The sequence below is a fragment of the Psychromonas algicola genome (assembly GCF_004378355.1).
Lineage (GTDB): Bacteria > Pseudomonadota > Gammaproteobacteria > Enterobacterales > Psychromonadaceae > Psychromonas.
Genome location: NZ_SNUB01000007.1, coordinates 57,672 through 115,342, shown reverse-complemented (window position 1 = coordinate 115,342; position 57,671 = coordinate 57,672). Strand labels below are relative to the sequence as shown.

54 protein-coding genes and 1 pseudogene (2 of these 55 cut by a window edge) are annotated in these 57,671 nt (G+C 36.9%); 19 read left to right on the top strand and 36 right to left on the bottom strand.

Annotation, left to right across the window (positions count from 1 at the left end; all coding sequences use genetic code 11):
• A protein-coding gene (locus E2R67_RS05505; protein WP_134289923.1) for a fructuronate reductase crosses the window boundary here: on the bottom strand, positions 1-947 show its 5' portion. The gene continues 511 nt to the left of window position 1, outside the view; the window shows 947 of its 1,458 coding nt (coding positions 1-947); the start codon lies at positions 945-947; its stop codon lies off the left edge, out of view.
• Positions 948-1,227: 280 nt separating this feature from the next.
• On the opposite strand from E2R67_RS05505, the gene uxuA reads away from it, so the two are divergent.
• Positions 1,228-2,412 carry a mannonate dehydratase gene (gene uxuA, locus E2R67_RS05500; protein WP_134289922.1) on the top strand — a complete coding sequence of 395 codons (1,185 nt, stop codon included), beginning with the start codon at positions 1,228-1,230 and terminating at the stop codon, positions 2,410-2,412.
• A 330-nt stretch (positions 2,413-2,742) separates the two neighbouring features.
• Here the strand turns inward: uxuA and E2R67_RS05495 are convergent, their stop codons facing one another.
• Positions 2,743-3,822, bottom strand: coding sequence for a class I mannose-6-phosphate isomerase (locus tag E2R67_RS05495; protein ID WP_134289921.1), 1,080 nt, complete (start codon positions 3,820-3,822; stop codon positions 2,743-2,745).
• A 163-nt stretch (positions 3,823-3,985) separates the two neighbouring features.
• Between E2R67_RS05495 and E2R67_RS05490 the strand changes: the two genes are divergently transcribed.
• The gene (locus E2R67_RS05490) at positions 3,986-4,753 is read left to right on the top strand and encodes an FCD domain-containing protein (RefSeq protein WP_134289920.1); all 768 of its coding nucleotides are present in this window, start codon (positions 3,986-3,988) and stop codon (positions 4,751-4,753) included.
• A 57-nt stretch (positions 4,754-4,810) separates the two neighbouring features.
• Here the strand turns inward: E2R67_RS05490 and E2R67_RS05485 are convergent, their stop codons facing one another.
• The 6 genes from E2R67_RS05485 to E2R67_RS05460 all read right to left on the bottom strand — a co-directional run bounded on the left by E2R67_RS05485 (position 4,811) and on the right by E2R67_RS05460 (position 9,120).
• Positions 4,811-5,239, bottom strand: a complete 429-nt coding sequence (locus E2R67_RS05485; RefSeq protein ID WP_134289919.1) for a hypothetical protein — start codon at positions 5,237-5,239, stop codon at positions 4,811-4,813.
• Positions 5,240-5,270: 31 nt separating this feature from the next.
• Positions 5,271-5,726 (bottom strand): hypothetical protein, encoded by a 456-nt coding sequence (locus E2R67_RS05480; RefSeq protein WP_134289918.1) that lies wholly within the window; start codon positions 5,724-5,726, stop codon positions 5,271-5,273.
• A gap of 235 nt (positions 5,727-5,961) precedes the next feature.
• Positions 5,962-6,843 carry an NAD(P)-dependent oxidoreductase gene (locus tag E2R67_RS05475; protein ID WP_134289917.1) on the bottom strand — a complete coding sequence of 294 codons (882 nt, stop codon included), beginning with the start codon at positions 6,841-6,843 and terminating at the stop codon, positions 5,962-5,964.
• 194 nt (positions 6,844-7,037) lie between these two features.
• Positions 7,038-7,463, bottom strand: coding sequence for a GNAT family N-acetyltransferase (locus tag E2R67_RS05470; protein WP_134289916.1), 426 nt, complete (start codon positions 7,461-7,463; stop codon positions 7,038-7,040).
• Between the two features lie 18 nt (positions 7,464-7,481).
• Positions 7,482-7,787, bottom strand: coding sequence for an NIPSNAP family protein (locus tag E2R67_RS05465; RefSeq protein ID WP_134289915.1), 306 nt, complete (start codon positions 7,785-7,787; stop codon positions 7,482-7,484).
• 766 nt (positions 7,788-8,553) lie between these two features.
• Positions 8,554-9,120 (bottom strand): phosphoribosyltransferase, encoded by a 567-nt coding sequence (locus tag E2R67_RS05460; protein WP_134289914.1) that lies wholly within the window; start codon positions 9,118-9,120, stop codon positions 8,554-8,556.
• A 118-nt stretch (positions 9,121-9,238) separates the two neighbouring features.
• On the opposite strand from E2R67_RS05460, the gene E2R67_RS05455 reads away from it, so the two are divergent.
• Positions 9,239-9,832 carry a phosphoribosyltransferase gene (locus E2R67_RS05455; protein WP_134289913.1) on the top strand — a complete coding sequence of 198 codons (594 nt, stop codon included), beginning with the start codon at positions 9,239-9,241 and terminating at the stop codon, positions 9,830-9,832.
• Between the two features lie 75 nt (positions 9,833-9,907).
• Here the strand turns inward: E2R67_RS05455 and preA are convergent, their stop codons facing one another.
• Together preA and E2R67_RS05445 are read right to left on the bottom strand one after the other, a co-directional pair.
• Complete coding sequence (gene preA / locus E2R67_RS05450; protein WP_134289912.1) at positions 9,908-11,182, bottom strand: NAD-dependent dihydropyrimidine dehydrogenase subunit PreA; 1,275 nt, start codon at positions 11,180-11,182, stop codon at positions 9,908-9,910.
• A 1-nt stretch (position 11,183) separates the two neighbouring features.
• The gene (locus tag E2R67_RS05445) at positions 11,184-12,542 is read right to left on the bottom strand and encodes an NAD(P)-dependent oxidoreductase (protein WP_134289911.1); all 1,359 of its coding nucleotides are present in this window, start codon (positions 12,540-12,542) and stop codon (positions 11,184-11,186) included.
• Between the two features lie 297 nt (positions 12,543-12,839).
• Between E2R67_RS05445 and E2R67_RS05440 the strand changes: the two genes are divergently transcribed.
• Positions 12,840-13,490 carry a TetR/AcrR family transcriptional regulator gene (locus tag E2R67_RS05440; protein ID WP_134289910.1) on the top strand — a complete coding sequence of 217 codons (651 nt, stop codon included), beginning with the start codon at positions 12,840-12,842 and terminating at the stop codon, positions 13,488-13,490.
• 70 nt (positions 13,491-13,560) lie between these two features.
• Here E2R67_RS05440 and E2R67_RS05435 read toward each other — a convergent pair whose 3' ends face one another.
• The gene (locus tag E2R67_RS05435) at positions 13,561-14,790 is read right to left on the bottom strand and encodes a Zn-dependent hydrolase (RefSeq protein WP_134289909.1); all 1,230 of its coding nucleotides are present in this window, start codon (positions 14,788-14,790) and stop codon (positions 13,561-13,563) included.
• 478 nt (positions 14,791-15,268) lie between these two features.
• On the opposite strand from E2R67_RS05435, the gene hydA reads away from it, so the two are divergent.
• From hydA to E2R67_RS05410, 5 genes are all read left to right on the top strand, one after another.
• A complete protein-coding gene (gene hydA / locus E2R67_RS05430; RefSeq protein WP_134289908.1) occupies positions 15,269-16,708 on the top strand; it encodes a dihydropyrimidinase in 1,440 nt (479 codons plus the stop codon).
• A 76-nt stretch (positions 16,709-16,784) separates the two neighbouring features.
• Positions 16,785-17,618 carry an ABC transporter ATP-binding protein gene (locus tag E2R67_RS05425; RefSeq protein WP_166739318.1) on the top strand — a complete coding sequence of 278 codons (834 nt, stop codon included), beginning with the start codon at positions 16,785-16,787 and terminating at the stop codon, positions 17,616-17,618.
• Positions 17,619-17,653: 35 nt separating this feature from the next.
• Entirely contained in the window at positions 17,654-18,541 is an 888-nt protein-coding gene (locus E2R67_RS05420) for an ABC transporter permease (RefSeq protein WP_134289907.1), read from the top strand.
• Positions 18,534-19,496, top strand: coding sequence for an ABC transporter permease (locus E2R67_RS05415; protein WP_134289906.1), 963 nt, complete (start codon positions 18,534-18,536; stop codon positions 19,494-19,496). The genes E2R67_RS05420 and E2R67_RS05415 overlap by 8 nt, the downstream gene beginning before the upstream one ends.
• 31 nt (positions 19,497-19,527) lie before the next feature.
• Positions 19,528-20,532, top strand: a complete 1,005-nt coding sequence (locus E2R67_RS05410; RefSeq protein WP_134289905.1) for an ABC transporter substrate-binding protein — start codon at positions 19,528-19,530, stop codon at positions 20,530-20,532.
• Between the two features lie 147 nt (positions 20,533-20,679).
• Here E2R67_RS05410 and E2R67_RS05405 read toward each other — a convergent pair whose 3' ends face one another.
• The 9 genes and pseudogenes from E2R67_RS05405 to E2R67_RS05365 all read right to left on the bottom strand — a co-directional run bounded on the left by E2R67_RS05405 (position 20,680) and on the right by E2R67_RS05365 (position 27,138).
• A complete protein-coding gene (locus E2R67_RS05405) occupies positions 20,680-21,261 on the bottom strand; it encodes an imm11 family protein (RefSeq protein ID WP_134289904.1) in 582 nt (193 codons plus the stop codon).
• Between the two features lie 210 nt (positions 21,262-21,471).
• Positions 21,472-21,792: an immunity protein PIM1 family protein gene (locus tag E2R67_RS05400; RefSeq protein WP_134289903.1), complete on the bottom strand. Its 321-nt coding sequence runs from the start codon at positions 21,790-21,792 to the stop codon at positions 21,472-21,474.
• 327 nt (positions 21,793-22,119) lie between these two features.
• Complete coding sequence (locus E2R67_RS05395) at positions 22,120-22,731, bottom strand: Imm43 family immunity protein (protein WP_134289902.1); 612 nt, start codon at positions 22,729-22,731, stop codon at positions 22,120-22,122.
• A gap of 375 nt (positions 22,732-23,106) precedes the next feature.
• Positions 23,107-23,493, bottom strand: a complete 387-nt coding sequence (locus E2R67_RS05390; RefSeq protein ID WP_134289901.1) for a hypothetical protein — start codon at positions 23,491-23,493, stop codon at positions 23,107-23,109.
• 4 nt (positions 23,494-23,497) lie between these two features.
• A complete protein-coding gene (locus E2R67_RS05385) occupies positions 23,498-24,109 on the bottom strand; it encodes an Imm43 family immunity protein (RefSeq protein ID WP_134289900.1) in 612 nt (203 codons plus the stop codon).
• A 345-nt stretch (positions 24,110-24,454) separates the two neighbouring features.
• Positions 24,455-25,447 carry a transposase gene (locus tag E2R67_RS05380; RefSeq protein ID WP_134289899.1) on the bottom strand — a complete coding sequence of 331 codons (993 nt, stop codon included), beginning with the start codon at positions 25,445-25,447 and terminating at the stop codon, positions 24,455-24,457.
• A gap of 94 nt (positions 25,448-25,541) precedes the next feature.
• Positions 25,542-25,880, bottom strand: a pseudogene (locus E2R67_RS05375) (IS110 family transposase); the annotation flags it as partial.
• Positions 25,881-25,969: 89 nt separating this feature from the next.
• A complete protein-coding gene (gene hxpB / locus E2R67_RS05370) occupies positions 25,970-26,647 on the bottom strand; it encodes a hexitol phosphatase HxpB (RefSeq protein ID WP_033041258.1) in 678 nt (225 codons plus the stop codon).
• Positions 26,648-26,757: 110 nt separating this feature from the next.
• Positions 26,758-27,138 carry a hypothetical protein gene (locus tag E2R67_RS05365; RefSeq protein WP_033031774.1) on the bottom strand — a complete coding sequence of 127 codons (381 nt, stop codon included), beginning with the start codon at positions 27,136-27,138 and terminating at the stop codon, positions 26,758-26,760.
• A 382-nt stretch (positions 27,139-27,520) separates the two neighbouring features.
• Here E2R67_RS05365 and E2R67_RS05360 point away from each other — a divergent pair, with 382 nt between their 5' ends.
• Complete coding sequence (locus tag E2R67_RS05360) at positions 27,521-27,778, top strand: hypothetical protein (RefSeq protein ID WP_134289898.1); 258 nt, start codon at positions 27,521-27,523, stop codon at positions 27,776-27,778.
• A 157-nt stretch (positions 27,779-27,935) separates the two neighbouring features.
• On the opposite strand, the gene E2R67_RS05355 is transcribed toward E2R67_RS05360, so the two are convergent.
• From E2R67_RS05355 to aptA, 8 genes are all read right to left on the bottom strand, one after another.
• Positions 27,936-28,301: a Na+/H+ antiporter subunit G gene (locus E2R67_RS05355; protein ID WP_134289897.1), complete on the bottom strand. Its 366-nt coding sequence runs from the start codon at positions 28,299-28,301 to the stop codon at positions 27,936-27,938.
• A gap of 9 nt (positions 28,302-28,310) precedes the next feature.
• A complete protein-coding gene (locus tag E2R67_RS05350; RefSeq protein ID WP_134289896.1) occupies positions 28,311-28,580 on the bottom strand; it encodes a K+/H+ antiporter subunit F in 270 nt (89 codons plus the stop codon).
• On the bottom strand, positions 28,574-29,074 hold the full coding sequence (locus E2R67_RS05345) for a Na+/H+ antiporter subunit E (protein WP_134289895.1): 501 nt from the start codon (positions 29,072-29,074) through the stop codon (positions 28,574-28,576). The genes E2R67_RS05350 and E2R67_RS05345 overlap by 7 nt, the downstream gene beginning before the upstream one ends.
• A complete protein-coding gene (locus E2R67_RS05340) occupies positions 29,074-30,585 on the bottom strand; it encodes a monovalent cation/H+ antiporter subunit D (RefSeq protein ID WP_134289894.1) in 1,512 nt (503 codons plus the stop codon). Before E2R67_RS05340 ends, E2R67_RS05345 begins: the two co-directional genes overlap by 1 nt.
• Entirely contained in the window at positions 30,585-30,935 is a 351-nt protein-coding gene (locus E2R67_RS05335; protein ID WP_134289893.1) for a Na+/H+ antiporter subunit C, read from the bottom strand. The genes E2R67_RS05340 and E2R67_RS05335 overlap by 1 nt, the downstream gene beginning before the upstream one ends.
• Complete coding sequence (locus tag E2R67_RS05330; protein WP_134289892.1) at positions 30,935-33,730, bottom strand: monovalent cation/H+ antiporter subunit A; 2,796 nt, start codon at positions 33,728-33,730, stop codon at positions 30,935-30,937. The genes E2R67_RS05335 and E2R67_RS05330 overlap by 1 nt, the downstream gene beginning before the upstream one ends.
• A 482-nt stretch (positions 33,731-34,212) precedes the next feature.
• Positions 34,213-35,709 (bottom strand): CoA-acylating methylmalonate-semialdehyde dehydrogenase, encoded by a 1,497-nt coding sequence (locus E2R67_RS05325; protein ID WP_134289891.1) that lies wholly within the window; start codon positions 35,707-35,709, stop codon positions 34,213-34,215.
• A 68-nt stretch (positions 35,710-35,777) separates the two neighbouring features.
• On the bottom strand, positions 35,778-37,124 hold the full coding sequence (gene aptA, locus E2R67_RS05320) for an omega-aminotransferase AptA (protein ID WP_134289890.1): 1,347 nt from the start codon (positions 37,122-37,124) through the stop codon (positions 35,778-35,780).
• Between the two features lie 192 nt (positions 37,125-37,316).
• On the opposite strand from aptA, the gene E2R67_RS05315 reads away from it, so the two are divergent.
• Positions 37,317-38,237, top strand: a complete 921-nt coding sequence (locus E2R67_RS05315) for a LysR family transcriptional regulator (RefSeq protein WP_134289889.1) — start codon at positions 37,317-37,319, stop codon at positions 38,235-38,237.
• Between the two features lie 63 nt (positions 38,238-38,300).
• On the top strand, positions 38,301-38,684 hold the full coding sequence (locus tag E2R67_RS05310; protein ID WP_134289888.1) for a PaaI family thioesterase: 384 nt from the start codon (positions 38,301-38,303) through the stop codon (positions 38,682-38,684).
• A gap of 739 nt (positions 38,685-39,423) precedes the next feature.
• On the opposite strand, the gene E2R67_RS05300 is transcribed toward E2R67_RS05310, so the two are convergent.
• Positions 39,424-39,873, bottom strand: a complete 450-nt coding sequence (locus E2R67_RS05300; RefSeq protein WP_134289887.1) for a hypothetical protein — start codon at positions 39,871-39,873, stop codon at positions 39,424-39,426.
• A gap of 269 nt (positions 39,874-40,142) precedes the next feature.
• Here E2R67_RS05300 and E2R67_RS05295 point away from each other — a divergent pair, with 269 nt between their 5' ends.
• Positions 40,143-40,880: a DUF1499 domain-containing protein gene (locus E2R67_RS05295; RefSeq protein WP_134289886.1), complete on the top strand. Its 738-nt coding sequence runs from the start codon at positions 40,143-40,145 to the stop codon at positions 40,878-40,880.
• 77 nt (positions 40,881-40,957) lie between these two features.
• Here E2R67_RS05295 and E2R67_RS05290 read toward each other — a convergent pair whose 3' ends face one another.
• On the bottom strand, positions 40,958-41,692 hold the full coding sequence (locus E2R67_RS05290) for a helix-turn-helix domain-containing protein (RefSeq protein ID WP_134289885.1): 735 nt from the start codon (positions 41,690-41,692) through the stop codon (positions 40,958-40,960).
• A 148-nt stretch (positions 41,693-41,840) separates the two neighbouring features.
• Here E2R67_RS05290 and E2R67_RS05285 point away from each other — a divergent pair, with 148 nt between their 5' ends.
• The gene (locus E2R67_RS05285; protein WP_134289884.1) at positions 41,841-45,293 is read left to right on the top strand and encodes an acyl-[ACP]--phospholipid O-acyltransferase; all 3,453 of its coding nucleotides are present in this window, start codon (positions 41,841-41,843) and stop codon (positions 45,291-45,293) included.
• A gap of 164 nt (positions 45,294-45,457) precedes the next feature.
• Positions 45,458-46,654 (top strand): MFS transporter, encoded by a 1,197-nt coding sequence (locus E2R67_RS05280; protein ID WP_134289883.1) that lies wholly within the window; start codon positions 45,458-45,460, stop codon positions 46,652-46,654.
• A 104-nt stretch (positions 46,655-46,758) separates the two neighbouring features.
• Here the strand turns inward: E2R67_RS05280 and E2R67_RS05275 are convergent, their stop codons facing one another.
• The 6 genes from E2R67_RS05275 to E2R67_RS05250 form a co-directional block, all read right to left on the bottom strand.
• Complete coding sequence (locus E2R67_RS05275) at positions 46,759-47,226, bottom strand: hypothetical protein (RefSeq protein ID WP_134289882.1); 468 nt, start codon at positions 47,224-47,226, stop codon at positions 46,759-46,761.
• Positions 47,227-47,368: 142 nt separating this feature from the next.
• Complete coding sequence (locus E2R67_RS05270) at positions 47,369-47,992, bottom strand: HAD family hydrolase (protein WP_134289881.1); 624 nt, start codon at positions 47,990-47,992, stop codon at positions 47,369-47,371.
• A 61-nt stretch (positions 47,993-48,053) separates the two neighbouring features.
• Complete coding sequence (locus tag E2R67_RS05265; protein ID WP_134289880.1) at positions 48,054-49,082, bottom strand: hypothetical protein; 1,029 nt, start codon at positions 49,080-49,082, stop codon at positions 48,054-48,056.
• A 203-nt stretch (positions 49,083-49,285) separates the two neighbouring features.
• Positions 49,286-50,566 (bottom strand): TRAP transporter large permease, encoded by a 1,281-nt coding sequence (locus tag E2R67_RS05260; RefSeq protein ID WP_134289879.1) that lies wholly within the window; start codon positions 50,564-50,566, stop codon positions 49,286-49,288.
• Positions 50,566-51,087, bottom strand: a complete 522-nt coding sequence (locus tag E2R67_RS05255; protein WP_134289878.1) for a TRAP transporter small permease subunit — start codon at positions 51,085-51,087, stop codon at positions 50,566-50,568. The genes E2R67_RS05260 and E2R67_RS05255 overlap by 1 nt, the downstream gene beginning before the upstream one ends.
• Positions 51,088-51,148: 61 nt before the next feature.
• Positions 51,149-52,231 carry a TRAP transporter substrate-binding protein gene (locus E2R67_RS05250; protein WP_208379464.1) on the bottom strand — a complete coding sequence of 361 codons (1,083 nt, stop codon included), beginning with the start codon at positions 52,229-52,231 and terminating at the stop codon, positions 51,149-51,151.
• A 217-nt stretch (positions 52,232-52,448) separates the two neighbouring features.
• Here E2R67_RS05250 and E2R67_RS05245 point away from each other — a divergent pair, with 217 nt between their 5' ends.
• The 4 genes from E2R67_RS05245 to E2R67_RS05230 form a co-directional block, all read left to right on the top strand.
• Positions 52,449-53,828, top strand: a complete 1,380-nt coding sequence (locus E2R67_RS05245; protein WP_134289876.1) for a cache domain-containing protein — start codon at positions 52,449-52,451, stop codon at positions 53,826-53,828.
• 14 nt (positions 53,829-53,842) lie between these two features.
• The gene (locus E2R67_RS05240) at positions 53,843-54,487 is read left to right on the top strand and encodes a response regulator (RefSeq protein WP_134289875.1); all 645 of its coding nucleotides are present in this window, start codon (positions 53,843-53,845) and stop codon (positions 54,485-54,487) included.
• Positions 54,488-54,633: 146 nt separating this feature from the next.
• On the top strand, positions 54,634-55,347 hold the full coding sequence (locus E2R67_RS05235; RefSeq protein ID WP_134289874.1) for an NUDIX domain-containing protein: 714 nt from the start codon (positions 54,634-54,636) through the stop codon (positions 55,345-55,347).
• A gap of 712 nt (positions 55,348-56,059) precedes the next feature.
• Positions 56,060-57,671, top strand: the 5' portion of a protein-coding gene (locus E2R67_RS05230; RefSeq protein WP_134289873.1) for an autotransporter outer membrane beta-barrel domain-containing protein. 983 nt of this gene lie beyond the right edge of the window; 1,612 of the gene's 2,595 nt are visible here — the first part of the coding sequence; it begins with the start codon at positions 56,060-56,062; the stop codon falls past the right edge of the window.

The window sequence follows — 57,671 nt, the reverse complement described above, 5'->3', positions numbered from 1 at the left end:
ATAGTATCCGAGATATGCGCATAACCACCTAAATAACCTAAATAAGCTAAAAATGAATGACTACCATTTAACATTCTAAGCTTCATTTCTTCAAAGGGAACCACATCTTTGACAAACTCTGCACCAGCAACATCCCAATCAGGACGACCTTGTACAAAGTTATCTTCAATAACCCATTGACGGAAAGGCTCACAAGCAATTGCACAAGGGTCATAAACACCAGCAAGTTCAGCAATTTCATCAAGCGCTTCTTTGGTTGCTGCAGGTACAATACGGTCGACCATAGTGCAAGGGAAAGTCACGTTAGATTCAATCCATTGAGCTAAGTCTGTATCAAGCAAACTAGCAAAACCTAATACTGCAGCTTTAGCAATATGGCCGTTTTCTTGTACGTTATCACAAGACATAACAGTAAAAGCCTTAATACCGCGTTCGCGACGTAAACGTAATGCTTCAACTATGTAGCCAATTGCAGATTTAGGTTCTTGAGAATGCAATAAATCGTGTTGAATAAGCGGATTAGTTTGATCTAATTGACCAGAAGCATGATCAACACAATACCCCTTTTCAGTGATTGTCATCGATACAATGGCAACTTGCTCTTCAGCCATTTTATTAAGTACAGCTTGAATTCCATCTAAATGAGGGTGACAAGATTCTTTCACCGCTCCGATCATTTTAATGACGGTTTCTTTTGCCCCTTTCTCGGCAACTAAATAACGATGATCTTGAGAACGAAGTTGCTCAATAAGGCCATGACTAAAAAGATTAACTTCACAAATCCCCCAATCAGAACCAGTCTTTTCAAGCATTTCATTGGTATATAAAGCTTGATGAGCTCGATGAAATGCGCCAAACCCAATATGAACAATACGACTTTTCAACTTAGTTTGTTCAACCTTACTATTAATCACAATCGGGTTTACTGGGCTTGTAACAATGGACATGAGCTCTCCAATTTGGGTTGGAATAAATAAAAAATAATATTTATCTTAAGCGCTTTAAACAATAAAAGCGAAGATATTGACCACTTACACGCTTAATTGGTATACACATCACCTTTTACAATAAAACCTATCAGACCAATTTAAAGTTACGATTGCACAAAACACTCATTTGACCTATATTTACTGGGTTAAATTGGTTTTAAATTGGAAAACCAATTATTTTTCTAAATTTAACCAGCAAAAGATCGCCAGGTTTGATTGATATAAAGAGGTAAGAATAATGGAACAAACTTGGCGTTGGTATGGACCGAATGATCCGGTTTCACTCGATGATATTAAACAGGCTGGAGCGACAGGTATTGTCAATGCATTACATCATATTAAGAATGGTGAAGTGTGGACAACCGAAGAGATTTTAAAACGAAAAGCCATCATTGAAGCCAAAGGTTTAACTTGGTCTGTGGTTGAAAGTGTGCCTGTTCACGAAGAAATTAAAACGCAGACAGGTAACTTCCAACAATGGATTGATAATTATAAACAAACACTTCAAAACCTTGCTGATTGTGGCATTGATACAGTTTGTTATAACTTTATGCCAGTATTAGATTGGACTCGTACCGACCTTGCTTTTGAACTAGAAGATGGATCTCGAGCACTTCGCTTTGATCAAATTGCTTTTGCTGCATTTGAATTACACATTTTAAAAAGACCCGGTGCAGAATCTGCTTATAGCAAAACAGAAATTACTCAAGCTAAAGCCTATTTTGACAATATGACTCAATCTGATATTGATAAGCTAACATCTAATATCATTGCAGGTTTGCCTGGCGCAGAAGAAGGTTATACCTTACAAGAATTTCAAACTCAGTTAGATAGATATGATGGTATCAGCAAAGAAAAACTGCGTGAACATCTAGCTTACTTCTTAAAATCATTAATGCCTGTTTGTGATGCAACGGGTTTAAAAATGGCTGTTCATCCAGACGATCCACCGCGCCCTATTCTTGGGTTACCGCGTATTGTTTCAACGATTGAAGATATTGAATGGTTAACAACGGAAATACCAAGTAAACAAAATGGTTTAACTATGTGTACTGGTTCATACGGCGTGCGTGGTGATAACGATTTAGTGAATATGATTAAACAGTATGGCGACCGTATTTACTTCACACACTTACGTTCAACCATGCGAGAAGCCGATAATCCAATGAGCTTCCATGAAGCTGCACATCTAAATGGTGACGTTGATATGTATAACGTAGTGATGGCAATCCTTGAAGAAGAAAACCGCCGCGAGAAAAATAACGAAGGCCGTTCTATTCCAATGCGCCCAGATCACGGGCATCAAATGTTGGATGACTTACGTAAAAAAACCAATCCTGGTTATTCTGCAATCGGTCGTTTAAAAGGACTTGCTGAAATCCGTGGACTTGAAATGGGTTTAAAACGTAGTTTTTTTAAATAAGCTCACCTAATTTAACTTTATTACTAAGCCGGATAATTATTATCCGGCTTTTTTTGTGCCTAATAATAAGTTTAATTTAAATAACCAATAATTATATTTGTAACAAAAAGGCCGCCACATCAATCATTTATTGTTGTGGCGGGTTTAATACCAATCATATAAGTAACTGATCTATTTTACTTGTTAAAATAACTTATTTTCTCGTTGTAAGTTTCGTAAAGGGAACAACCATTTACATCAACTTACGCCTCAAACTAAGCTATTTTTCCAGCGCAAAATTTAGATCAGTTATTTAATACAATTGGTATAAGAAATCAAACTAAAAAGGCTTTATAAAGGCGGGTAACATTCTACAATTTCGGCTCCATCAGCGGAGACGATAGTAAATTCTTCAAGTCCATATGGGCAGAAAAAAGTATCGTATTGTTTTAGTTCAACACGACCAGATTTCGTTTCAACAGAACAACAACCTTTGGATACAATGCCAATAAAAAATTCATTTTCTACTTTTTTAACCGTTCCATTAATCGTTGAACGACATATTCTAAATCTATCCGTTGCATTACTATCAACCAAAGCTTCTTTAAATGATAAAGCGTTATACTCTTTCATTTTTTTAGGTTTTTGTTGGAAATTTTCTTTGATGTATTCAGGTGTATATTCAGTATAATCGAAAACGTCTAAGCAGAAGTCCAAGCCTCTTTTCATAAAGCGAGCTTCTTCAGGCAGTGTATAACCAGACTTTTCAAATTCAAACCTAACAGCCCAATCCGAAGGTTCCATCACTTCAATCATTAAAATACCTTCACCAATAGCATGCGGCATGCCACCGGGAATATAAAAACAATCATTGGGTTGAACTGGAATTTTCTTAAAACAAGATTCGATTTTGTCCATATCTTGTGTTTCGATCATTTCTTTAAAGTCTTCACGCGTAGGCGGATTCTGAAAGCCTAAATAAATATAAGGCTCTACGATATCTTCCCTAATATCTAAAATATAATAAGCCTCAGCTTTGCCTGAATTTGAGTTTAAGTTTTTCTTAGCAAACTCAGCCGTTGGATGCGCTTGAAAGTGTAACCTAACAGAAGAATCTAAATACTTAACCAATACCATTGTATTAGCTGCATATTTTTCCGCATGTTTAGGACCTAAAAAATAGTTAGGATCTGATTTAACCAATTCAGCAAAGTCAGTTTCTTTGGACTCAAAAAGTGCTTTAGAAATACCTTCAATATAATTTTCTCTTCCAGGATTAACAGCTTGAACCGTTGAAGCAATCCATTCTTCAGGAAAATGAGAGTCCGATGGGTTTTCAGCTTTCTGTAAATAATCGAGAGTTTTACCGCCAACATAAGAGCGCCATACTCTATTCGGTGAAAATGTAATTAACTGCTCTTTATAATTCATATTAGGCTCTCCAGATTAACGCTGACAAATTTAATTTATCTATGCATCATACAGCAAATGGTTAACCAAGAATCACCTATTTACAAAATTGGTTAACCAAAAAATTGACCTGTCCCCCATAAGTGTTATTCTTCGTAATAAGACTACTTAATAGAAGAAAATTATGAACGCAGCTGCCACTCCCAGAAAACGTCTATACCAAGAAATTGGACAAGGTTTAATAGACCGCATTCTCAGTGGTGAATTTGTTGTAGGTGATCGACTTCCTCCTGAAAGGGAAATCGCAGAACAATCACAAGTAAGTAGAGCTGTTGTGCGAGAAGCGCTGATCATGCTCGAACTACAAAATCTAGTTGAAGTAAGAAAAGGCTCTGGTGTTTATCTGATTAATCAACCTAGTCAAGATCCAGAAGCGGATACAAGCGCTAACGAAAACTCAGATGTCGGTCCATTTGAAATGCTACAGGCGCGTCAACTGCTAGAAAGCCATGTTGCAGAGTTTGCGGCAATGCAGGTCACTAAAAATGATATATCCCGTTTACGCAAAGCATTACAAATGGAATACCAACATTTAGAGAATGAAGATTCAGATTATGATGGAGACCAAATGTTTCATATGGCGATTGCTGAAGCGACTCAAAACAGCGTACTAGTTGATATGGTCAAGGAGTTATGGGATCGCCGTCAAAGTAGCTCTATGTGGCGTCAATTACATTCTCGAATCAAAGATCAAGATTATCGAAAAAAATGGTTAGAAGATCATGAGAAAATACTCTCTGCATTACAAAGACGCTCCCCTTCTGCAGCAAAAGAAGCAATGTGGCAGCATCTAGAAAATGTAAAACAAACGCTCCTTGAGTTATCCGATGTAGATGATCCTCAATTCGATGGATTCTTATTTAACTCTAATCCAGTCGTCGCTAAATTTTAATTATTAAAAAAAGTATAAATGGAAACCTTAAAATTTATTTATAATTAGACCCCCTTTCTAATTTTCTAATACAGTTAATTTATTTGAAAAATACTCAAAAGATACAAGTTCTTTATCTTGATAACAGCTTCCACTTTTTTTAATTAAGCTAGTTGTATAAACAGCTAATTCTTGTGAAATCCCAATAGCAGTATATTCAGAGTTACAATGACTATTATTAATATTATTGCTATCAATATTATTTTCTATAAAGAACAAATAAGAGCCCGCAATGTATTCTATATTCAATATATTAGTATGCGCATGTGTCACTAAACGACATTGTCCTAATTCAGAAAAATTAGGCTGAATAACAATATTTTTATCTGCCTTATTAATACTGATATAACAAAGCCCATCGACAGATACCTTCGCATCAAATAATTCATACTCAGTAGCGTTGGCCGTAACAATATTAAATAACAATGTAATAACTAATAGACGCACAATAACTCCAACATAAAATATGAAAGATCAATTACTTTTTAAAATGAATATCTACATAATCCATCACTTCATGTTCTCTTTTATTTTGTAAGCGCCAATATTGACGTTTACCATGTGCTTTAAAAATAAATTCTCCACTTCGACGAAGTTCTGCACCATTATTAATATGATTAATTTTAGTCAGTAAATCCCCTTCTATTCTTAACTCTCGCTCACTAATAAAAGTCACTTTACCTGTAAAATCCATATAATTAAAATCCGTTCCTATCAACTCATCTTGATAGCCATTAACTACAATGTCACCATCAATACGGACAAATTCTATTTCGCCTTTATTGCCTTTGTTGAAATTATCCAACCATTGGAGTGTAAAGTCGTGATCGCCTAGTAATGAGTTGTTAATAAAGTCATCAGACACAGTGTCTGCTTTTAATGGCAAGCTAAGCACTAATAAGGTCATCAGACAAAATGATTTGATATATTTCAATTTAGTTTTCCTTTAAAAATAGGTAAAAACGCTAAGGGCAAAATAAAAAATTAATTATATTTTAAAGATAATGAAATTGCTTTGTATTTTTTATCAGAGGGGTATGACTAGATAGGAGAGCTTTGAAAAATTAGGAATGCCTTAAAAAATTTAAAGGGTTTTATTGTTACCAATAAAACCCTTTATTAAGTTGCTCTTCACCGAGGAAGAGCAAGTTATTCATAATCTTATTAAATTACTTTTTTAAACCAGTAAAGTAATCGAAGATTTTTGGCACGTCATTTTGACCAAGACCAGCATCAACGCCAGCTTGTAGTGCTTTAGAAGTACCTTCAGCAATTGGAGACTCAGTACCTAGGTCAGAAACCATTTGTAAGAAGTAACCTAAATCTTTGTTAGCATTTGCTACAGAGAAACCTAATTTTTCTTCGCCGTCTACAGCGTAGAATTTAGTGAATTGCATGAATGGTGAGTTAGATGGACCAGCTGACATAATGTCGAATAATTGCTGACCGTCAACACCTGCAGCTTTTGCAACAGCAAATGCTTGAGACATAGCAGTAACAGTAGTCATACCAATAAAGTTATTGATTAACTTAGTTGTGTGACCAGCACCTAATTTACCTAGGTGGAATACGTTTTCGCCTTGCTCTTCTAAAAGAGGTTTAACTTTGTTGAACGTATCGATATCACCAGCAGCCATGATGTTTAATAAACCATCTTTAGCGTGTGCAGGAGTACGACCTAGAGGAGCATCGATCATGCCACAGCCTTTCTCAGCTAGTGCAGCACCGATTTTGATAGTAGAAGCAGGGATAGACGTACCGAAATCGATAAGTGTAGCGCCTTTCTTGATACCAGCTAAAACACCGTCTTCACCGTGAACAATTTTTTCAACAACAGCTGAAGTTGTAAGACAAAATTCAACAACATCAGATGCAGCAGCTAATTCTTTAGCAGAAGTGAATTGAGTTGCATTACCACGAGCAAGTACAGCATCAACTGCGTCTTGGTTAAGGTCCATAACATTTACTTGGTAGCCACGTGTTTGTAGGTTTTCTACCATGTTGCCGCCCATAAGGCCAAGACCGATGAAACCGATTACTGGTTTAGTCATTTCTAACTCCTGAGTATTTAAGTATGTTTATATTGGTGTGTTTTTCTAGGGACGAAGGATATACGTCTGCGCCTATTTAATCAATCTTTGCAGGCTGGAATTGTCGTTAGATGCGAGTATTTTGATCTATAACAGATCATAAATACGCAATTAGACAGTAATGAATTGTATTACAAGATAGTGAAATTAAACTTTTAATTATATGATTTAATAAAACGTGTAGATTCTTGTAAATACCCCATTGCTTTATAAAATTTATGCGCTTCTTTTCTGTGTTCGCTACTTGTCACTTCTACTTTCACACACTCTTTCTTTAGAAAGTAATTATCAGCTTTATGTAATAAAGCCTCGCCTACTCCTTTTCTGCGTGCACCGGAACTCACCACCAAACTTGTGATCCTTCCAGATTTTCCAGCAGCATGAAATAAAGTTGTGACATGGCAACTGATAAGGCCTACAACCTCATCATCAATAATGGCTACGAATACTTGGTCGAAATCCGAACGAGTAATAAACTTAAGTTTACTTTCAATTAAATCTAATGAGCATTGATAACCAAGTTCATTCATTAAAAGTACAATTTCAGGAGCGTGTTGATATTTTGCAGTCTCTAATATCATTATTTCAATCGACTTATTTTACTCAAACACAGGACGAAAGAAACTGCGTTCATAGCTCACAATGCATTGTGTATCTTCTGCATATTTAAACGCAGCAATACATTCAGCATCAAGCAGAGAATCATTTCTGTATTGTTCGTAAGCCGCTAAACTTGGGAAAGTAAACAAAGCCAAGGCTTTATTATTGACACCTTCTGATGGCAAAAAATAACCGTGATGTTGGCCGCCAAATTTATTCACGAGTGGAATCCAAAGTTTTGCGTAATGCTCGAACTCTTCAAGCTTGTACGGATCAACAACATAATTTAAATAACAAGTAACCAAAATAAATACCTTATTTACAAATCTACGATAACAATGACAATAACAAATAATTGCTATTAATCAACACTCTACAAATAAATTGTTAAAAGATAATTAGATTTTGATAGGAATAACTGAAAAATTTAAGTGATTTTATTAAATTTTATTTAAAAAAAAGCGGGAGCTAAATTCTCCCGCTTGCTATTAATTGTCGAAGTTTGGTTTTCCTTAACCAAGCGCATTTTCATTATTTACCGTAGAAGTAAGAGTCGGTTTTAGTTCTTTCTGTATCGTATTTACCTAATACTGAAAAGCTTAATGTTCCGTTAAAAAATAATGTATTCATAATAGTATCCTTTTGTTAATAATTTATTAATCAATGTCCCAGTGGACAAATTTAATGTAACGCAGATCACACTTTAGATCAATTATTTTATGTACAAAAAACAAATTAAATTTTAGCAGAAGAATAAATAGTGAACAAAAAACATGAAAAACAGTGACCCAAAACAACAAATTACGTAATAAAATTACAAAAAAATAGGATAGCTAAGATTTTTAACTAAGATTTAACTAAATAGATAGGAAATTAAAAAGGTACTTTATTAATTTAGATCAAAGAAAAATAGATAGGTAGTAAAACAGTTATTTTGATCAAAAAATATCGAGATGAAACGTATCTAGCAATAAAGCTTTAGAAAGGAATAAAGATGGGGTTTTCGTTAAGCCCAACGATAGTATATTCACGTTGAGCTTAGTCTTATGGCTGAATCAAGAGCCTTTTTCTTCAGGTAAAAAAATCTTTGATAATTTCAAATAAGCGCGGACGCTGTTTCGCAATTTCTTCAGCAGATAAACCTTCTAACGAATGAGGATACTTCAACCAAGCTTCTGTTTCATGAAGGTAATAGTCAGGAACGCGATCCGTTAAGTTACGAGAAGGCTTGTAATAAGGAACAGCCACTCTTACATCTTCAGGCATATTTAAACGAGTTTTTCTTTGTAGCTCTAAAATAATGGCTTCAATGGAGCGGCCAGTATCAAACACATCATCAACCAATAACAATTTATCATGGTGCTGAAGGTTTTTAACTAAATAGTTCAAGCCATGTACTCTAACTTCTTTTTGTTGTTGATCGATAGCCGCAGCATAAGAGGAAGTACGAATAGCGATATGATCGGAATGTACACCATGAACAGCGAGGAACTCTTGAACGGCAATACCTATCGGAGCTCCACCACGCCAAACAGCAACAATAAAAGTAGGTTTAAATTGGCTGTCTAAAATACTACGCGCTAAAGCATAAGAGTCTTCTAGAAGTGATTGAGCGGTTAAATATTGTTTTTCTGCCATTTGAGTTCCAAGTAAAATATCAAAGATAGCGTGACTAAAGATTGAATATAAATCTCGTTTATGTTCTAATTTTTTGATTAAAACCCCCACAAATCTAACATATAAAGTTGGTAATTTCTTGGCTAAATACAGTGAAAAAATCTTTTTAGATGAAGACACATTAATTGAAGAGTCTTTTCAATTAGCAACGCAAATTATGGCGAGCGATTTTAAACCAACTTTTATTGTTGGTTTATGGCGCGGAGGCAGCTCTGTCGGTATTTATGTACAAGAGTGCTTACAAACATTAGGCGTAGAAACAGATCATATTTCAATCCGTACTTCTTATGGTGGTTTTGATAGCTACCACCACAAAACTGATGGCGAACAACCTATTAATGTTCATGGCCTTACTTATCTTGTGAAAAAGCTCAATGCTGATGACAAGTTACTGATAGTTGATGATATGTATCGTTCAGGTAAGAATGCGGATGCTGTTATTAAAGAGTTAACGCATAGACTTAAACGTAATATGCCAGCAGACGTGCGCGTTGCAACCGTATGGAAAAAAGCGTCATTAATCGAAGGCCAAGGTCCAGATTATTTTGTTAATGAAACTGATGATTGGGTTGTTTTCCCTTATGAACTTCAAGGTTTGTCATTAGAAGAAATTCAGCAGCATAAATCATTTGCCTACCATTCAATTGATCCAGCTTTATTTATCAAAAGCTAATACTTGTTATTGAATAAACGATAAAGGGGCCAGTGATATAATCACCAGCCCCTTTTTTATATAAACAATAAAAAATTAAGACACTTCTCGATGCGGGTTTCGAGGGTCTTCAGTCCAATTCATATACGGTTGTTCCGCAGGTTGTTTTACCATGGTAATACAATTATCTACCGGGCAAGTAATTTCACATAAATTACAACCCACACACTCGTCATCAATCACTTCAAAACTATTAGTGCCATCTGCAAGTGAAGTCAGCTCAATAGCTTGGTGAGAAGTATCTTCACAACTACTATAACAACGCCCACAACCAATACATTTATCTTGGTCAATCTCAGCGATCACTTTGTAATTCATATTTAAGTATTTCCAATCGGTCGTATTTGGAACCGCCATTCCTTGGAAATCGGTAATTTTCTTATAACCTTTAGTGTCCATCCAGTTTGATAGACCAATTTTCATTTCTTTAACGATATCAAAACCATAGATCATAGCAGCAGTACAAACTTGCACACAGCCAGATCCTAACGCCATAAACTCGGCTGCATCATGCCAATTACCAATACCACCTATACCAGAAATAGGTAAACCAGTCGTTTCAGGATCACGTGCAATTTCCGCAACCATATTCAGAGCAATAGGTTTTACCGCTGGCCCACAATAACCACCGTGAGTACTTTTACCATCAACGATTGGACGAGCAGCCATTTGGTCAAGGTCAATACCTGTTATTGAGTTAATGGTGTTAATTAGCGAAACGGCATCAGCCCCACCTTTTTTAGCGGCTCTTGCTGCAAAACGAATATCGGTAATATTAGGCGTCAATTTAACAATAACAGGTAACGAACTATAAGTTTTACACCAGCGAGTGACCATTTCAACATATTCCGGTACTTGCCCCACTGCTGCGCCCATTCCACGTTCAGGCATCCCATGCGGACAACCAAAATTAAGCTCTATCCCATCAGCTCCTGTTTTTTCTACTTTTTCGAGTATATCTTTCCAGATCTCTTCTTCGCAGGGCATCATTAAAGAAACAATCATGGCGCGATCAGGCCATTTCTTTTTAACCATTGTAATTTCTTGAAGATTAATTTCTAAGCTTCGATCTGTAATCAACTCGATATTATTAAAACCAGATACATCACCGTTATGATCATAAAGAGCAGAATAACGAGAAGACACATTAACCGCAGCAGGATCTTCACCTAGCGTTTTCCAAACCACTCCCCCCCAACCTGCTTCAAAAGCACGTTCAACATTATAAGCTTTGTCTGTTGGTGGCGCAGAAGCCAACCAAAAAGGATTAGGAGATTTGATACCTGCAAATTCTATTGATAAATCAGCCATATTATTTCACCTCTGAAGAGTTAAGTTGTTGTTGGATAGCTAATGCAGCTAATTTTCCTTGTTGAACAGCTTCAACGGTTAAATCTTGTCCAACACCTGTGCAATCACCACCAGCAAAAACACCATCAATACTGGTTAATTGATTATGAAATGTTGCAATTTTTCCATTACTAATTGTTGGGATCAGTTGTTCTGCTTCTGGGTAGTTAAGCTTTTGACCTACGGCTTTAAAAATAGCACTACAGTCAATATCAAATTGCTCAGCTTTATCTTCAAGCTTTCCATTTTCTAGATAAGTTTTACGAAAACTCATACCGGTTAATTTGCCATTTTCATCAGTATGAATTTGCTCAGGTCGGCTCCAAGTTTTAATTCTCACTTGATGATCTTTAGCAATTTGCTGTTCGTGTTTAGTCGCGCTCATTTGTTCTTCACCACGGCGATAAACTAATGTCACTTCTTCTGTACCTAGGCGTTTAAGCTGACAAGCAATATCAATGGCAGTATTACCAGCGCCAATCACAACCGCACTATCTTTTGGAATAGACAGTTGTTCAAGGTCAGTGGCTTGACGTAATTCTTTAATGTATTCCACTGAATTAATCACATCAGCATTATCTTCGTTATCTAAACGAAGTGATTGAGTATCTTGCAGGCCGATACTTAAAAACACTGCATCGAAATCATTTTTTAATTGCTCTAAAGTAATATCTTTACCAAGTGCGGTATCTGTATGTAGCGTAATACCGCCAATGCTCAATATAAAATCCACTTCTTTTTGAGCAAAATTTTCAGTTAATTTATATTTAGCGATACCGTATTCGTTTAAACCACCCGCTTTACTTTCTGCTTCAAAGACTTCAACGTCATTACCTAATAAAGCTAAACGATGAGCACAACTCAAACCTGCAGGGCCAGCGCCAACAACAGCCACCTTTTTGCCTGTAGAGGCAGCGCGCTCAAAAGGATGCCCTTCAAAGGTGGCATTATCAGTCGCATGGCGTTGTAACAATCCAATTTTTACCGGCGCTTTCTCTTCTTCTTTATTTCTTACACAGGCTTGTTCACATAAAATTTCAGTAGGACAAACACGCGCACAGCTCCCCCCCATAATATTTTCTTGGTAGATAGTTCTAGCGGCGCCAGTTAGATCATCGGAATGAATACTTGCTATAAAACTAGGAATATTTATTTTTGAAGGACACGCTTTAATACACGGTGCATCGTAACAATAATAACAACGTGAACTTTCAATACCTGCCTGACGAGCGCTTAACGCAGGATTAATATCTTTAAACATTTGGTCTAAAGCTAATTGTTGTTGTGAATAGCTTGTGGCTTTTTCTGTGTTTGTCACCATGAATTCCCCCTATTTATAAATAATAAGATGTCTTTTTCATCTCAAACTTACTAATAAAAAGGCAAAACCCATACCAAAACCTGACCGAGGGGTCAGAATTTTAAATAATAATTAATATTAACCACTCTCAAAGTACTGTTTTTAAATAGAAAAAATGACCATTTAACACACAAAAAAAGTCTTTTTTTATTCTGCCGCAACAGATAAATCTTCTATTAAATTGAAATTATGAAATAATAATGCACCGCAAGAAGGCCGTTGCTACATAATAGTGCAGATAAAAAGAGCAGAGAGATAATGAGCAAAATACAAACATCTACCGCTAAACGTCGTAAAATGTCCGATATTCGTAAAGACAATTTGAAGCAAATTTTGCTCTCTGCGGAGAACTTATTTGCAGAGCGAGGTTATACGAGCACAACCATTTCAGCGATAGCTTCACAGGCGGGCTTACCTAAAGCCAACGTATTGTATTACTTCAAAACTAAAGAAACCCTGTATAAAGAAGTATTAACGCAGTTATTGGTGCTTTGGATGCAGCACATGGATGAGATGACCTCAGAGCAGCATCCTAATGAAGCACTACCTCGTTATATTCTGCAAAAAATGAAGCAGTCTAAACAACATCCTAATGCTTCTCGCATTTTTGCCGCAGAAATACTTCACGGAGCACCTTATTTACGAGAACAATTACAAACGGATTTAAAAGCGCAATTTATTAAAACTTGCCAAGTATTCCATGATTGGATTGCTAAAAAGTGGATGGATCCAATTAGTCCTGAGCATCTTTTATTTTTGATTTGGTCTTCTACTCAAGCCTATTCAGATTACGCTTTACAAAGTAGTTTATTGATGGATAAAGAAGAATTAGGAGATAATGACTTTGAGACGGGACTTGAGCTTATTTCTCGATTGGTCTTAAAAGGTTGTGGAATAAATTTAGTTTAATATTAAAAATAAAAGAGGATAAACAACCACTTGCTTATCCTCTTCAATATAGATCAAAAAATAACTAACACTACACGCTTTCAGCCATCTTAAGCATGGCATTCAGTAATACAGAACTGCCCGCTTCACATTCTTCCTGCGTAGTACTTTCTATTTCATTATGACTAATACCATTTAAACAAGGCGTAAAAATCATACTCGTCGGAGCAAAATCAGCAACATAACAAGCATCATGTCCTGCGCCCGCGATAATATCCATATGCTCGTAACCTAAATCAACGGTAGCCTGACGCACAGCATCAACACAGTCAGTATTAAAGTGAATAGGCTCGTAATACCAGAACGGGTCTAACGCAATATCAACACCTTGTGCTTGAATTTCTGCAATCGCCGCTTTTAACTCTGTATCCATGGCAGTTAACTCTTCATCAATAGGATGACGTAAGTCTAGACTCATCTCTATATTACCTGGGATAGTATTACGAGAATTAGGTAAAACTTGCATAAATCCAACCGTTCCACAACCTGGAGGATGTGCTTTGGCAATCTCTTCGACTTTTAACGTTAACTGAGCACTTGCGATTAATGCGTCATTACGTAAATGCATTGGTGTAGTACCCGCATGGGACTCACGTCCTGTTAACGTTGCGTTATACCATCGCTGCCCTTGTCCACCAGTCACGACACCGATTTGTTTTTCTTCGGCTTCTAAATAAGGCCCTTGTTCAATATGCGCTTCAAAAAAAGCATGGAAGTCTCGCTCTCTAACAGGGTGAGTCCCAGCAAAACCAATACGTTCAAGTTCATCGCCTAAACGAATTCCGTCGACATCGGTTGTGTCTAAAATTTCTTGTAATGTAAAACGGCCAGAAACCACACCAGATCCCATCATTGCAGGCGCAAATCGAGAACCTTCTTCATTAGTCCACACAGAAATTTCAATTGGATGTTTAGTTTTAATATTATGATCATTAAGAGAACGCACCACTTCTAACCCGGCTAACACACCAAAAACACCATCAAACTTACCACCAGAAGGTTGTGTATCAAGATGACTACCTGTGCCTACAGGCGCTAAACTCATATCCTCGCCCGGACGAGTACACATGATATTCCCAACTTGATCGACCTTAACTGTACAGCCAGCTTCTTCAGCCCATTTTATATATAATTCTCGGCCTTGTTTATCTAAATCTGTTAAGGCTAGTCGTCGACAACCGCCTTTTGCAGTCGCTCCGATTTTTGCCATTTCCATTAAACTATCCCACAGGCGGTCACTATTTACTTTTAAGCTTTTCATGATTAACTCCAGTTCAGGGTGAATAAGTTGTTCCAGCGTAAAATACGCCACACGCTAAACAAACGAAGCAATTTCCTTACCAATCGGTCAAGATTTAATGAAATACAACTTTCCCCCTTATTTTATAACCTTCTTGAGAATCGTATAAAAAGTAACTAGCGATCGCGCAATGACTTTATCAACAAAACGCCCCATCAAAGTAACAGCAATGCACCAAAATAAAGCAGGATGCGCTTCTTTAAGTACTGAAATAACATAGTGAATAAAAAACAAACAACCCTTAAGCCTAGTGAAAATAGGGTTTTGAACAAATTATCAAAAATAAACTGTCTGAGTGGTCAACAAATTGCATTAGTGAATTAGTGAATTAGTAGATTTAATCATCATAACGATGCAAATATTAAATCAAGGTAGTACAGCACCACTTTATTACCTTAGTTATTTTTAGGTGCTAAATAAAAGATCGAGGAGTTGTTGAATGAGTTTATTAATAAAAGGCGGCAAGCTAGTCAATGCAGATCAAAGCGTATTTGCAGATGTGTATTGTGAAGATGGCATTATCAAAGCCATTGGTAAAGATCTTGATGTTCCAGCAGGTACAGAAATTATTGATGCGGCAGGAAAACTCGTTATGCCCGGCGGTATCGACCCACATACTCATATGCAACTGCCATTTATGGGCACAGTCGCGAGTGAAGATTTTTACTCAGGCACCGCAGCTGGTCTTGCGGGCGGCACCACCATGATCATTGATTTTGTTATCCCTAATCCTCAACAACCTTTAATGGAAGCATTCGAAACATGGAAAGGCTGGGCTTCTCGTTCAGTGTCTGATTACTCATTTCATGTTGCAGTGACTTGGTGGGACGATTCAGTACACCAAGAAATGGAACAACTGGTTAAAGAAGAAGGCGTTAATAGCTTTAAACATTTCATGGCTTATAAAGATGCGATCATGGCTGGCGATGAAACCTTAGTAAATAGCTTTAATCGCTGTTTAGAAATAGGTGCAATGCCAACGGTACATGCCGAAAATGGCGAGCTTGTTGCGCATTTACAGAAAAAATTATTAAAAGCAGGAATTACAGGCCCTGAAGCACATCCTCAATCACGCCCAACTGAAGTAGAAGGTGAAGCCGCTAACCGTGCAATTCGTATTGCACAATCAATTGGCGTGCCGTTATATTTAGTACATGTGTCTTGTAAAGAAGCCGTTGATGAAATTGCACGCGCAAGACAAGAGGGTCAGAGAGTCTACGGCGAATGTCTTGCAGGACATTTAGAGTTAGACGACAGCGTTTATCACAACACTGATTGGAGTACAGCAGCCGCACATGTAATGAGCCCTCCTTTTAGACCTAAAGGTCATCAAGAAGTCCTATGGAAAGCCTTACAAGGTGGAACAATACAAACTACAGCAACGGATCACTGTTGTTTCTGTGCCGATCAAAAAGCAGCGGGTAAAGATGACTTTTCTAAAATCCCTAACGGAACAGCAGGCGTTGAAGATCGCTTAATGGTGCTATGGGACTCTGGTGTTAATAAAGGTCGTTTAACTGAGAATGAATTCGTTGCCGTAAGCTCAACCAACTCAGCGAAGATATTTAATATCTATCCACAAAAAGGCTGTATTGCTGTGGGCTCAGATGCCGACATCGTGATTTGGGATACTGATAAATCACATACCCTTTCAGCTAAAACACATCATCAAAAAATAGACTTTAATATCTTTGAAGGACGCACAGTAAAAGGCGCTCCTCATATCACTATCAGCCAAGGGAAAGTGGTATTTAAAGATGGAAAATTAAATGTCACAGAAGGCGCTGGTCGTTATATTAAACGCCCTGCTTTCCCATCAATTTTCGAAGCCGTAGAAAAATATAATCAAGACAATGCTCCTTATAAAATAGAACGTTAATAATAAAAACAAGAAGCGAATAGCGGTGTGAATTGCACCGCTCACTTCCTTTCATTCGATAGTAGAAGGAAAATATATGTTGGCAGCTCAAACAGAAATTGAATCAGCACATACCAGTGACAAAACTTATCCGCAACGCGAAATGATTTCAGTAGAAGACTTATCCCTGATTTTTCCAAGTCCAGACGGAGAAGTTAACGCATTATCTAATATTAATTTAAATATAAAACAAGGCGACTTTGTTTCCTTTATTGGACCTTCTGGTTGCGGAAAAACAACTTTACTGCGAGTGATTGCAGACTTAGAAAAAGCCACTTCAGGCGGTTTAAAAGTAAATGGTACCAGCGCAGAAGATGCAAGATTGAATCGATTATACGGATATGTATTCCAAGCACCGGGATTATTACCTTGGCGTAATATTCGCGATAACTGTGCGTTGCCAATGGAAATATCAGCGCAATCTTCTGAGCATCAAACTAAACAGATCGACAAATATCTAAAAATGGTCGGCTTACAAGAATTCCATAATAAATTCCCATGGCAATTATCAGGTGGTATGCAACAAAGGGCTTCTATCGCTCGTGCTTTATGTTTAAACCCAGATTTACTATTAATGGATGAACCCTTTGGTGCGCTTGATGAAATCACCCGTGATCATATGAATATTGAGTTATTACGTATTTGGGCAGAAACCCAGAAAACGGTCATCTTTGTTACCCACTCCATTGCAGAAGCAGTATTACTTTCTACACATATTGTGGTTATGTCCCCTCGTCCTGGTCGCATTATAAAAGTCATTGAAAGCCCGTTACCAAGGCTCAAAACCTTAGCCGTTCGAGACCAAGAAGCTTTTCATACTTTAGCCGCTGAAATTCGCTCAGCTTTAGCCGACGAGCATGCTATCGATTAGTCTCAAGAATCGCATAGAAGTACAAAGGAATCGCCATGTTAACTAAAATAATAGAAAAAAAATGGTTTGCCTTAGTCAGTTTAGTGTTGGCACTGCTTGCACTATGGTATGCCGCAGCGTTAGTGATGAACGGTAAACAAATCATTCAAAATTATGAGCGTAAACATCAAACTTGGACCTACAGCCAAGTGATTGATCAAGCTTACACAGTCAAACGACCAATGCTCCCAGCTCCACATCAAGTGGCTATTGAGCTTAAAAAATCAATTTTCGATAAGTCAGTCACGTCAAAGCGTTCACTTATCTATCACGCACAAATAACACTTAATTCAACACTGTTAGGCTTTGCCTTAGGATCTTTACTCGGTATTTTGATTGCCATTGGCATTGTGCACAACAAAACTTTGGAATCGAGTTTAATGCCTTGGGTGATTGCCTCACAAACTATTCCAATATTAGCCATTGCCCCGATTATTGTGGTTGTGCTTGGCGCAATTAACATCACAGGTGTCGTTCCAAAAGCAATCATCTCAATGTATCTCTCATTTTTCCCTGTCACTATTGCAATGGCAAAAGGCTTACGCGCCTCTGACACCTTGCATGAAGAATTAATGTACACCTACAACGCCAGTGCAAAACAAGTGTTTTGGAAACTACGTTGGTACTCCGCTCAACCTTATTTATTTGCGAGTTTAAAAGTCGCCATTGCAGCGGCATTAGTCGGCGCGATTGTTGCTGAATTGCCAACAGGTGCACAAGGTGGTTTAGGCTCCCGTTTATTAAGTGGATCTTATTACGGTCAAACTGAACAAATATGGGCAGCACTCATTGTGTCTGCATTACTAGGTTCAATATTAGTGTGGATAGTCGGTCTGGTTGAAAAAAGATTGTTAAGTCGTCGTGGAGGGCCTGCTAATGTTTAATCCTATTAAAACAGCCATTTATATCGCGTTCATAGCATTACAATTAGGGTTAGTAATAACTGCTGACGTGGGTTTTTATCAACAAACATCAGCCCTACTATTACTCTGGTTTGCGGTTATTTTTGCAGTCACACAATTATTAAATCAACTGACTTTAGCGAGTGAACAGGAAACGCAATACGCAAAATTTATTAAGCCACTCGTCCCAGCTTTATTTGCCTTTATTTTATTATTAGTTTGGGAAAGTATCGTTAAAGGTTTTGCAGTTTCACCGATTTTATTGCCAACGCCATCGGCTATTTTTGGTGCGTTAATAAGCAATATTCCAACACTTTGGGCAGACTTTAAACAAACCTATTTAAAGGCGGTATTAGCCGGTTATATCTTAGGCAGTTTATCGGGTTTTATCGTTGCGCAATGGGCAGTGAAAAGTTTGTTTTTACGCAATGGTTTATTGCCTTTAGGTAACTTTATGTCGGCTATTCCTATTGTCGGTATCGCACCAATTATGGTGATGTGGTTTGGTTTTGATTGGCAATCAAAAGCCGCTGTCATTGTGGTGATGACCTTCTTCCCTATGTTTATTAATACGCTGGCTGGTTTGCAATCCGTAGATCCCATTCATAAGGATTTAATGCATACCTATGCAGCCAAAAAATCACAAATCTTTTTAAAGTGTCAGTTACCACAAGCGTTACCCTTCATTTTTAATGCCCTAAAACTCAACTCAACATTAGCCCTAATCGGCGCCATTGTGGCTGAGTTTTTTGGTACGCCCATCGTTGGAATGGGATTCAGAATTTCGACTGAAGTTGGTCGAATGAATATGGACATGGTGTGGGCCACTATTGTAGTGGCTGCCATCGCAGGTTCATTAAGTTACGGGGCGTTAGCCTTATTAGAAAAATCACTGCTGTTTTGGCATCCATCATTACGATCGGGTAGCAAGCGTTAATTAATTTAATCAACGGACAAAGGAAATAACTATGAATAAAAATCTAATATCAGCCGCAACTGGCATCGCTTTATTTGCCTCAAGTTTCGGAGCTCATGCAGCCGAGAAATTAAACTTACAATTAAAATGGGTGACTCAAGCACAATTTGCAGGCTACTACGTTGCGCTTGAAAAAAGCTTCTACAAAGATCAAGGCATAGACCTTAACATCAAACCGGGCGGCCCAGATATTGCGCCAGCACAAGTATTAGCCGGTGGCGGTGCTGATGTGATTGTTGATTGGATGCCTTCAGCATTAGCAACACGTGAAAAAGGTTTACCGCTTGTCAACATAGGTCAGGTATACGAAAAATCAGGCATGATGTTAACCTGTTTAAAATCAAGTGGCATTGCCAGCCCAGCTGACTTTAAAGGTAAAACCTTAGGTGTTTGGTTCTTTGGTAATGAATATCCTTTCTTAAGCTGGATGTCGAAATTGAATTACCCAACAACGGGCGGAAAAGACGGCGTAACCGTTCTTAAACAAGGCTTTAACGTTGACCCTATTTTCCAAGGCCAAGCCGATTGTGTATCAACCATGACCTATAACGAATATGGTCAAGTGTTAGATGGTGGCTTAAGTAATGACGAGTTAATGTTATTCAAATACGAGGAAGAAGGTGTTGCAACCTTAGAAGATGGTTTATACGTTTTAGAAAAAAACTTAAAAGATCCTAAAAAAGTAGAAACCTACGCTAAGTTCTTAAAAGCAACGATTCAAGGTTGGGAATGGGCAGCTAAAAACCCTAAAGAAGCCGCGATGATTGTTTTAGAATACGACGACACAGGCGCTCAAACTGAACATCACCAAATACGTATGATGACTGAAGTGGCTAAGTTATTAAGTGATAGTGGTAAAGGAATTGGCTACCTTGAGCCTGCGGCTTATGAACGCACAGTAAAAGTATTGCTTGATAGCGATTCAGCGCCAGTGATCACCAAAAAACCTGAAGGCGCTTATTCACATGTTGTGTTTGATAAGATGAAAGAGCTTTAATCTAAACTGTTGATTTAAAAGCTGAGTTAAACAACTTAGTTAAACAATAACCCAGAGTCTTTATAGCTCTGGGTTATTTTGTACAGAACCTTAGTAAAAGTAATATCAGCACTTTACTTTTTTATCGCGCAGCTCCATTCACAATAGTTAGAGCATACCAGATTCATATTCATCGTCAGTTATAAACATAACCCCAGTCATACCAGCACTTTCTATGGCTTCTTTAATACTTTTATGAACGACTACATGCATGATACTTTCCTGTAAGCGAAATATTTGATGACCAGAAAGCTTACTTTCATCCAAACACATCGCTTCAATTTCTAACACATTGCCTTGTCGGCTTAATATGACGTCAGATTTTTCTAAATCTAATCCGCCAACAATATCGACAATATTAGCAACTTTATAGCCAACTTTTTCTCCGGTAGGGGCATAGGTGACATCTGCATCGAAGTACTGGATATTGTCTACTCCAAGCTTTGTTAACAGATTGACCAATTGATCTGAAAACATCAGCGTTCTTGATGGGCCATGTATGTCACATGGCAAAAATTCATTGCTATCTTTAGCTTGTTTATCTACTAGAAGGTTTATTTCGTATGCTTCAGTTACATCATGAATAAAAACACCATCATTCACAGATAGATCTGGACCTTTAACAACCTCTACAGAGGGTCCAGCCCATGGCGTATCTATAAGCATTAAATAAAAATTTTTGTCATTCATGTGCTGCTACTCTGTTATATTTTATAAGTAATTGCAGGATATCCAAGTAATTTAAATCTTAACCATTTGATTTTATTGTGTTCAACTATTGGATGTCTAGATCTACTTGTCGACAGTGAAATAATAAATAAAATCAATCTAAACTTTATTTACAAAGAGTGACCATATATATCCGCAACTCATTTTTAGAATCCGACTTAATTGTCTTGGTTAGCCTTGCCATTCGCAAGGAACACGTCCCTGCTCATAGCATTTCTCTAAGTACTTAATAAACTCAGATTGATAAGAAGCTATTTTGGCTTTATTAATTAACTCAAGATCATCTGAAATATAAGAGCACACTTCATGACATTCAGTAACCTCCGATAACTTAATAAATATGTCTTCCGTATCAAGTCTCATTTCAGAGTCAGGTAGATCATTATTTGCAGAACACCAAGCACTGTCGAAAATATCAGAATCTCTTTTATCTAATATTTCATCAAGTTCACGATTTGTCATTTTGCTTAAGTGATTGATTAAATTTTCCATAATGCCATAATTCTATAGTTTTCATGTAAAGCTAAGGGCTGTAACTTGGACAGCCAGCAGTTTAAAGTACTAAACCAAAGCTATTTTTGCTAGTAAAAAATAAAAACATTAAAGCTGGGCAGCCATTAATTTATTAGCGACAACCTCAAAAAAAAGCGCCGGAACGGAGCATTGAATCATAACAAACTACCTCCTAAATGCAAAAATAAGCATTTCTAAAAGATAGTGTATGTTTTAAATTAATTCAAAATAGATGGGTGTCCACAATTTATGTTATTGCGATCAACTAATGGGTGTCTAGATCTACTCCTAAAATCCTTCATCCGCTCAATAATCAAACGACAAGGTGTTGGTATCCCAACCTTCCGCTTTAACCACTTTCAACCCTGTTAAACCTGCGGCTTTTATTGCCTGAACCACATCATCGGTCATAAAGTATAAAGACGCTTGCCTATCACTGCGAAAGATTCTCGCATCCTTATCAGCCTGCTCCGTTGTAAGACGTATTTCATCAAAGTCGCTAATTTGATCTTCCTCAATCATACACATTTCATATTTTGAACGCTTCATATCAATAATGGGTTGAGTGTTCATCACATTCATTAAGAAGTAGTTGTTTGAGGCCAGATTGCCTTGGTGATCCATAATCTCAACCGGAATATATTCAACTTGATCAATAGAGAATTGGTCAAAAATAGCTCGCACACGCTTAGATACAATTCGCACTAACTTGGTATTGTCAACAAAATCGTATAAGCGAATATTATCTGGGTATGACGGGCTAAATTTTAACCTCACGGTTTCTGGAAACTGTTCAGCAATAGGGTCTCCCTCAAGCAACTCCCAGCTTTCTGGGCAGTCATCAGGAATTTTTTTTATAAGCGCCGAATCTTTTTCACTACATGCGAGCCACACCCAGTAATCATCAATTGTTTTCATGCTCTTATCCTTTAGGTTAGTTGAAACCAGTTTTTCTCTGGGCGAATATAGTCATCTTCCGATCCACCAGTTTCGTTTAATTTGTTGCCTACGGCTTTGTGGCTGGCATCAACATGAACCTAAACGCGGACATCCATTAATTTATATTAAGATGATAATACTGAACCTAAACGCGGACATCCATTAATTTATATTAAGATGATAATACTATATCTGTTATCGACAAACTAAATCAATAATGGGAATAGTTGAGATATGGAAAGTAAGACATTTAATTTATGAGGAAAGAACTAAAATTCATCAATTTTTATATACAGAGAAGCTTAGCGAATGCTAATTAGAAAATTATTATTAATGAAATAAACTATCTATGGATTAATGCAGTCGTAATTGATTTTTACTGGCGACCCAACGTTTACCTGTGTTGCTAGCATAAGCAGCTAATGCTTCTAATGAGCCCACCGCTCCGCGATAATCTTTGCCAAAACTACTGGCTAGTAATAACCAAGTATCATCATCCAAACCAAGCGTAGAGAGTAACCTAGGACGCTGACTTGAAATAACACCACGTTTGTCTTCTCTTATAATACGGCCGCTCCAATCAACTAACTCGATGTAATCTAATAATGAAAAGGAAATGCCTTGTGTTGATTGTTCATTTTCGTCACCCACGAAACCGAATAACAAAATAGATGGGTGTCCACAATTTATGTTATTGCGATCAACTAATGGGTGTCCAGATCTACTCCTAAAATCCTTCATCCGCTCAATAATCAAACGACAAGGTGTTGGTATCCCAACCTTCCGCTTTAACCACTTTCAACCCTGTTAAACCTGCGGCTTTTATTGCCTGAACCACATCATCGGTCATAAAGTATAAAGACGCTTGCCTATCACTGCGAAAGATTCTCGCATCCTTATCAGCCTGCTCCGTTGTAAGACGTATTTCATCAAAGTCGCTAATTTGATCTTCCTCAATCATACACATTTCATATTTTGAACGCTTCATATCAATAATGGGTTGAGTGTTCATCACATTCATTAAGAAGTAGTCGTTTGATGCCAAATTACCCTGGTGATCCATAATCTCAACCGGGATATATTCAACTTGATCAATAGAGAGTTGGTCAAAAATAGCTCGCACACGCTTGGATACAATTCTCAATAACAAGGTGTTATCAACAAAATCGTATAAGCGAATATTATCTGGCTGTGATGGACTAAATTTTAACTTTACGGTTTCCGGGAACTGTTTAGAAATAGGGTCTCCCTCAAGTAGCTCCCAATCGTCTGGGCAGTCATCTGGAAATGTTTTTATAACCGCCGAGTCCTTTTCACTGCATTCGAGCCACACCCAGTAATCATCAATTGTTTTCATGTTATTATCCTTTAGGTTAGTTGAAACCAGTTTTTCTCTGGGCGAATATAGTCATCTTCCGATCCACCAGTTTCGTTTAATTTGTTGCCTACGGCTTTGTGGCTGGCATCAACAAGTTTTTTCCACATTACTGAACCTAAACGCGGACATCCATTAATTTATATTAAGATGATAATACTATATCTGTTATCGACAAACTAAATCAATAATGGGAATAGTTGAGATATGGAAAGTAAGACATTTAATTTATGAGGAAAGAACTAAAATTCATCAATTTTTATATACAGAGAAGCTTAGCGAATGCTAATTAGAAAATTATTATTAATGAAATAAACTATCTATGGATTAATGCAGTCGTAATTGATTTTTACTGGCGACCCAACGTTTACCTGTGTTGCTAGCATAAGCAGCTAATGCTTCTAATGAGCCCACCGCTCCGCGATAATCTTTGCCAAAACTACTGGCTAGTGATAACCAAGTATCATCATCCAAACCAAGCGTAGAGAGTAACCTAGGACGCTGACTTGAAATAACACCACGTTTGTCTTCTCTTATAATACGGCCGCTCCAATCAACTAACTCGATGTAATCTAATAATGAAAAGGAAATGCCTTGTGTTGATTGTTCATTTTCGTCACCCACGAAACCGAATAAAGGTTTTTTAGTAAAAGCGTATTCTAATGGTTTTTCTTTTTGTTGGGCGACACCATGAATGCGTTCATAGGCAGATGTATATTCAGACGTTTCAACACTATCACTCATTTTCGCACGTACTGGATTCAAATCAACATAAGCCATGCAAGTTAATAAAGCATCTTCGTCTAGTAGCGCTTGAGACTTGAACCTTCCTTCCCAGAAACGGCCTGAGCAGTCATCTTCTTTATTAGCTTTACGTGCAATAAATTCGTTTAAGCAACGCATAAACCATGAAATATCAGCAAGTCGACTTCTCCAATTGTCGATAATAGCCAATGCAGCTTTATTTTCTGCTTCTGATATTGTTTGCTTTGATTGCCAACGTTCAACTAATACAGGTTTTGAATATAGCTGACACCAACGCTCACAGACTTCCTCAGGACTTAAATTTTCGTTAAGTGTTTCATCAACATGTAACACCAGATGATAATGGTTAGACATGATAGCGTAGGCACAAATGTCGATATTAAACAATGAAGCAAGGTAATGCATTCGTTCAACAACCCACTGACGCCTATGTTCAAAAGACTTTTCTGTGTATTTATCTTCTCCACACAAATAAGCGCGGCGAACACAACGAGAAATACAATGGTAATAAGGTGTATCAGATAATGATACTTGTGATTGGCGAGATTGAGTCATAACAAACTACCTCCTAAATGCAAAAATAAGCATTTCTAAAAGATAGTGTATGTTTTAAATTAATTCAAAATAGATGGGTGTCCACAATTTATGTTTCTTGGCTAGTTTTAGGAGCAACGAAGTTAATATCAGGTAATAAAGAAGCCTGAACGATGGCTAAGGCATCATTTTTATCTGTTTTTTGATTTTGTCTAACGACTTTAACTAATCTAGGTGAGATTAAGCGTGCATTATGACCATAAGAACTTGCTAATTGAGACCAATAATTAGCCCCAGCACATGACTCAAACACTACTTTTGAAGGGATTAATGTTGATAGATAAGCACTAAATTGTTCCGGTGTCATTTCTGTATTAGATTGCACCTTGTTGTTTGTATAAACACAAACTTGAATAACTTTTACTGCTAAATCAACACCAATAATACTCTTCATATTACAAGACTCCCTAAAGTTTAATGACATGCCATTTCAGCTTAGCTGAGTGGTATGGGGAGTCCAATTATCTTGTTAAATGGAATTTTTTAGACACCTAACTCCATATGATTAATTATTTTTTCTAAATGTGTGTTGGAAAAGTCAGATAAGCACTTAAGCTTAATATAAGATAATTCATATTTTTCATCTGTAAACTCAAGTTCAGGTGGAACTACAACAGTTTTCATCTTTGCTTGATTCGCAGAAAGGATGCCCGAAACACTATCTTCAAATGCAATGCATTTTGAGGGTTCAACATTCAATTTTTTAGCCGTAGATAAATATACGGCTGGATCAGGTTTTCCTTTTATTTCATGTTCCGAAGAAGAAGTAGCATGAAAGTAATGAGAAATATTAAGTTTTTTTAAAACAATAGGAATTAGTTTTGAAGGAGCATTAGTTGATAAACCGATTTTAAAATTCTTTTCTTGAAAAAAGTCTAAAACTTTATGTACTCCTTCCAAAGCAACACCCTCATCAATAATTAATTCTGCTACACGATCAATAACTTCATTTTCGACTTCATCTAAGCTTTTACCTAACCAAGGAAAATGATTATACCAAAACTCCGTTACTTCACGAGTAGTCATCCAAACAGTTTGAGATGAAAGTTCATTAGTTACTTTTACGCCTAAAGATGAAAAAATTTCCTTTTCCGCTTTTTTCCACATCGGCTCCGAATCGATTAACGTTCCATCCATATCAAAAATTGCAGCTTGTATCATACTGATTCCATTTAACGCCAGCCTAAACAGCAGATTGCTGGTGCAGATTTTGCGCCTTTTGTTTATTGCAAAAAATGCGACAGTAAAAGCTGTCGGATTTTAGGCTCTTGTTAGGCATTTTTGTAGTTGAACCATATTTTAAAATATAGCAAAGCAAGAGTAGCTTCCGTAATAACAGCCAGTGAAATACCTATACCAGCAAAACCACGTAGGTATTCTGCACTACCAAGAAAAGCCAATGCAAACATAGAAACTGAAAGACTTAAACATATAGCCTGCCTAGACTCTGAATGCTCAGCATTTCGGCCGAACCAGCTAAATACCGATATTCCGAGAAATAACATTGCAGCCCTTCTACCAATGAAGAAAGCGGAACTATTTTCATCAATATTAAACAACATAAATAATACTTCGGGAATAAGTATAAAAATCACACACAAAGTGAGTGCGATAACGGCTGTAATTATGCTTACTATTTTAAATTTAATCATGCTTCCCCCTGAATGCCTAACAGCTTATTTGACGGAAAATTACTTGTTTCCACAAAAAAAACGCCCATCAATTATTTATAATAAAAATAAACAATACCTGTTCCAAGCATCTTTATCAAATACTTATATATCTCGATTTCTCAAAGTGTTTGTAGAAAGGCGGCATCACAACCACACTGCATATGAACAGTTAAATAGAATAGCTAGAAGCTTTTATGAAATATCCATTTATATGTTCCATGAAGATAAAATGAAATCTTAACCTTATGCTAAAAGAACCATTAAAAATCTGCTAATATTTCCCCTCAATATTTTAGGTGTTCACCAATAATGAATACGTGATGTGAATGCTATGGCCACACTGATATTTAAGGATATAAAAATGGGATTTAACGACTTCGCTAATATTCTGCCAGGAAAAACAACTTATAAGCCAGTAGAACGATTTGCTGCAGAGCATGGGCTCGATTTAGCGGAACTCAAAGCGACAACCACAGCAGTCTTTAAAGAAAGTGGCAAGCTACCTGCTGTCAAACACGTTAATGCTTTTTTCGGTTTGGGGCGCCCACTTCCATTGTTATCAACCAAAAATTACGTTGAACAAATCGAGTTATCACTTAACAATGAGCAAGGTGAATAACATTCACAGGTGGTTTACCTCTTATCGATGTAAAGGGGTAAAACGAAAAAACCTTTAGTCAACAGAATAAGTTCACTAAAGGTTTTAAAATCTAGGCAATTGAAATGCTTTTAATCAATATAGGCTTGTACAGCCTTTTTTATAAAGCAAAGCCGAGTTACTTATCATCAGGGTTTTCATGTAAGTAAGCTTTTTTAGCCAAGTGTTGATTTTGGGTGCTATCGGTCATTTTCACTTTATAGTGTAAACCTGCTTTAGCTAACATATGCGCAGCGACCGGTGCAGTGATCAATAAAAACATACTTATTAATACCTCTTTTAAGCTCACATGCCCCTGTTGAATACTGAAAAATATCATCGACGCTGTCAAAATACATGCAACGCCAAGAGTACTGGCTTTAGTTGGTGCGTGCAAACGGGTAAAGTAATCAGGTAATTTAGCTAAACCGATCGAGCCAATTAACATAACAATACTGCCAAATACCAATAAAACACTCACTATTACTTCTAAAAATACAGTCATCAGCTTTCCTTATTCGATAATATCGCCACGTAATAAGTACTTACAAAAAGCTGAAGTACTTACAAAACCAAGCAGAGCAATCAATAATGCACTTTCATAGTAAATTGCAGAGCCTTGGTGAAGCCCTAATAATATGATCAGCGCAATGCTATTAATGTACATAGTATCAACGGCAATAATCCTATCTGGTGTTGTAGGTCCAATGATTAAACGCCAAGCATTCAATGCTAAAGCACAACAAATGAACGCACAAGCAATCAGTATCGCGTAACTTAACATCCGAAAATCTCCTTTAGAGGCACTTCATAACGCGCTTTAATAAGGCTAATTAATTGTTGCTCGTCTTCAAGGTGCAACACATGCACATATAGCCATTTTCTGTCATCTGACAATTCAACACTCACTGTACCAGGTGTTAATGAAACACTACTTGTAAAAATAGTGAGTGGCACAGGCTCTTTAATATCTAAGGGCACCGCAATAAAAGCAGGTTTTAAAGTGTGATTACTTTGCAATACACGCTTCGCAACGTCGTAATTAGACACCGCGATATCAATTAACAAACGAAATGTATACATTAATGCCTTGATAGGATTTTTTGCAACCGCTTCTTTTTCACTAAGAGGAGCGACAATCCAAGGGATAATAATCGCAAACACGGCACCTAGCACCATATGGCCACGACTAAAATCATGTAAAATTTGCCATACCAACCATAATAATATGCTGTGATAAGGAGTCGGAAACCAAACAAATTTTCGTATTTTATCCATTATTTAGCGACCTCAATAAGTTGTTGTAAGCTTAAACCTGCTTTGAGTTGCTCTGCAGCTAATTGCGTATAATCGCTTACTGTGCCTCCAAAAATAACCATTAGAGGAAGTATCGCAACCAATAAGCCAATGGCTACATACTGAAAGAGATGGCCTTTGGGCGCACTGGTGTTTTCACCATTGGTTCGCCAGAATAATGAAGTACCCGCGCGAGATAAGGCGATCAATGCAATCAATCCAGCTCCTAGTATCAGAGGGAAAACCCACATTGCTTCGGTTGCATTAGTTACTGATTGCAAAATCAATGCTTTACCTACAAAGCCAGATAATGGTGGCATGCCAATTAACGCGATGGCCAATAACACAAAGATAAAGCCTAAAATGCCTGCTTGTGGCATTGATCTCGCGGCCACAAAACGGTCTTCCGCTTGACCTCGTTGTTGTTGAATTAACCCAGCCAGCATGAACATGGCAGCACAAGCAACGGTACTATGTAGCAAGTAATAAATCCCTGCTGAAGCGGCTTGTACCGTATTCAAACTAATGGTCACCAATAGCGTACCCACAGATACAATCACCAAGTTACTACAAAGCACACGTAAACTTGTACTCGCTAGTACTGCAATAGCACCTATAGCAATAGTTAATAAAGCAATCGGCCATAACCATGGCAAGGCAATATTCGCTAACTCACCGGCTTGGTCACCAAACATCACGCCGTGTACTCGCCAAATACTATAAATACCGACCTTGGTCATAATGGCGAATAAAGCGGCGACGGAAGTACTTGTGGTCGAATAAGCTTTAGGTAGCCAAAAATGTAAGGGAAGCATCGCCGCTTTCAAACCAAAAACAGCCAATAGCAATAGAGCGCCTGACTTGGCGATCAATAATTCATCGTTGGATAGTAATGGAATCCTATCCGCCATATCAGCAAAATTAAGTGTTCCTAAAGTGCCGTATAAAGTGCCTAAAGCAAACAAAAACAGTGATGAACCAATTAGATTAAGAAATACGTAATGGATATTAGCCTGTGTTCGTTGCTTGCCTCCTCCGTGGATCATAAGAGAGTAGGAAGCAATCAACAATACTTCGAAAAATACAAATAGGTTAAATGCATCACCAGTTAAAAACGCACCATTAATCCCCATCAGTTGAAACAGAATAAGGGAATGATAAAAAACGCCTGCTTTATCTTCTCCAGCGCTAGCATATAAAATAGCTGCTAAGCCTAAAACAGCACTTAAACAAACCATTAATACAGAGAAAAGATCAGCGACTAATACAATACCAAAAGGTGCGGACCAATCACCAAGTGCATACACTTGAATACCTTGCGCTTCCACTTTGAATAACAAAGAGAAAGCAACAATCACTAAAATAATATTAGCTGTAATACTCAACACTCGTTGTCTTTTTATGCAGTTATTTAAGCTTGGAAAAAGCAGAGCCACAGCGACAAAAAAAGGTATTAACACTGGAAAGATAACTAAATGGTCAAACAAACTCATTAGGATTTTTCCTCAGATAAAGGATCAAAAGCTTCAATGCCATCTACGTGGTCACTACCTAAATCGGCACGTCCTCGCATTGCTAGAATCACAGCAAAAGCAGTCATTGCAAAACCAATTACAATGGCTGTTAATACTAAAGCCTGCGGTAGTGGATCGGCGTAATTTTCACTACTGCTAAGTACTGCTGGTGCACCTATGGTTAATCCACCACTGGCAAATAAAAATAAATTAACAGCGTAAGACAATAATGTAAGGCCAATCACTAAAGTAAATGTATGACCTCGTAGCATTAAAAATATGCCGCAGGCGCTCATGAAGCCGACACAAATTGCGTAGACTAATTCCATTATCTTTCTCCTACTGTAAGTCGTTCTTTGGTCGTTAACTTACCTAAGCTTGCTAATATCAGCAATGTCGCACCAATTACGGTGAAGTAAACACCAATATCAAATACCAATGCACTAGCAAGTTCAAATTTGCCTATCCAAGGTAACGACACATATTCAAACCAAGATGTTAAAAATGGTCGATCAAAAATCCAACTTCCTAAACCAGTTAATCCGGCGGTTAATAATCCAAGCGCAATCATATAGTGGTAACTAACACTGACCCTCTTAGCCATCCAATCAACGCCGTGCGCAAGATATTGTTGAATTAATGCGATAGACGTAATTAACCCCGCAATAAAGCCACCGCCAGGTAAGTTGTGACCACGCATAAAGATATAAGCAGAAATTAGCAAGAACAATGGCAATAGGCTTTGCGAAACAACCGATAATAATATTGGGTATTTGTCTTTAGCCCATGGGCGTCCATCGTAATCTTTAATACGCATTGATAAACGCATGCGAGCAATTAATTTGTGAATACCTAATGCAGCAATACCAAGTACAGTAATTTCACCAAAGGTATCAAAACCACGGAAATCAACCAAAATAACGTTAACAACATTAGTACCTCCACCGCCTGTTTTTGCATTGGCTATGAAGAATTCAGAAATACTGTCTAAAGGATGCGTCATTAACGCAAAACAAATGCTACCAATAATACAGCCTATAAATGCCGCCACGGCTAAGTCACGTACAAAATGACTAGGACGACTTCTACTGATTGGCGTTTGTTGAGGGAAAAAGTAAAGTGCTAATAATAATAAAATCACAGTTACAATTTCTACCGAGAGTTGAGTCAAGGCGAGATCTGGAGCAGAGAAGTAAGCAAAGGTGATTGATACAACTAACCCTACTAAAGATAACATTAACAAAGCAATAAGACGGTAATGACTCCAAATGATGGTTGCTAGTGAACCTGCAATGATCAAAATAGCAGAAATCAGCACGGCACCATTGATTGGAGTGCCAGGTAAACTTCCCTTGGTCATATCCAGGTCAAATAAAGGAGGAGCAATCAGCAATAATGCGAAAAAGCAGAGACAAAAAGCATAACGTTGTAAAGAGCCTGTCTCCAGTTTCATCGTTATATTTTTCGCCCAGTTAACACTGGCTTGAATACATCTTTCAAATACAATTTTTGCATCGATATCTGGGAACAACCCTGAAAATTTGAATAGATGTTTACGATTCAAATAAATGGCTACACCGCCCATAGTTGCTAATGCACTCATTAGTAGTGGTAGGTTAAATCCATGCCAAAGGGAGAGACTGTATTCTGGTAGTGAATGATTAAGCACTGCCAGTGATGCGCTTTGCAGCAACGGCCCAACAGTCGCTTGAGGAAAAATACCAACCAATAAACAGATTGCGACTAAAATTTCTACGGGCACACGCATATAACGAGGTGGCTCGTGAGGTGTTTTAGGTAGTCCCTTTGGTTCGCCATTGAAGAATACATCGTGAATAAAGCGCAGAGAATAAGCAACAGAAAATGCGCCAGCCATTGTCGATAACACAGGAATCAACCAAGACATCGCACCTAAAATACTCTGGTTTAAAGTTTCAGCAAAAAACATTTCTTTAGATAAGAAACCATTCAACAGTGGCACACCCGCCATAGATGCAGATGCAGCCATCGCTAACGTTGCGGTAATAGGCATGTATTTCCATAACCCATTAATTTTACGCATGTCTCGAGAGCCTGATTCGTGGTCAATAATACCTGCAGCCATAAATAATGACGCTTTAAAAACGGCATGATTCATAACGTGAAAGATCGCTGCAATCGCAGCCAATTCAGTATTTAAACCCAATAGCAATACAATTAAACCAAGGTGACTAATGGTTGAATAAGCTAACAACCCTTTTAAATCATGTTTGAATAGAGCACTGTAAGCGCCTAATAATAAAGTGAATAAACCAGTTAACGAGACAACTACAAACCACACATCAGTACCCGCTAATACTGGATAAAAACGAGCTAACAAGAAAATACCGGCTTTTACCATGGTTGCTGAATGTAAGTAAGCACTAACAGGTGTAGGGGCTGCCATCGCGTGTGGTAGCCAAAAATGGAATGGGAATTGAGCAGATTTAGTAAATGCGCCAATTAAAAACAATCCTAAAATAGCTAAATAGTAAGGGCTCTGTTTGACCAACTCACCACTATTAAGTACCACGTCTAACTCATAACTACCCACGACTTGGCCTAATAGAATGATCCCTGCAAGTAAGGCTAAACCACCAGCACCTGTGATGGTAAGCGCCATTCGAGCACCTTTACGCGCAGCACTATTGTGCGACCAAAAACTTATGAGCAAGAATGAACTTATACTGGTTAATTCCCAGTAAAACCAAAGTTGTAGCATATTGTTTGACATAACAATGCCAAGCATTGCCGTCATAAACATAATTAAATAGCAGTAAAAACGCCCCATATGATCTTTTTCAGATAAATAGTAGCGCGCATATAAAATGACAAGTAAACCAATACCCAAGATCAGTAAACTGAATAATGCGGTTAATCCATCGAGTCGAAATGATAACGACAGGCCTAATTGGGGGATCCACTCAATGCTTTTGCTAAAAGACTCTCCAGCAAATACTGCTGGCAAATCGAGGAAAATTAAGCAAAGTGCTAAGGCTGGAAGCACTGCTGTGGCTAGCGCACATGCGCTACGATTAAGTTTATTGGTAAGTAAAGGAACGATAATTCCCAACATGGGTAAAAATGGCACCCAAAAATAATGCATTTAAGCGAAGCTCCGTTAACTAAGTGGTTAGTATTTCAGAACAACGATAGTGATTAATTAGATAAAAATCAATGTTTTGTTATATCTAATCTCGTTAAGTTACTGATTGTTTACTATTTTTATTTTTAGCTTAAGTGACGATTCGTTTTGAAGGGGAAATTAAACTTAGAGGTTATTCTCTTTAGTAAATTTTCAATAAAGAAGTGAGCGTACTTTTAATGATTTACAAGGCTAAAACTAAAAAACCTTTAGTAAACTTAATAAGCTCACTAAAGGTTCTATTTATACCAATCATAGTAAGTAACTGATCTATTTTACTTGTTAAAATGGCTTATTTTTTCGTTGTAAGTTTCGTAAAGGGAACAACCATTTACATCAACTTACGCCTCAAACTAAGCTATTTTTCCTGCGCGAAATTTAGATCAGTTATTTAATACAATTGGTATTAGATGTAAATGACTTAGTTAAACGCTAACCCAAAATTAACTCGGGAAAGACATACTCACACCTTCACGTACGCCGCTTGAAGGCCAACGTTGTGTAATAGTTTTACGTTTAGTGTAAAAACGCACACCATCTGGACCGTAAGCATGTAAATCACCAAACAATGAACGCTTCCAACCACCAAAGCTGTGATAAGCAACTGGCACAGGTAATGGTACGTTAATGCCAACCATGCCTACTTGAATATTATCGCTAAAGTAACGTGCCGCTTCACCATCACGCGTAAAGATACAGGTGCCGTTACCGTATTCATGATCGTTAATTAAAGTCATGGCTTCTTCCATGGTTTTAACGCGCATGACTTGTAATACTGGACCAAAGATTTCAGCTTCATAGCTTTCCATCGTTGTTGTGACATTATCAATTAAAGTCGCGCCAACAAAGAACCCTTGTTCATGACCTTCAACGGCGATATCGCGACCATCAACCACAATCTTAGCGCCCTCTTTTTCAGCACTGGTTATATAACCTTGTACTTTTTGTTTATGCGCCGCACTGATCACAGGGCCAAAATCATTGCTCGCATTATCAAAAGCTCCCACTTTCAAGCTTTTCATGGCTTCGCTCATTTTAGTGACAAGTGTATCAGCCGCTTCATCACCCACTGCAACCGCCACTGACAATGCCATACAACGTTCACCACATGATCCAAAAGCAGCGCCCACTAATTGATTAATGGCATTATCCATATCAGCATCAGGCATAATAATCGCGTGATTTTTTGCGCCACCTAATGCTTGGCAACGTTTACCATTTGCATTTGCGGTGGTGTAAATATATTCAGCGATAGGCGTTGAACCTACAAAGCTCACTGCTTTTATATCTTGATGCGTTAATAACACATCCACCGCTTCTTTATCACCATTAACAACATTTAACACTCCATCAGGTAAACCTGCTTCATGTAATAACTGTGCAATATACAGTGTTGAAGAAGGATCACGCTCCGACGGTTTAAGAATAAAGGTATTACCGCACACAATGGCTAATGGGAACATCCACATTGGTACCATGGCAGGGAAGTTAAATGGCGTAATACCAGCGACTACACCAAGAGGTTGAAACTCACTCCAAGAATCAATATTAGGGCCTACATTTTTGCTATGCTCGCCTTTTAACAACTCAGGTGCACCACAGGCATATTCTACGTTTTCAATACCACGCTGTAATTCACCTGCTGCATCGTGTGAAATTTTACCGTGCTCTTGACCAATTAATTTGCAGATAGTGTCTGCATTTTTTTCTAGCAATTCTTTAAAACGAAACATGACTCTTGCACGTTTATTTGGCGGTGTATTGCGCCATTCTGGAAAAGCGGCTTTTGCTGAAGCAATCGCCTCTTCTACTGTTTTTTTAGATGCTAAGGCAACTTGCTTATCAACACCACCAGTAGACGGATTGAACACATCTTGAGTGCGTGTATTGGTGTCGGTGATCATTTCGCCATTAATTAAATGGCCTACTAATGCTGTCATCATTTCTTCCTAATAAAGTGTGTAATATAAATGGGTTAACTTAATTCAAATTCAGTTACGTTAATTCGTTATTCTGTTGCGTTGAGGGTTTCACCCAAGGCATTAATTAAACTATCGATTTCGCTCGCTTCAACGGTAAACGGTAAACCAAGTTGGATAGTGTCACCGCCATAACGTACATAGAAACCTTTTTTCCACATGCTCATTGCAATTAAATAAGGACGTAATGCCGGTTCATTACCTTTAGCAGCAATGGTTAATGCACCAGCAAAACCATAGTTACGAATATCGGTAACATGTTTACAGCCTTTCAAACTATGCAGTTTTTCTTCAAACAAGGGCGACATGGATTTAACGCGCTCCGGTAATTTGTCTTTGGCTAAAATATCTAACGAAGCTAATGCAGCAGCACAAGCAATAGGATGCGCTGAATAAGTGTAACCATGTGGTAATTCTTGCATGTAAAAAGGGCCACCTTTTTCCATAAACGTATCGTAAATATCTTGCTTAGCAATCACGGCACCCATAGGGATTGCACCGTTAGTTAGCTGCTTCGCGGTCACCATAAGATCTGGCACCACACCAAATTCTTCAGCGCCAGTATTTGATCCCATACGACCGTAGGCAGTGATCACTTCGTCAAAAATCAATAGGATATTATATTTATCGCAAAGTTCACGTAGACGTTTTAAATAACCGACAGGTGGTGGAAGTACCCCCGCAGAACCAGACATAGGCTCTACAATTAACGCGGCAATATTTTCAGCATTATAAACGGCAATCATATCTTCCAATTCATCCGCTAAATACGCCCCTTCCGCTGGCATCCCCTTAGTAAATTTATTTTGTTCTAATAAGGTGTGTTTGATATGGCTTGCTTCAACACTGCTACCATAAATAAGGCGATTAGCGCCAATACCGCCCACGCTAAAGCCACCAAAATTAACACCGTGATAACCTTTAGCACGACCAATAAAACGCGTTTTACTTGGCATTCCTTTTTTATGCCAATAAGCACGCGCCATCTTCAATGCCGTTTCAACTGAATCGGAACCTGAGCCAGTGAAGAAAACACGATTCAAACCCTCTGGTGTAATTTCAGTAATACGATGTGCTAGTTCAAAGGCTTTAGGATGTCCAAACTGAAATGCAGGCGCATAATCTAATTCCGCGGCTTGTTTGCTAATGGCTTCGGTGATTTCAGGTCGACAATGCCCTGCACCACAAGTCCAAAGCCCGGATAAACCATCAAAGATTTGTCGACCTTGAGCATCGGTATAATATCTATCTTTAGCGGAAACAATGATTCTAGGGTCTTGTTTAAATTGGCGATTACCTGTGTATGGCATCCAATAGCTATCAAGCTGTTGTTGGTTTAAACCAGCATATTTAGCATCTTCATTAATGTTCGACATTTACTTCACTCCCTTTAACAGCGAAGACTGCGTTCTTATTCTTGTTAGAGCAGTCAATTAATTGAATTAAAGTATCTAAGGATTATTAGGTAACGTAAATTCAATATTATTAAAGTTAAGTTAAGTAATTACTTATCTAAAAAATTATCTTATAGTGAGTAAAGTTAGATTTGATGAAATGGATAAAAACAGATGAAGCAAGCTAAAAACTTATTACCCAGACAACTTGGCGATACACATATTCGTTTGTTACGTGTTTTTAAAACAGTGATTGAATCCGGTGGTTTTGCTGCAGCCGAAGTGGAACTTAATATCAGTCGCCCTGCTATTAGCTTAGCAATTACTGAGCTTGAGTCGTTATTAAACATGCGTTTGTGTCAACGCGGTCGTTCTGGATTTGCTATCACAGAACAAGGCGCTCAAGTTTATCATTCTGCATTGCAATTATTAGGCAGTTTAGAAACCTTCAAAGCACAAATTAATGCGATCAATACAGAGTTAGTAGGGGAATTGAATATTGGGATCACCGATAATATGGTGACTATTCCACAAATGAAAATTACCCAAGCCTTAAGCGCATTAAAATTACGTGCACCCGATGTCATTATCAATATCAGAATGATTCCGCCTAATGATATAGAAACAGCGGTATTAGACGGAACTTTACATATTGGCGTTGTGCCAGAATTCCGTACTTTACCCGGCTTGAATTACACTAAATTATATAAAGAACGATCTTTATTATATTGCGCTAATCAACATCCTTTATTCGCTCAAAATCTCAATGCAATTAGTGATCAAGCGTTAGGAGAATACGATGCAGTGGTACCAAATTACCCACAATCTGCGGATATAAAACAGCAACAAATCATGTTGAATGCCACCGCAACCAGTACTGACCGAGAAGGGATTGCCTTCTTGATTTTGAGTCATCGTTTTATTGGTTTTTTACCCACACACTTTGCAAAACGTTGGGTTGTAAAGGACCAATTAAGGGCAATTGGCGAGCACAATAGAGGTTTTGATACCCACTTTTCAGTGATCACTCGGAAAGGTGCCGTTGATAATTTAATTTTAAATGCTTACATGGAAGCACTTGTGAATGTAAAGTAAGCTATTCAGTAACTATCAAGTAATAATAGAATAAACTTCACATGCCATTAAATAGGACACACTATGAGAGAGATTGTTTTTCCATTCCTTGAACACACAGGTGCTGAATTAAAAAGCTTCTCTAAAGGTAAAGCGGAAGTTGAATTGCATGTAAAATCTTATCATTTACAACATAAAGGCTTTGTACATGGTGGCGTGATTTCGACATTAATGGATAACACGGGTTGGTATGCCGCGGTTTCAGCATTAGAAGAAAATTACACAGCTGTGACTATGGAAATAAAGATAAACTACTTAAAACCTGCATTAGGAAAGTATTTACTCGCTTCAGCAGAAATCAAACGTCAAGGTCGTACCACTTCATTTGTCACCATAGAACTTCATGATGATAAAAATGCATTGATTGCTTATGCCACTGGTACTTATGCGATCATAGAAGATCAATAAACCGTGATGATTTAGATAAGAAGCAGGAAGAATAATGCATTTTTACTATTTCTTTCTGCTATTTTTGAAACAATACATTTTTTCGTCAGCTTCTGATAACAATGATTCAATAGAAATGTGTTTCGTATAATCAAATTCCACAATACCAAATGAAAAAGACACATCGATTTAGTACTACGTGCCCGCAAAATGATGTTTCTCTAGAAGTCTCTTTAATGGAAAGGCCTACACATGATTTAAACCACTGACGATTTTCATCAATAAGACTGACAACCGCAATAGGGACATTAAACATACGTTTAGCCATGCGAATTAATCTATCAAAACATTCTTCTTCATGCGTATCTAAAATATCGAGAGTTCTAAGTACTTCGAGTCTTTTCATTATGTGGTAATTTAAGCTTTTCCATCGACTCGTCCTACTTTCTTCAAATAGATAATAAAGTGATTTCAAATGTCAAAATCACTTTTAATTTTTTAATAAGTATACAATTAACTCTCAAATTAATTGTTCAAATGATAGCAAAATACTTAGTATTACGGCTTATTATTCACTGTTGCAACTTGATGATAATGATATCTTATTGCATTATAAATGCGTTTGCCTGCAGATTAATATATATGCCAATTGCAATAACAAACCAAAGCCAAAACAACAAAATATTGACAACCCACCCTAATTATCAACAAAAATAACACCAAGCAACAGCAACAAAGCCTGAGAAGCGGATAATTTCAATTAAAAACGAATAACCACATCCATTTTAGTCGACATTGAAGCACTTAATGTTTGTTTTTTACTATTAGCTAAAACCACAATTCCATTATGTTTTGCTATATTTTTAAACAGATTATTAAGGTCAAAACCGTTGTCTCTTTCATGGGAATTCTTTACTGCAGTCTTTTTATCAAACAATAGCTCTGAACTTTCAAAAATCAGAATATCTCGGCTATTTCGAGCGCCTGCAAATAACTCACCCACTTCAATTTCTGATGCTTTATCATTAATTGCACTAGACTGTTTAATTTTGTTATTGGTATGTGATGCTAAATCTGTCGCAGCAGCGATTAATTGTTCGGCATTTGCACCATTAAAAGTGATCAAAAATCGTGTTTTATGGTTTGCAATTTGCAGCATATCGCTTAAAAAACGATGGTAACTTTTACTTTGGTAATCGACTATTAGCATTAATATTCCTATTTACATTTTAATTAATTATTGATTGATATTTTATGGCGATAGTTTAACAGCTTCTTTAATAAAGCTTCATTTCTTATTCAACAATCAAGGTTGAATTTAAGGTAATACTACAATTTAAAAAAAACAACCTTGTAAAGAGAATAGCTATCAATCACTATACAAAGAGAACCGATCAGTCCTCACAAAGCATTTAGAATAAAATGCTTAACAATATTTAAAATAAACCTTATTAATAGGCTCTAACAGAAGGAATAAATATGTCGTTACTTAAAAGATCTAAAACCTGGTCCAGCATTATTTTGCTTGCTAGTGTTATATGTATTGCTGCAATTATTGTGGCTATTTTTGGTGTTCGAGGAGAATGGATTGGCATTAGAACCGCATTCACTACAATTAGTTACGCTTCACAAGCTGCCGTTCCTATTTTACTTACAGCTATTTTAATATTGGTACTAGCACGAGGAGATCTTAACTCACGTATTAAGAGTGGGTTAGCTGTTCTTTTATTACTTGCTCCAGTTATTAATCAATTTGCAAATCAACCAGAAAAAACACCACCGGGTCTCCCATTAAATGACATTTCAACAGATACAATAACACCACCAGTTTTTGATGCTGTTATAGCCTTTCGTCCTGTAAAGAGTAATACCATTGAGTATCCAGGCGCAAGCGCCGCAAAAAGACAAACAGAGTTATTTCCTGATATTCAACCAATACAATCATCATTAACAACAGAGCAAGCTTTTAACCTTTCGTTAAAAATAGCTGAAAATAATGATTGGGATATTGTCGCTAAAAATTTAGAACAAGGAATAATAGAAGCGGTTGCATCGACGCCTGTTTTTAGTTTTGAAGATGATGTAGTTATTCGTATTCAAGCAATGAATTCTGGGAGCATTATAGATATCCGTTCTCACTCTCGCATTGGACGAGGCGATCGCGGTAAAAACGCACAGCGCGTTCGTGAATTTATTAAACAATTTAACCAAGGTTAATTACATTCAAAAAATAGCAGATTTAACTTATTTTTACGTAGTTAAATATAGGATTAAATCTGCTATTTTTTCTGATTTCATTTCTGTTCAATATCTTTAAACAAATTTGAGTTCCACTGTCTTAGCGCTAATACCATAGTGCTACCCGCTCTTTCCTCCATTGCAAGGCTTGTGTCTTGTTGTTTATGTTCAACAAATTCATTACTTAGTTTCTGCATTTTCTTTTGTAGTTCAGCATTAGAGCCTAAAGATAATAAACCATTTACGACGATAAGCTTTTCTGTAGATTGATTAAATCGGCTACTAAAAAACTCTTCTTGAACACGTTGTAAGAAAAAACGTTGGATAGGTCCATCAGGTAACCACGCAAAGTTTTTGGTAATCAATAATTTAAAACGATTGCCGGGTAATAAATCAATAATCTTTAACTTATCTAATTTAGCTAACTTTTGAATTAACTCATGCTCTGTGATTGTGTATTTATCTAACAAATTCTCATAGGTAAAGCCATTAATGACACACACTGTCACCAGTAGTAACAAAAGATCATCTGCAATTTTTTGCTCTTGGGTAATGCTTAACTTATCGATTTTATTGCTTTTAATCGACATCGAAAACACTAAATCAGATAAAGTAATATCAATCATATCGCAAATGCTTTCTAACCGACTTAGGCTGATTGTTTCGTCACTAAATAAGCGTTTAACCGATGCATGGCTAAGATTTAGGTGTTGAGCAACATCTAAATAGGTTTTACCATGTGCTTTAAGTTGAGATTTTAATGCACTTATCAACACTTGACCCTGTGACATATAAGACCTTTTTAATGATTTGGTATTACAATGTAATACCAAAGAGTTTGTATGAGTAGACTTTTTGTAAATGACTTGTTCAATTTATGCAGTCGATCATAATCAATGCAATTGTCACATTATAACTATTTTAAATTAAAGGATCAGCATGAATAAATTAGCAAAAATAAAAGGGGCATGGCCATATCTATTTGCCGTTTTCCTTAATTCATTTGTCGATTTAGGGCATAAAATCATTATTCAAAATACTATTTTCAAATCATACGATGGTGAGTTACAAGTTATCTTAACAGCATTGGTAAATGGCTTAATTTTATTACCTTTTATTTTATTGTTAACGCCTGCTGGTTTTATATCTGATAGATATCCAAAAAACAAAGTCATTCGAGCTTCCGCTTGGGTTGCTGTATTAATCACTTGTGCCATCGTGTTTTGTTATTACCTTGGTTGGTTCTGGCCTGCTTTTGCAATGACTTTTTTATTAGCAGTGCAATCCACTTTTTATTCGCCTGCAAAATACGGATATATCAAACCATTATTTGGTAAAGAAAAATTAGCTCAAGCAAATGGGTTAGTACAATCTATTTCAATTATTGCCATTCTTGCTGGTACTTTAGTTTATTCTTTATTGTTTGAAATCTTGTATGAAAGTACGGCAAGCTCACCGTCAGAAATATTAATAGGCATGGCTCCACTTGCTTGGTTATTAGTAATTAACTCCCTCATTGAATTAGTCATGGCGTATCGTTTACCCACACTTGAAAAGAATATTTCAACGCCTAAATTTGAATGGCCAGTGTACCGCCGAGGCGGCTACATGAAGGAAAGCCTTAGTCCTTTTTTACAACGTAAAGTGATTCGCCTTTCTATTATTGGTTTAACCATGTTCTGGTCTATTGGTCAGTTATTACTTGCTAGTTTTCCTGCTTACGCAAAAGCAAATTTTGATATCACCAATACCTTAGTGATTCAAGCAACCTTGGCAACAACCGGTATTGGTATTGCCTTGGGTTCATGGTTTGCAGGCAGAATATCTAAACATCATATTGAATTGGGTTTAATTCCCGTTGGAGCATTAGGTGTCGCTATTTCATTATGGCTACTACCAACGATGGAGTCGTCAACCACGCAAGCTTTATGTTTCTTAGTGATCGGATTAATGGGCGGTTTATTTATTGTCCCACTTAATGCTTTGATTCAATTTAGCGCTAAAAATGATGAAATGGGTAAAATATTAGCCGTTAATAACTGGGTTCAAAACTTAGGTATGGCTTCTTTTTTATGTTTAACCGTGGCTTTTTCAATCTTCGGTTATGACAGTCAATTCTTATTATTCTTTACCGCTATTGTCGCTATTTTTGGCGGCGTATATACAGTTTATAAATTACCTCAATGCTTAGTTCGATTAGTGCTTAGTTGGACTATTTCACGTCACTATAAAGTGGATGTTCAGGATATGAAAAATATTCCAGAGCAAGGTGGCGTGTTACTTTTAGGGAACCATATCAGTTGGGTTGATTGGGCTATTTTACAAATTGCATGCCCACGTCCAGTTCGCTTTGTTATGGATCGAACTATCTACAACCTTTGGTATTTAAAATGGTTTTTAAAAGCATTAAATTGTATTCCAATTGATACTTCAGCATCGAGTAAAAGTTCTTTAACTGCCATTGCTACAATGTTAGATAAAGGTGAAGTAGTCGCATTATTTCCAGAAGGCAGTATTAGTCGTAATGGCCATCTTGGTGAATTTAAACGTGGTTTTGAATTAGCTTGTAAGAAAGCAGAAAACCCAGTGGCGATCATTCCTTTTTATATTCGTGGGTTATGGGGAAGTAAATTTAGTCGTTCATCAAACACCTTAAAAGCCCAACGTACACAAGGTATGTTTAGAGATGTGATTGTGGCTTTTGCTCCGGCAATGGATCAAACCACTCAAGCGCAACAGGTTAAACAAGCGGTATTCGAGTTATCAGTAAAATCTTGGACAACGCATACTCAAAAATATCCAGATATTAGTCGCACTTGGATTGATACCGTCAAACGTCAATCAAATAAACAGGCGCTTACCGATAATATGGGCATTAAATTATCGGCAAAACAAGTATTAGTGGGCGCAATTAGTTTAAGTAAGTTGATAAAAAAATCGACGACAACACAAAATGTAGGATTGTTGTTACCTACTAGCAGCGCAGGTGTATTAGCCAATATGGCGACGTTATTAGCAGGTAAAACCATTGTTAATTTAAATTACACGGCGAGCCAGCAGTCTTTAGTAGAAGCACAACAGCAAGCTAACATTAAACAAATTTATACATCTAAACGTTTTCTTAAAAAGCTAGAACAACGAGGTGTTGATCTCAGCCCATTATTAAATGCCGTTGATGTAATTTATATCGAAGATATGCTGAAGAAAATCAGTAAAGCACAAAAAATAGCTCGATTAATTGCAGTGACTATCTTACCAGCAAGTATTTTGAAATTAATCTATGCGCCAAGTATGAAACAAGACCAAGTTGCTGCTATTTTATTTTCAAGTGGTTCAGAAGGAGCGCCTAAAGGTGTCATGCTCACTCACACCAATATTTTGGCAAATTTAAAACAAGTGGCCGATGTATTAAATACGCAAGCTTCCGATGTTGTTTTAGGATCATTACCTTTGTTCCATGCCTTTGGTCTAACTGTGACTCAGTTCCTACCTTTAATTGAAGGCGTGCCTTTGGTTTGTTATGCAGACCCAACGGATGCCGCTGGAATCGGTAAAATCGTTGCACAAAACAAAGCAACAATCATGTGTGCAACTTCAACGTTCCTTCGCTTATACAGTAAGAATCGTAAACTAGAGCCTTTGATGTTTGATTCTTTACGTATTGTTGTTGCAGGTGCTGAGAAGCTAAATGCACAGGTAAAAGTAGAATTTGAGAATAAGTTTAAGAAGGATATTTTAGAAGGTTATGGCACTACAGAAACAACGCCTGTCGCCAGTGTTAATATGCCTGACCATTTAGATCCAAAGTCTTGGCAAGTACAAGTTGGCGGTAAACAAGGCACAGTGGGTATGCCATTACCTGGTACTAGTTTTAAAATTGTTGATCCTAATACCTTTGAGCCATTAGCAACTGGTGAAGCAGGTATGGTACTGATCGGCGGTGCCCAAGTCATGCTAGGTTATTTAAACGATCCAGAAAAAACGCAACAAGTGATTAAAAATATTGACGGACAACGCTGGTATGTTTCAGGCGATAAAGGTCAACTCGATATCGATGGATTTTTAACTATCGTCGATCGTTATTCTCGCTTTGCTAAATTAGGCGGTGAAATGGTCAGTTTGAGTGCCATCGAACAATCCATCATTGAAGCGAATAAAACTGATATTGAATTAGTGGCAGTCAATCTACCTGATGATAAAAAAGGGGAAATTGTAAGCTTGTTATATCAAGGTGAATTAGATGTCGCTGCGGTTAAAAAACAAATGCTAGAAAATGGTATTAACCCGTTAATGCTCCCTAAAACTTGGCATCAGGTTGAGCAAGTTCCAAAATTAGGATCAGGTAAAACTGATTTTAGTCAGGCTAAAGTACTGGCTATTTCACTCATTTAATCATTAAGCACTTGATGATTAACTTATTAAGCACCTTAATAACTTTAAGGTGCTTAGATTATCCTCCAACATTTAATTCTTTATTTTGTTTTAAGTCATTTGATTGTATCGATAATGATAACTGATATGATGACGTAACATTTTTCTTAACTATTGAGCTTATTGTGCACTCAGTCTCCCCTACTCGAACTCTTTTATCTTCAACACTATTAATTCTTGGTATTTTCTTAATTGCTGCTAATTTGCGAGCACCAATTACGGGAATAGGTCCAGTACTTGATCAAATGATTGAAAGCTTCCATTTAAGCGCTTCTCAAGCTGGTATGTTAACCACTTTACCTTTACTTGCATTTGCATTGGCTTCACCTTTAGCAACCGCCCTAGCAAAAAGGCAAGGACTTGAGATCTCATTATTTATTGCATTACTACTGATCGCCTTAGGGTTAGGCTCTCGGTTTATTGATTCAAGATTGATGCTTTATATTGGTACCGCAATTATAGGTATTGGTATTGCCATTGGTAACGTCCTTTTACCTAGTTTAATTAAACGAGATTTTCCACATAGAGTCGCGGTAATGACGTCTGGTTATGTACTCGCAATGGGAATATTCTCTGGTAGTTATTCTGCTTTGATCATCCCATTATCAGCCTATCAAGATATTGGTTGGCAAGTGGCGTTGGTTTGTTTTGGCGTGATCACTGTGTTCAGTATTATCGTTTGGCTTCCACAATTAAAAAATCATAGTAAACCAACAAAAGACTTAACGCAGAAGACTTCTAAAGGAAAGATTTGGCATCATGCTTTGTCATGGCATATCACCTTATGCTTAGGGTTAAACTCGTTTTTCACTTATATTATTCTGGCTTGGTTACCTAATATTTTAATGGAAACGGGACATAACCCAGCACAAGCAGGAGTGCTACATGGTGTATTTCAATTAGCAACAGCAATCCCAGGTATTATACTGATTCCGTTATTAGCAAAGCTAAAAGATCAACGCTTACTAGCCTTAGCGCTAGCTTTTTTAGGCTTCACTAGCTCATTAGGTTTACTCTACTTCGCTGAATATGCCTTGGTTTGGTCAATAGGATTAGGTTTTTGCTCTGGTTCACTATTTATCTTAGGACTTTCCTACGTCAGTTTACGCACTCATCATTCAGGACAAGCAGCTTCTTTATCTGGAATGGCACAATGTGTTGGTTATTCATTAGCGGCGATAGGTCCCATGCTAGCAGGTTCGTTACACACCTTTTTCGATAGTTGGGGAGCAATACTTTGGTTATGCTCACTATCTATTTTCTTATGTGGAATTTTTGGTTATTTAGGTGGACGTGATATTGCTTTAGATAAGGATGTTTAAGTTTAAAGTTGTAACAATATTAGAATTAATTCGTCTTGGAAATATTTTATCAGGACGAATTAATATTATATAAATTTCAATCTCACTCGGTTATTGCAAAGAGATTAATAAAACAATCCGTGTATGCCCGCAACACCTGCAAACACGGCAAGTAAACTGATTGAAAGTAAAATAGTGTGCATCACTTGTAAATAATAAAATGCTCTTTGATTATTCTTTTCTGCCTGTTGATGAAACCATTTATGCAAAAATAAAGGTTCAAATACAAACAATACTAATGTGAAAATGAGCCACACGAAAATCATTAAATGAATCCACCACTGCATTGTCGCCCATGCCTTCATAATATGTAACATATAAAAGCCAGTCGCACCGGTAATGAGCGTGGTTAATTTAGCTTGAAAACCAAACTTACCTTCTAATAACTCAAATAAATCCAATCTATTCTCTGGTGATTGTGTTTTTCTTATTGATGGGATCAAAACCGTCGTCACAAATCCAACACCACCAATCCATAACACAACGGCTAGGACATGTAAGGCTCTCGCTGCAGCAAAATAATAATGTTCCATATAAATCGTTTTCCTTAATGTGGATTGATATCAAACTACAATTTACCACTCCAACCAATAACGATAATGATTTAGCGCATTATTGTTTAAGGTTTACAACAAGCTTAATTGTTTATTTTACTGAAAAATAAACAATATATTATTAAATAAGCTTACCGATTAACTCGGACATATGTTTAGCTTGCAATGAAGCAAGTGGACTTTTTTCAGTTTCTTCAGGTGCATAATAAACACATTTCATTTTTGCATTATTAGCCGCTTGCAACCCAACTAAACTATCTTCAACAACATAACAATTAGCAGGATCGACCTTCATGGTTTCAGCGGCGTGTAAAAATAAGCCTGGATCAGGTTTCCAAGAACCGACTTCATGCGCGCTGAAAATGTTATCTTTAAAATACTTATCCAAACCTGTCACTTTTAAGGCGTGCTCTATTTTTTTACGCGGCCCAGAAGAAGCAATACAAAATGGAATAGTTAAAGATTCTATTAACTCAACAACGCCTTCATTGGGTTTTAAATGTTCATCAAAAAGAGATAACACTTTCAGTCGATATTCAGTTTCAAAATTACTAGGAAAAGTAGTTGCTAATCTAGCTTCTAAACTTGACATAATTTTAGCTAAGCTCACACCTCGATACTCTATGGTTAACTCAGCAGCATCAACTTTAAACCCCATTTCAGCAAGTTGTTGCTCCATTGCAAGGTTACAAAGAAACTCACTATCAACCAAAGTACCATCGCAATCAAAAATAATTAATTCCATAACACCCTCATATAATTTTAAGTAAAATCGTCATTCTTTCTAATTTAAATAAAGTAATTTATTACTCTAATAGTTCTAGTGTTAATTTCTCTGTCATACGTAATGACATTGATTTTTTATGTTTAATATTTTCTAAAATAATGTCTTTATTTATTTTTTTATCTACTTTTTGATAAGCACAAGTTACGTAAATAGGAATGCTCAAGCCATAATCAAACTTAAAAATAATATTAAAATATTCTTTCACTCGAGGATGATCATAGATAACGATAGGACATCCCATTATTTGGTAATTGTTTTGCATATTTGATGGTAAACGAATAAAACTATGTTTAGTTAATTTAGGCTGATAATTATCGCTCAACCAACGATTAGGCAATAGCTTTTGAATAACAACTATAAGAATGATCATTCCTACAAAAAAACATAAACTGACTAAAGCAAGTCCAATACTATTTAATCGAACGCCCTCTTCTATCATTGGTAAAAATTGCTCAATAATGGCCTGAAGCCCTTCATGCCAAAGCGATCTAAAATCAACATAATCAATATCTGGCTTGGTGCCAATAAGATGAGCAAGTAAGTGGAAAATAAAAAAATAGAGCGGGATAAATGCAGTAAAAAACAAGCTTGAAATAAATAACTGACCAACAGAAAATCGACTGTGAGGGATCACTAACTCACCTGTCACTTTATCTTTAATAAAAGCTGTTTGTTTATATATTTCACTGAAACTATAAGGTGAAAAGTTAAGTCCTTTAATGGTTGCCGTCGCCGCATTATTCGCATTACTTTCTTTGAACAGACTTTCAGAAGTTGAGATATTGCCAGTGTAAATCAATTTGTATTTCTTACCTGGAAACAATGCCGAAACGTTGCGACTCATTGAATAAATTTGTCCATAAAAAACAAGCACAGCAAAGGCTAATGACATGATTAATGGCACTTCATAATCAGTATAACTTGCGTATTTAAACCACCAACTGATTACAGCTAACAAATCTGTTTGATAAATGAATTGAAAATAATAATGAGCAATCAATATAAATAAAAAAAGTGGGAAACAACGATAAAGGATTTTGAAAACCATATGCACTCATTGATTTTAATTGATAGCTTAAAGAAGATGAAAAGATACCATAAAAACCAATGTTAATAGCAGAGGGAAATAATTTAAGTTACATAATTGCGTTAGGAGTATGACTTTAAAGAGGATTTTACAAGATACAATGATTTAAAATAAAAAGTTAAGGCAACACTTTATATACTGTCACCTTAACTCGCTCCTTTACATTAAGTTAATATCAAATATTCAGGTAACAATATCACTAAGGCTAACACCGCTATTTGCATAATAATAAATGGAATGACACCCTTATAGATTGTGGTCGTTTTAAGTGATTTGGGGGCAACCCCTTTCAAGTAGAACAAACTAAAACCAAAGGGGGGCGTTAAAAACGATGTTTGTAAGTTCATTGAAATTAGAATAGCAAACCACACTAAGTTAATATCCAATGCCATAGCAATAGGCGTTAGTATTGGTACTACTAAAAATGCTATTTCAATGAAATCAATAAAGAAACCTAATATTAAGATAGCTAACATTGCGAACAAGATAAATGTCCATTTTTCTCCGGGTAAATCTAAAAAGAAATCTTCAACAATATATTCACTGCCAGCATAACTAAACACCATAGAGAAAGCAGTCGCTCCGATTAATACTGCAAATATCATCGAAGTCACTTTTACAGTTTCCTTAGAAACACCATCAACCGTTTTAAATGTCAGCTTCCCATAAAATGCAGCCAATATCAGCGAACCAATTGCCCCAATAGCCGAAGATTCTGTTGGCGTAGCAATACCACCAAAAATTGAGCCTAACACAGTAAATATAAGTACTAACGGCGGTACGATATCTTTCAACGCTTGCAATAACAATTCGCGTTTACTTTCAGTAACAACCATAGGCGGACAATATTCAGGCTTAAGTTTACCTAATACTAAAATATATAACGTATATACAATGATCAGGAGGAAACCAGGAATAATAGCGGCTTTAAACAAGTCCCCCACTGGCACGCCCATTACATCACCTAAAATAATCAAAATAATAGAAGGTGGGATAATTTGCCCTAATGTACCCGACGCACAAATAACGCCTGTTGCCGTTGGTTCATGGTAATTATTCTTAAGCATAACGGGTAAAGAGATAACTCCCATTGCAACCACGCTCGCTCCAACCACGCCCGTTGACGCAGCTAATAATGCGCCTACGACAATCGTTGAGATAGCGACACCACCAGCAATACTACCAAATAGTTTTGCAGAAGATTCTAATAAACGTTCAGCCAAGCCGGTTTTTTGTAACACAATGCCCATAAAAACAAACATGGGGATCGCCATTAGCGTTGTGTTCTCCATAATGCTCATAATGCGATAAGGCATAAATGAAAAAAGATCCAACCCTAATGTCATCACGCCGACAATTAAAGAAATACCTGCAAAGGTAAAGGCAACAGAATAGCCAAAGAAAAGGCAAATTAATGCAACAACAAATAAAATTAATCCCGTCATTATTTATTTTCCTCAAGTTGCGTTTTCGAGTCAAAGAAAGACTGAAACTGAATTAATAAAACATGGAAAATACAAAGGATTAGAAATATCGATGAAACTGGAATCACACTACGAATAATCCAACGGTGTGGAAGACCACCAGGATCAGGACTACCCTCGCCTATTGCAAACGCTTCATAGGCGTAAGACCAACTAAAATATAAAATAAGTAACGCAAAAGGTAGTGCAAAAAGTAAAGAGCCTACGATATTAATTAAAGCTTGTTTTCTTTTAGGGAGTTGGTCATAAATAATATCAACACGTACATGCCCATCTTCTTTAAGCGTATAACCAATACCAAACATAAACATAGCAGCAAATAAGTGCCATTCTAATTCTTGCATTCCAATATTAACGTCGTTAAAAAAGTAACGCATCACGACATCGTAAAATACGTTTAATATCATCAGAATCATTAATAAACTGCATAAGTTGCCAACAGTATCGATGATTTTTTTTAATAAATTAATTACAGAGTTCATTTTATTGCTCCACACATACTTACCTTTCACAACGTAAGTATGTGCGATTAGTGATACTTAACTACTCAGATTCAGAGTTCTCTAGAAAAGCACGTTCAGAGAAATCAGTCCAAGCACGAGATTGAGCTTGATATGTATTGATTGATTCTAAGATTTCTTTAGTCTTAGGATCTTTTGCAGCAAATTCAGTTAATAATGCTTTATTGGCTTGCTTGATCGCAGACATAACCGGTTTAGGGAATGAACGGATTTTTACATTTGGATAGTCTTTTTGAATCGCCGCTAAGTTCTTAGCACTTTCATGCGTAGATTGCGTCAACATATCGTAGGCGGCCAATTTCATTGCAGCTTTCAGAATCGCTTGTAAATCTTCTGGTAATTCATTGTAAGCTTTAGGATTAACTAAGAATTGTAATTCTGTTGCAGGCTCATGCCATCCAGTATAATAATACGGAGCAATTTTATGGAAGCCCATACGTAAATCTAAAGAAGGACCAACCCACTCTAATGCATCAATAGTATTACGCTCTAAGGCTGTATAAAGTTCTCCAGATGGGATATTAGTTGGTTTAGCGCCAAGCTTAGCTAATACTTCGCCAGCAAAACCAGGAATACGCATTTTCAGACCTTGAAGATCTTCTACAGTATTGATTTCTTTACGGAACCAACCGCCCATTTGATTACCCGTGTTACCACCAGGGAATGACATCAAGCCATAAGGTGCGTAAACAGAATCCATTAACTCCATACCACCACCGTGATAAAACCAAGCATATTGCTCTGTTGCAATCATGCCAAATGGAAGAGTTGTGAAGAACTGCGTATTAAAATCTTTGCCTTTCCAATAATATGACGCAGAGTGCCCCATTTGATATTGACCTTGTTTTACAAAGTCGAACACGCCAAAAGGTGATTTATGTTTGTTTGCAGAATCAATTCGGATAGTGAAACGGCCATTAGACATTTCTTTAACTAATCGCGCCATATTTTTTGGAGCGTCACCAAAGATTGGGAAGTTAGGTCCCCAAGTTTCTGCTAAACGCCATCTTACTTTTTTATTATCATCGGCCGCATTTGCAATACTTGCAAAACCGGTAAACACAACCGACACAACAAGTGCCTTGAGTAGTGATTTCTTAAACATAGTTAGTTCCATCTAGTCTATTAGCAGAGTCAAAATGCCTGCTTTCTTATTCACTATCCACTATCGCAAAATAGTGAAATAGAAACTATTCGTACTAACACCTAATCGGCTAGGCAAAGCTAACTAGGTATTTATACCTAGGTGATTAGTCAAATGGATAAGCAATAGAAATTTTGTAATGATGAGCAACTTTTTAAATAAACTGAGGGTTATTGCGATGACAATACCGTTAAGAATGCTTTATATCTCTGTAATACAAGTGATTCTAACTGCAGTGATCACCTATTATTTAGTCACAAATCAATACCGTGAGCTGTCAGAAAATAACGTACAAACCTTAGAAACCTTTTTGATTTCACAAAAAGAGCAAGAACTTAAGAATTATACCGCCATTGCTCTATCATCCGTTGAGCATATGCATGGTTTAAACAGTGAAAGTAATCAGCAAGTTGTTGAAGAGATGTTTAAGAATATGCTTTATAACGATGAAGACGGTTACTTCTTTATTTATGATGATCAAGCCGTTGCTATTGTGCATCCTAAACAACCCGATCGAGTAGGGAAAAGTTGGTGGGATTTAGAAGACGATAATGGTGATAAAACCATTCAAATTCTATTACAAAGAGCCCATGAAGGTGGTGGATTTTACCGCTATAACTGGCTTAAACCTTCAGAAAATGACAAAGAACTAAAACTTTCTTATTCGGTTTATAGTGACAAGTGGAAATGGATGTTAGGCACGGGCGTCTATCTGGACGATGTCTATGAACAATTAGGTCATCTACAAAAAGAAATTAACAATCATTTAAATAACACTAAGCAGATCATCTTAATAGTGGCGCTTTCTTCTATCTTTTTTATCTTTTTATTTGGTTTTGCAGTTAACTTAAATCATAAAAAACGAGCAGAGGAAAAAATAAGCCAGTTAGGTCAACGTGTGATTGATGTGCAAGAAGAGGAAAATAGACATATTGCAAGAGAACTTCACGATGGCATCATTCAAATTTTAGTGTCAATTAAATACTCTCTTGAAGCAACCTCTATGTTTATTTCTAAAAATAAACAAGAAAAGCCAGCACCATTGATACAGGCAGAAGAAAGTTTAAAAGTAGCCATTCAAGAAGTCAGAAGAATATCGCATCATATGCACCCACAAATACTAGATGAATTAGGTTTGTCTGATGCCATTGAATCGATAGCCAGTGATTTTTCTAAACGTACCAATGTAAAAGTGAAAGTGATTAAACCTGTATTACGAAAACTATTACCTGACTTTATTAACACGACGCTTTTTAGGGTGGTTCAAGAGTCACTAACTAACATTCAAAAACACGCTAATGCACGGAATATATTAATTGAAATTTCCATTAATAACACTTGGCTAACCATGATGATAAAAGATGATGGTATTGGTTTTGATGTTGAAGAAACAAACAATAACAATGGAATAGGCTTAAGAAATTTAGTTGAGCGTGTCGAACATCATTTAGGAACCCTTGATGTTGAATCCTCTGATGTGGGGACGGTACTTACAGTGAAAATACCGACGGCTAGCTTTGTAAATCATTTTAATGATGCCAATATAAAAGCAAAATAAATACGGATAACTCTATGATTCAAGGAAAAGAAGATAAAATATCATTATTACTAGTCGACGATCATCCAATGGTACAAGGAGGTTTATTAGCCTGTTTTTCCTATTATGATGATATTGAAGTGCTAGGTGTGAGTAATGATGGCGAAACGGCATTAGCTAAAGCTATAGAGTTAAAACCCGATGTGATTTTAATGGATGTCAGTATGCCCTCTATGAATGGGATTGATGCCACTGAAATCATTACCGAACAATTACCTGATACTAAAGTATTGATTTTTTCTATGCATGATAGCGCAGAATTTGTACGTAGTGCTATCCAAGCAGGTGCTTCTGGTTATGTATTGAAAGATACCTCTTCAGAAGAAGTCTATTATGCGATTAAAGCCGTCGCGAAAGGTAACACACATTTTAGCAGTTCAATTGCTAAGACATTAATTGAAAACCCAGCCAAACTAGAAAACGATAAATTAACCACAAGAGAACAAGTTATCCTTTCATTAGTTGCGCAAGGCTTATCAAGCAAAGAAATAGCAAGGGAATTAAATATCAGCTTTAGAACGGTTGATGCGCATAGACGCAACATTAAGAGTAAGCTCAATATAGATTGTCTTGTGGATCTCGTTCGTTATGCAATTAACCATGGTTTAATAGAAGAGTAATAATTCAAACGATATAAAGCTTTTAGCATAAGTTTAATATGATAGTCTAAGCGAATAAATTAACGGTTTTAAATTCCTAAAACTAAGTGAACTTATCTCCGTAAAAACACTCTTTTAAACCACTCATCAGCTCAAGCGATTTATTAATGAAAATAATTGAAGATAGATATCAAGGCGTCACCATCGATAATACAGCTTTGCCTGAATCAATCATTGAATTCCAACAAGCATTAAACAAATTGCTTAATGAGTTAACCGACAAAAAATTATTATGGATAAAGCTCCCGCCACTTCAAGCGAAATTTATTCCCATTTTAGCTGAATTAGACTTTCAGTTTCATCACTGTATTGAAAACCATGTGATGCTTGTTAAAAAGCTAATTGCCAATCCTATTGTTCCTAACGCAATGAATTTCAATACTGGTGTAGGCGCTGTTGTTCTGAATGAAGGGAAACTATTAGTTATAAAGGACAGGTTTTCTATTGGCTATAAGCTACCTGGCGGGCATATTGATCCACATGAAACCATTGAAAAAGCATTAGTTAGAGAAGTTTATGAAGAGACAGGCGTAAAAGTGACCTTCGAATCTATTATTAATATTGGTCACTTCTTAAAGGGGCAATTTGGCGAACAAAACTTATATATTGTCTGTACTGCAAAAAATATAAGCACTGACATTAATATTCATGATTCATCTGAAATAGTCGATGCAAAATGGATAGATGTAGCTGAGTTTTTAGCATGTGATGATGTCTACCCTTATAATAAAATAGTTGTTAAAGCTGTAGTAAATGGTGAATATTCCCAACTAAAACCTAACCCACTTAAACTCAGCAAACCCGGTGAAGTGTTTTTGTAAAGCATGTAAAAGAATCGCACAAATAATATTTAATAAGTCTGCCATTTGTGATGAATGATATTTTTCTTTTTTCTTCAAAACCAATTCATTTTATTCGCTGAAGATAAACCTAGCCCTTCCTTTATACAAAGTAGTTGTAATTATTATTCGAGTGAAAACAAGAAAAAACATTATTCATTTAAAATGATACCAATCAAAAAAGATACAAGTCTGTACTTTCATTAAAGTACAGACTTGTATTTTAATTAAACGTAGTTATAATGACGACCATAATTTATATGTCCTTTATGTCTCAGCTAAACAGCAAACACATAATAAAACCAGACAAGATAAATTACTGCTAACACCCCTGCCAATTTCACATTCCTTGAATGTATTGGTAAATGAGACGTCAGGTATTGAAAAATACGACTCTTATTACAACCTTGCGCTTTTCTTAAAAAGCCAAAGTCTACAAGATAGACTCCTCTACTATTCCTTATGAATAGCGATTTATGCTAAGCAAAAAAAATAGCCTTTAAGCCATTCAAAACAGGAACCTTTGTAACTTATAAAAGAAAAAATGTATTGGGCAGGATTAAAAATAAATTCAGTAAACGCCTTCATTACATTTAACTTATTAAACGATAAGTACTTTTAAAGTTAATTTATTTTAAGCACTCACTTTACACATCAAAAGCGAATAAAGTGCGTCAAACGATAAAGGTTAAAAATGTTTAAGAAAATAACAACACCAATTATATTACTAACAATCGGCACAAGCTTAACTCCAATAGTTTGGGCTGATGAATTTATCATTGATACTGCAGAAACCACAAGCAACGCTGGTAATACAATCGATGGAGATGATTCGATTACTGTGACAGAAAATGGAGCTATAAATACAAGCACTCTTCAAGGCAGAGCGATTGATACAACAGGTGATAGTAATACAATAACTAACAATGGTTCAATGAGCTCAAATCATACCGGTATCCGATCAATTGGTAACAATAATTCCCTAACAAATAATAATGAATTATCTGGCTTATTCTCTAGTTTTTACCTTGAAGGTGATGAAAACAGCGTAACTAATGCTGGTGAAATCGAAATGGTTGATCAGTTTTCAACAGGTATTTATGTCGAAGGTGAAAGTAACACAATACTTAATAGTGGCAGTATTCTGATCTCCAACGACGAAGGCGAACAAGGAATAAGTGTTACGGGTGATTCGAATCAAATAACCAATAGCGGCACTATCACAACTTTTGGTGCAGGAGGTAGTGGCAGCTTATCTCATGGTATTGCAACAGACGGCATTAATAACATCATCACTAACGGTGGAATCATTACTACAAATGGTGCAGATGCTTACGGTATAAACGCAGATGGAGATAACAATACAATCACCAACAGCGGAACCATAGAAACGGCAGGAGCAGACGCTTACGGTATTTATTCAATAGGTGAAAATGCAAATATCAGCAATACGGGCGACATCTCTACTTCTGGTGGAAGTGCCCACGCTCTTTATTCCGATGGAGGCAATGCCACTATTATCAATAACGGCTCTATTTCCGCTATTTATTACAATTCACTCGCTTTTGTATCAACGGGTGAAAACTCAACAATCACCAACAATGGCTCCATTTTTACAACAGACCTTGGTGCCAATGCAATGGCATTGACAGGTGACAACAGTACCGTTATTAACAATGGCTCGATCTCCACCACCTACAGAAACTCTGATGGATTATGGCTCATAGGTGATTACATAGATTTCACCAATACAGGAACCATTACCACTTCAAGCACTTCTGCCGAAGGTCTTTATGTCAATGGTTACTCTGCTGACATTACCAACACTGGCTCGATCTCAACAGAAGCAGGTTCAAGTACTTTTACTTCTGCGTCTCATGCGATTTATGTTTCTGACCAAAATATTAATATCACTAACACTGGAACACTTTCCACATTGGGAGAACAATCTAGCGGTATTTATGTATCAGAGGGTGATGGTACGATCATATCTAATACGGGCAACATACTCGTTGAAGGTAAAGATGCGCACGGAATTTATTTAAGCGATTATCAATCTAACACCACAATTACAAACAGCGGTACTATCTCTGCAACTGGCGAAGGTGGCTACGCAATTCTAGGTTCTGATCTTACCGACACAACCGTTAATCTACTTGCTGGCTCAACTATTATTGGTGGGATTGATTTAGGTGGAACGACCGATAACGACACACTTAATGTTTACGCTAGTGGCATCAACCAGACATTAACAGCAGTAACAGAAACGATTGAAAATATTAATATCATAGGTGGAACAGGTATCA

Bases quoted from the DNA above. Each gene is read 5' to 3' on its own strand.
- E2R67_RS05355 (WP_134289897.1), bottom strand. From the start codon at position 28,301: ATGACTGTATTTTTAGAAGTAATAGTGAGTGTTTTATTGGTATTTGGC.
- E2R67_RS05440 (WP_134289910.1), top strand. From the start codon at position 12,840: ATGAGCAAAATACAAACATCTACCGCTAAACGTCGTAAAATGTCCGAT.
- E2R67_RS05250 (WP_208379464.1), bottom strand. From the start codon at position 52,231: ATGTTTAAGAAATCACTACTCAAGGCACTTGTTGTGTCGGTTGTGTTT.
- E2R67_RS05270 (WP_134289881.1), bottom strand. From the start codon at position 47,992: ATGGAATTAATTATTTTTGATTGCGATGGTACTTTGGTTGATAGTGAG.
- E2R67_RS05295 (WP_134289886.1), top strand. From the start codon at position 40,143: ATGTCGTTACTTAAAAGATCTAAAACCTGGTCCAGCATTATTTTGCTT.
- E2R67_RS05325 (WP_134289891.1), bottom strand. From the start codon at position 35,709: ATGACAGCATTAGTAGGCCATTTAATTAATGGCGAAATGATCACCGAC.
- E2R67_RS05340 (WP_134289894.1), bottom strand. From the start codon at position 30,585: ATGAGTTTGTTTGACCATTTAGTTATCTTTCCAGTGTTAATACCTTTT.
- E2R67_RS05255 (WP_134289878.1), bottom strand. From the start codon at position 51,087: ATGAACTCTGTAATTAATTTATTAAAAAAAATCATCGATACTGTTGGC.
- E2R67_RS05300 (WP_134289887.1), bottom strand. From the start codon at position 39,873: ATGCTAATAGTCGATTACCAAAGTAAAAGTTACCATCGTTTTTTAAGC.
- E2R67_RS05265 (WP_134289880.1), bottom strand. From the start codon at position 49,082: ATGGTTTTCAAAATCCTTTATCGTTGTTTCCCACTTTTTTTATTTATA.
- E2R67_RS05420 (WP_134289907.1), top strand. From the start codon at position 17,654: ATGTTAACTAAAATAATAGAAAAAAAATGGTTTGCCTTAGTCAGTTTA.
- E2R67_RS05335 (WP_134289893.1), bottom strand. From the start codon at position 30,935: ATGGAATTAGTCTACGCAATTTGTGTCGGCTTCATGAGCGCCTGCGGC.
- E2R67_RS05415 (WP_134289906.1), top strand. From the start codon at position 18,534: ATGTTTAATCCTATTAAAACAGCCATTTATATCGCGTTCATAGCATTA.
- E2R67_RS05380 (WP_134289899.1), bottom strand. From the start codon at position 25,447: ATGACTCAATCTCGCCAATCACAAGTATCATTATCTGATACACCTTAT.
- E2R67_RS05405 (WP_134289904.1), bottom strand. From the start codon at position 21,261: ATGAATGACAAAAATTTTTATTTAATGCTTATAGATACGCCATGGGCT.
- hxpB (WP_033041258.1), bottom strand. From the start codon at position 26,647: ATGATACAAGCTGCAATTTTTGATATGGATGGAACGTTAATCGATTCG.
- E2R67_RS05390 (WP_134289901.1), bottom strand. From the start codon at position 23,493: ATGAAGGATTTTAGGAGTAGATCTGGACACCCATTAGTTGATCGCAAT.
- uxuA (WP_134289922.1), top strand. From the start codon at position 1,228: ATGGAACAAACTTGGCGTTGGTATGGACCGAATGATCCGGTTTCACTC.
- aptA (WP_134289890.1), bottom strand. From the start codon at position 37,124: ATGTCGAACATTAATGAAGATGCTAAATATGCTGGTTTAAACCAACAA.
- E2R67_RS05245 (WP_134289876.1), top strand. From the start codon at position 52,449: ATGACAATACCGTTAAGAATGCTTTATATCTCTGTAATACAAGTGATT.
- E2R67_RS05260 (WP_134289879.1), bottom strand. From the start codon at position 50,566: ATGACGGGATTAATTTTATTTGTTGTTGCATTAATTTGCCTTTTCTTT.
- E2R67_RS05445 (WP_134289911.1), bottom strand. From the start codon at position 12,542: ATGGTGACAAACACAGAAAAAGCCACAAGCTATTCACAACAACAATTA.
- E2R67_RS05435 (WP_134289909.1), bottom strand. From the start codon at position 14,790: ATGAAAAGCTTAAAAGTAAATAGTGACCGCCTGTGGGATAGTTTAATG.
- E2R67_RS05275 (WP_134289882.1), bottom strand. From the start codon at position 47,226: ATGGAACATTATTATTTTGCTGCAGCGAGAGCCTTACATGTCCTAGCC.
- E2R67_RS05425 (WP_166739318.1), top strand. From the start codon at position 16,785: ATGTTGGCAGCTCAAACAGAAATTGAATCAGCACATACCAGTGACAAA.
- E2R67_RS05460 (WP_134289914.1), bottom strand. From the start codon at position 9,120: ATGGCAGAAAAACAATATTTAACCGCTCAATCACTTCTAGAAGACTCT.
- E2R67_RS05400 (WP_134289903.1), bottom strand. From the start codon at position 21,792: ATGGAAAATTTAATCAATCACTTAAGCAAAATGACAAATCGTGAACTT.
- E2R67_RS05495 (WP_134289921.1), bottom strand. From the start codon at position 3,822: ATGAATTATAAAGAGCAGTTAATTACATTTTCACCGAATAGAGTATGG.
- E2R67_RS05490 (WP_134289920.1), top strand. From the start codon at position 3,986: ATGAACGCAGCTGCCACTCCCAGAAAACGTCTATACCAAGAAATTGGA.
- E2R67_RS05345 (WP_134289895.1), bottom strand. From the start codon at position 29,074: ATGGATAAAATACGAAAATTTGTTTGGTTTCCGACTCCTTATCACAGC.
- E2R67_RS05470 (WP_134289916.1), bottom strand. From the start codon at position 7,463: ATGATATTAGAGACTGCAAAATATCAACACGCTCCTGAAATTGTACTT.
- hydA (WP_134289908.1), top strand. From the start codon at position 15,269: ATGAGTTTATTAATAAAAGGCGGCAAGCTAGTCAATGCAGATCAAAGC.
- E2R67_RS05350 (WP_134289896.1), bottom strand. From the start codon at position 28,580: ATGTTAAGTTACGCGATACTGATTGCTTGTGCGTTCATTTGTTGTGCT.
- E2R67_RS05475 (WP_134289917.1), bottom strand. From the start codon at position 6,843: ATGACTAAACCAGTAATCGGTTTCATCGGTCTTGGCCTTATGGGCGGC.
- E2R67_RS05290 (WP_134289885.1), bottom strand. From the start codon at position 41,692: ATGTCACAGGGTCAAGTGTTGATAAGTGCATTAAAATCTCAACTTAAA.
- E2R67_RS05315 (WP_134289889.1), top strand. From the start codon at position 37,317: ATGAAGCAAGCTAAAAACTTATTACCCAGACAACTTGGCGATACACAT.
- E2R67_RS05395 (WP_134289902.1), bottom strand. From the start codon at position 22,731: ATGAAAACAATTGATGATTACTGGGTGTGGCTCGCATGTAGTGAAAAA.
- E2R67_RS05365 (WP_033031774.1), bottom strand. From the start codon at position 27,138: ATGATTAAATTTAAAATAGTAAGCATAATTACAGCCGTTATCGCACTC.
- E2R67_RS05360 (WP_134289898.1), top strand. From the start codon at position 27,521: ATGGGATTTAACGACTTCGCTAATATTCTGCCAGGAAAAACAACTTAT.
- E2R67_RS05385 (WP_134289900.1), bottom strand. From the start codon at position 24,109: ATGAAAACAATTGATGATTACTGGGTGTGGCTCGAATGCAGTGAAAAG.
- E2R67_RS05310 (WP_134289888.1), top strand. From the start codon at position 38,301: ATGAGAGAGATTGTTTTTCCATTCCTTGAACACACAGGTGCTGAATTA.
- E2R67_RS05410 (WP_134289905.1), top strand. From the start codon at position 19,528: ATGAATAAAAATCTAATATCAGCCGCAACTGGCATCGCTTTATTTGCC.
- preA (WP_134289912.1), bottom strand. From the start codon at position 11,182: ATGGCTGATTTATCAATAGAATTTGCAGGTATCAAATCTCCTAATCCT.
- E2R67_RS05240 (WP_134289875.1), top strand. From the start codon at position 53,843: ATGATTCAAGGAAAAGAAGATAAAATATCATTATTACTAGTCGACGAT.
- E2R67_RS05285 (WP_134289884.1), top strand. From the start codon at position 41,841: ATGAATAAATTAGCAAAAATAAAAGGGGCATGGCCATATCTATTTGCC.
- E2R67_RS05235 (WP_134289874.1), top strand. From the start codon at position 54,634: ATGAAAATAATTGAAGATAGATATCAAGGCGTCACCATCGATAATACA.
- E2R67_RS05330 (WP_134289892.1), bottom strand. From the start codon at position 33,730: ATGCATTATTTTTGGGTGCCATTTTTACCCATGTTGGGAATTATCGTT.